We start from the raw sequence: 55,723 nt of genomic DNA on the forward strand, positions 1-55,723 counted from the left end.
GCCCGCCAGGCTCCCCGGGCAGACCACGAGGCCGTCCGGGCGAGCACCGCGGGAGAACATCTCAGCCTCTTCAATCTCTCCGCCGACGCGGTGAGCACCACGGTCTCCGTACCGCAGGACCCCCGCGCGATCCGCCTCTACGCGGGCACCCAGACCATCACCTCGGACGGCACCGACTTCCACGCCGAACTCGACGCCGCCTCCGCTGCGGTGGCACCGGTCCGCTTCACCCTCGGTCCGGACACGGGCGGACGCGTGCCGGCCGGGTTGCGCGCGGACGTGATCGACGCGGCCACCGTCGAGCTGACCGGGCCGTCCTGCCGGCTCGTCGTCACCACACCGGGCGGCCGGACCGTCCACGCCGCCGTCCGCCGGGGCCGCACCGAGCGGCTGTCCGTGCCCGGCGCTCCCCGTCATCCGCTCGCGGACGCGGCGCTCGGATGCGTCACGTTCCCGACCGCTCCGCTGCCGCCCGGCATGTCGGAACCGTCGGCGGTGGTCGACGGCGACCCGCACACGTCCTGGATCCCGGGACCGGACGGCCGGATGGTGGTCGACCTCGGTGCCCAGATCCCGGTCGGCGAGATCAAGGTGGCGTGGACGGCCGGTCATGTCCCCTCTGCCCGCATCGAGTTGAGTGCCGACGGCCTGTCCTACCGGGCAGCAGGCAGGCTCACGGCCAAGGGCCGCGACGCTGTCCTCCGGGTGCGGGACACCGCCCGGTACGTGGCCCTGAGCGTCGAGGGGCGACGCGCCCGCGACGCACGGGTCGTCCACCTGTCCGTGCTGCCAAGCCAGTTGTGACGGAATCACCTCGTTCGAAAACGACCTTGACCGACTCATCCCTGGAGGCTCATCCCATGCGACGGACCCCATGGCTGCGCGGCGCGGGAGCCGCGCTCGCCGCCGCCGCGCTGCTCGGGGGTGTGCTGGCCGCGCCCACCGCTCAGGCCGCACCCCACGAGCAACGCCTGACCGATCTGGTCAATCCCTTCATCGGTACGCAGAACGAGGGCAACACCTATCCCGGGGCATCCGTACCGTTCGGGATGGTGCAGCTCTCTCCCGACACCGGTCACAACACCGGCTACGCCTACGAGGACACGCAGATCCGTGGCTTCAGCAGTGTCCACCTCTCCGGTGTCGGTTGCGGTCTCGGTGGTGACCTGCCCATCCTGCCCACCACCGGTGACATCACGGAGACCGACTACGCGCGCTACGCGGCCGACTTCAGCCATGACAACGAGGAGGCTTCGCCCGGCAGTTACAAGGTCGGGCTGACCTCGTACGGCGGCATCACCGCCGAACTCACGGCGACGCAGCGCACCGGCGTGCAGCGCTACACCTTCCCGGCCACCGACAAGGCCAACGTCCTGCTGAACGCGGGCCAGTCGCTGCACAAGACGCTCTCCACCTCGGTGGAGATCCTCGACTCGCGCACGGTCCGTACCGCCATCACCGGCAGTGGTTTCTGCCAGGACACCGAGCCGTACACCGTGTACACCGTCACCCGCTTCGACCGGCCGTTCACCACCTCGGGCACCTGGAACGGCACCACGGTCACCGAGGGGACCAAGAAGTCCGTCTCCACGGCGGGCAACGGCGCCTGGCTGCGGTTCGACACCTCCAAGGACCGCACCGTCGAGGCGACGACGGCGATCAGCTATGTCGACGCCGACGGCGCCGCCCGGAACCTCCGGGCCGAGGGCGGATCGGGCTTCGACCGTACGGTGCGCGCCGCGCGGGCCGCCTGGGAGGACCGTCTCGGCGACGTAAAGGCCAAGGGCGGCGACGAGACGCGGCGCAGGACGTTCTACTCCTCGCTCTACCGGTCCTTCCTCGCCCCCAACGTCGGCAGCGACATCGACGGCCGGTACACGGGCTGGGACCAGAAGATCCACCGCGCCAAGGGCTTCACGTACTACCAGAACCTCTCGCTGTGGGACACCTACCGCACCCAGACCCAGCTCCTCGCCCTGCTCGCGCCCGGTGAGTCACGCGACATCGCGATCTCCGTACTGAAGATCGACGAAGAGAGCGGCTGGCTGCCCAAGTGGGGTTACGGCACGGTCGAGACGAACATCATGACCGGCGACCCGGTGACTCCCTTCCTCACCAACGCCTACCAGCAGGGGCTGTTGAAGGGATACGAGGAACAGGCGTACCGGGCGCTGAAGAAGAACGCGGACGGAGTCCCGCCCGCCGATTCCCCCGGCGTCGGCCGCGAGGCCAACGTCCCTTACCTCAAGGACGGTTTCGCGCCCTACATCAAGGACAGGGCGCACGCCAAGCCCGGTGACTCCGACTACGACCACGGCGCTTCGGCGACGCTCGAATACGCGCTGTCCGACGCGATGCTCGGCGAGATGGCGCGCGACCTGGGTCATGACGACGACGCCCGGCGCTACGCCGACCGTGCCCAGAACTACCGCAAGATCTTCGACAGTTCGACAGGATTCTTCCGGGCCCGTGACGAACAGGGCGCCTTCACCGGCCCGTCCGACCCCGCGCAGAGCGAGGGATTCCACGAGGGAACGGCCTGGCAGTACCAGTGGATGGTGCCGCAGGACCTGCCCGGCATGGTCGGGCTGATCGGCGGCGAGGAAGCGGCGAACGCCAGGCTCGACTCGTTCTTCGCCTACGACGAACTGCTGAAGGACCCCGCGAAGACCGCACGCGAGGTCTGGGTGAACGGCCCGTACGACTACTACAACGCCGACAAGTACAACCCGCAGAACGAGCCCGACCTCATCGCCCCGTACATGTACCTCTCCACCGGGCAGCCCTGGAAGGCGACCGACGTGGTGCACGCGGCGCTGACGCTCTTCACGGACGCCCCGACCGGTATGACCGGCAATGACGACCTCGGCACGATGTCCGCGTGGGACGTGCTGTCCTCGATCGGGATCTTCCCGGTCCAGCCGGGCACCGACACCTGGGGCCTCTCCACCCCCGTCTTCGAGCGGGTGGACCTCACGCTGGACCGTAGGTACTACCCGCACGGCGGATTCACCGTGACCGCTCCCGGGACGTCGGACAGCGCGCGCTACATCCGGTCCGCGCGGGTCGACGGGGCGCCGCACGCCGCCACCTACTTGACGACGGAGGAGATCCGTTCCGGCAGGCAGCTGTCCCTGTCCGTCGGTACGGAGCCCTCCGACTGGGGCACCGGGGACGGCGCGGCGCCGCCTCCGCTCGCGGGGAACTAGCGCGGGAATAGTGATCCGCCGATCCGGCTTGCACCTGCTGTCGTCCCGGAGCTTTCCTTCAGAGCTGTCGTACCCGGGGCGGCGGCAGTTGTCATCGGTAAGAGCGAGGAATCACATGCCCGACGAGTCCGTTGCCGTGTCGCTCCCCAGCGAGCGGCGGCCGGTGCCTCCGGCTGACGCGCATCCGCTGGACAACCCCGTGCGCGCCGCGCTGACGGGCCCGCACGCCCACTTCGCCGAACGGCGCGGCAGGCTGTTGCGCTACCAGCCCGATGTCTCCCCGTGGGTGGCGCTGCCCGACCTGCCGGACGAGCGGGACTGGGCCGACGCCGCCGCGCTCGCCGGCCCCGGCGGTTCGATCACCCTCGCGGGAGCCGGCGCACCGCCGCCGGACGGCTGGGAGATCCACTTCTCGGCCGAGGGCGTGCAGCTCGTCGACGCCGGGATCGTCGCCGTACCGGACGAGGAGGCTGTGGTCCTCGGCCCCGCCGACGTACCCGAGATGCTCGGCCTGGTCGAGCGCACCAGGCCGGGCCCCTTCCTGCCGCGCACCATCGAGATGGGCACCTACCTGGGAATCCGTCGCGACGGCGTGCTGGTGGCGATGGCGGGCGAGCGGATGCGCCCGGAGGGCTGGACGGAGATCAGCGCTGTCTGCACCGCTCCCGAGTTCCGGGGCCAGGGCCTGGCGGGACGCCTCGTGCTGGCGGTCGCCGCGGGGATCCGCGCCCGCGAGGAGACACCGTTCCTGCACGCGGCCGCGTCCAACACCGGCGCCGTGCGGCTGTACGAGTCGCTGGGCTTCGAGCTGCGCAGGACCCTGACGTTCCTGGGGGCCCGGGTGCCCGCCGCCGCGGGCGTCGCGGGCTGACGAGCGTCTGGCGGGGGAAGTGGCCGGTGCCGATTGCGGTCGGCGCGGCCACGCACCCCCGCACCGGCCACGCACCCCCCGCACCGGATAAGATAGTGGGATTTTGTTGACCCCCGGCGCGTCGGTATGCTCCTGACCTGCGGGGATCACCGCAATAGCGAACAAAAGCCCCCTTTCGGGCCTCCGGTATTCGAGTGAACGAGGAACGGCAGCAGATGACGGTGACAGAGGACAGCCCGGCGGTGTACGGCGACGATTCCGCCGAAGGCGAGAGCCCCGCGTTCGGTCCCGGCATCGACGCGGAACGGCTGGCCGTCTGCCTGAGCGTGCTGGACGAACTCGACCGGATCGACGTGGACCACCCCGACGCGATCGCCGTCAGGCGCGCCACCGCCGGGATCTACCGCACGGTCAAGCAGCGCCGGCGCCAGGAGCGCAGGGCGGCCAAGACGGCCCACGACAAGGCGGTCACCGAGGCCACGGCCACGGGCTCCGCCGAGCGCATCGACGACGAGACGCAGGGCCTGCTGCCCTCCTCCTCCGTCACCGGCGAGATCGCGGGCCTGCTCAAGCGGCCGCGCTCCTGCTACATCTGCAAGACCCGCTACGTCGAGGTCGACTCCTTCTACCACCAGCTGTGCCAGAAGTGCGCCGCCGAGAACCGGGCCCGCCGGGACGCCCGTACGGACCTCACGGGCCGGCGCGCGCTGCTCACCGGTGGCCGCGCCAAGATCGGCATGTACATCGCGCTGCGGCTGCTGCGCGACGGGGCCCACACCACCATCACCACCCGCTTCCCGACGGACGCGATCCGCCGGTTCAAGGCGATGCCCGACAGCGCCGACTGGATCCACCGCCTCAAGATCGTCGGGATCGACCTCCGCGACCCGGCGCAGGTCGTCGCGCTCGCGGACTCCGTCGCGGCCGAGGGCCCGCTGGACATCCTGATCAACAACGCCGCGCAGACGGTTCGCCGCTCCCCGCAGGCGTACAGCGAACTGCTGGCCGCCGAGTCGGCCCCGCTGCCCGCGGGCGAGCTTCCCGCCTCCCAGGTCATCGGGGCCTTCGGCAGCGGGGCGCAGGCCGTCCTGCCCTCCGGCGGCGTGGAGGCGCTGACCGCTTCGGACGTCACGGACCTCGCACTCGTCGGCGGCTCGGCCACCCTCGCCAGGATCGAGGCGGGCACGGCGATCGACGCCGGCGGCCTGGTGCCCGACCTGCACGACACCAACAGCTGGGTCCAGACGGTGTCCGACGTCGACGCGGTCGAACTGCTCGAAGTCCAGCTGTGCAACTCCACCGCGCCGTTCATCCTGATCAGCCGGCTCCGCCCGGCGATGGTCGCGGCCGAGGCCGCCCGGACATACGTGGTGAACGTGTCCGCCATGGAGGGTGTTTTCAGCCGCGGTTACAAGGGCGCGGGACACCCGCACACGAACATGGCCAAGGCCGCGCTCAATATGCTCACCCGCACCAGTGCGCAGGAGATGTTCGAGTCCGACGGCATCCTGATGACGGCGGTGGACACCGGCTGGATCACCGACGAGCGCCCGCATCCCGACAAGATGCGGCTCGCTGACGAGGGGTTCCACGCCCCGCTCGACCTGATCGACGGCGCGGCCCGGGTCTACGACCCGATCGTGCGCGGTGAGGCGGGCGAGGAGCTGTACGGCTGCTTCCTCAAGGACTACGCGCCCGCCAACTGGTAGAGCCGACTGGCCGGAAACGTCACCCGAATGGAGACCCATCGAGCGCCCTTCCGCTCATCTGGCTAGGCTGGGGCGCGACGGGCGGCCACCAGGGGATCCACCATCTCCACGGCCGCTCCGGGGACAAGGCCCCCTACCACGGCCGCGGTCCCGCCCGAGAAACGGCGCCACCGCGACGTGACTGCCCTTGTCCCAGAGTTGCGTGACACAAAGGAGTGCGCCGTGACCCCAGATCTGACGAAGCACGACCAGCAACCACCGGAAGCCGGTGAGCGGCCCCGCAGGCCGGAGAAGCTGGGCTGCCTCGACGTGTGGGCCAGGTCGGCCCCGATCCGGCTGGCAGGCTACGAGGACGACCTGGCGGAGCCGCACATCCTCCCCGGCGTCGACTGACCCGCCCGGCCCGCGCGCCCCGCGCCCCCTTGATCAGGAGGGCGCGGGGCGCAGTCGTGTCCGGTGTCAGGCGGCTGCCGCGATCCGGCGCAGCGTGCTCCCGAGCCGTCTTGCGTACGCCCGCTGCAACAGGGGCCCCACGGGACCCGCGAGCCGGGTGAGCAGGCGGCCGGGGCGGCTGAACGCGACGACGGTGAACCATACGGAGCCGTCCTCGCGCAGATCCACGACGAAGGATTCCTCGCCGCATTCCGGATGCCCGGACAGCGTTCCGTACGCGAAACCGGTCCGCTCCTTCTCGTACGCCGTCCACACGACCCGGCACGTGCCGGTGAGCCGCAGCGGGCCCATTCCGAGGCCGACCTCCACCACGGTGCCCGGCTCGGCCCGCGAGGAGGACGCCCGGACGCGCGCGCCGGCGCGGCGATGCAGCTGCCACCCCGTCACCGCGGCCCCGGCGGCGTCGAAGACCGCGCGGCCCCGCCCGATCGGCACGCGGTGACGCAGATGCCGGTAGCCGTCGGGGAGCAGACCGGTCCTGGTCGCCCCGACCTCCGGGTAACTCAGCGTTCGCCGAGGGGTGTTCGGTGAATCAGGTGGGCTCGGCGGAGACACGGAACTCATCCGGCGCTCCTTTCGGATCCTGGCTGGGCCCGGGCCGCCGCGGCAGCCGTGCGCCACCGGCGGCGTAGTGCCTGACGGGCGGAAGCGGGCGCGCTGTCCGGCCGGTCCGGAGCGCGCCGTGGCGCGGGGACGGTCACCCCGGCATCCCGGGCGTCGAGATCATGCTGACCAGCGCGGACATCTCGCACCTTCCCCGGCTTGAACGCGTTCAATTTCTTCTCCGGCGAGCTTAGGGCGCCGCCCGATCGGGTTCAAGGTGTCCCGCACCCGGCTCTGCCCCGGCTTGCGGGAGTGCGCGGGATCCGGCAGACATAAGGGGATATTCCAGAAGGAAGAGGCGGGAGACTCCGGTGCGCTCACCCATCCGACGTCGGCATGTCGCGCTTACCGCGCTGTCCGTGGCTGTTCTGATCACGGCGGGCTGCGGCGGGGACGTCGGCGGCGAAGAGGCGCCGGAGGCCAGGGAACTCTTCCTCCAGTCGGCCACGGCGAAGGGCCCGGATCCCTTCACCGAGTCGACGGCGACGGCCCTGTCCGGGCCCTCCACCCGCTCCGACAGCTCCTCCGCCCGGTCCGGCGACTCCTCCGCCGCGCCATCGGCGCTGAGCGCCCCGGCCGCGTCCGGTGGTCCCGTGCGGATGGCGCGCACCCTGCCCAGCTCCACGCCCGGCGTCTACGGCGTCACCCGGTCGCGCTCCAGCTGTGATGTCGAGCGGCAGGTCCGCCTCCTCATCGAGAACCGGACGAAGTCCAGGGCCTTCGCCGAGGCCGCCGGCATCGGCCGCGCCTCCGTGCCCTCGTTCCTGCGCGAGCTCACCCCCGTGGTGCTGCGCGCCGACACCCGGGTGACGAACCACGGTTTCCGGAGCGGGTCCGCCACCCCCTTCCAGTCCGTGCTCCAGGCGGGCACCGCCGTGCTGGTCGACAACCACGGGCTGCCGCGTGTGCGCTGCGCCTGCGGCAGTCCGCTGCGGCCCGCCGTCGCGGTGCAGGGCGGTGTCGTGCACCGGGGTGCGCGCTGGCAGGCGTACCGGCCCGACCGGGTCGTGCTCATTGTCCGTACCGCGCAGGTCCTCGGCAGCCTGATCGTCGCCGATGTCGGCCACGGTGTCTGGGTGGAGCGGCCCACCGGCACGTACGGCGACGAGGACGGCCGGCCCGACGCCGATCCGCCGTACGCCCCGGAGGCCGACATCACCGACCCGGAGGCCGTGGTGCCGCCGGTCCCCGAGGAGACGCCCGCCAGGCCGGAGCCGTCAGGGAGCGATCCGGCCTCCACGCCGTCGGAAGCCCCGTCCGAACAGAACAGCGCGCCCGTCCCTACGGAGGCGCCGACGGAAGACGCTCCCTCCTCGCCGGATGGCGACCACGAGACCGTGCCGGACGACGGCGGGCTGTACCCCGCGATGCCGGACGCACAGCAGACCAGCATCGAGCTGGTCGGCCCCGATACCTATCAGGGCTGAGCGGACCGGTCGAGAATTCCTATAAATGATGAAAAAGTATGTTCATGATTGATCGGGAGGCGGGACCTCTGTCGCTCCCCGACGACTGGCCCGCCCGGCCGGCCCGCAGCATGGCGCTGAACCGGATGGGCACCTACGACTGGGACCTCGACAGCGACCTGATGTATCTGGACGGACCCGCGCTCGCGGTGTTCGACATGAGTCCCGAGGAGTACGGCGGACGGCCGTCCGAACTCGGCTCCCGGGTTCCGGGTCACGAAGGCGTAAGGATCGTCGAGCTGGTGTCGCAGGCGCTCAAGGACGGCAGCGCCACCTTCGGCGCGTACCTCAGAATCAGACTGCAGGACGGCAGCCGCCGCTGGGCACACACCCAGGGCCGCATCAGCCGCGACGACGACGGCACCGCCCACCGCGTCATCGGCGTCGTCCGCGACGCCGCCCAGGAGCTGGCGGACGCCACCGCGCGCCTCGGGCTGGTCGGGGACCGGCGCGTGCGGACGAGCGTGGTCGAGAACACCACCGCGGCACTCGCCCACGCCAGAACGGTCCAGGACGTCATCGACGTACTGAAGGAGTCCCACGGTCTCCAGCGGCTGGGCGCCAACAGCCTGGTCATGGGCCTGCTGGAGTCGGGCAGGATCCATCTGGTCGCCGAGGGGCCCGAAGGATCCTTCGTACCGGGCACCCGTATCACGCGCGTCGACGAGGAGTACCCGATGAGCGACGTGATCCGCACGCTCACCCCGTCCTTCATCGAGTCGGCGGAGGAGTTCGAGGCGGCCTACCCGGACCTGTGGCCGTACATCGACGGGCTCGGCATCACCGCGGCCGCCTATCTCCCGCTGATCGCCCAGGGGCGCCCGATCGGCGCGCTCGGGCTCCTCTACGGCGACAAGAACGGCTTCAGCGCCGAGGACCGCAATCTGCTGGTCGCCCTCGTCAGCAGCATCGCCCAGAGCATCCAGCGCGCCGTGCTCTTCGAGCAGGAGCACGACCTCGCGGAAGGGCTCCAGCAGGCGATGCTGCCGCGCAGGGTGCCCGCCGTACCCGGGGCCCAGATCGCGGTCCGCTACCGCTCGGCCCGGCTCGGCAGGGAGATCGGCGGCGACTGGTACGACGTCATTCCGCTGCCCGGCGACCGCGTCGGCGCGGTCATCGGCGACGTACAGGGCCACGACACCCACGCCGCCGCCGTGATGGGCCAGCTGCGCATCGTGCTGCGCGCGTACGCCGCCGAGGGCCACTCACCGGCCACCGTGATGGCGCGGGCCTCGCTCTTCCTGCACGAGCTGGACACCGACCGCTTCGCGACCTGCGTCTACGCGGAGGCCGACCTCTCGACGGGGGTGGTCGAGCTGGTCAGGGCGGGCCACGTCGACCCGCTGATCCGGGAGGCCGACGGCAGCTGCCGCAGACTGCCGGTGAGCGGCGGGATGCCGCTCGGCCTGTCCGCGCACTTCGAACAGCTCGAATACGGCGTCACGACCATGGAACTGGACCCCGGTCAGACCCTGGTGCTCTACACCGACGGTCTCGTCGAGCAGCCGGGCACGGATCTGGACGACGGCATGGAGCAGCTCGCCGCCTTCGTCGGCGAAGGACCGCGTGACCTCCAGATGCTCGCCGACCGGCTCTGCGACGCGGTGGACGAGCGGGGCGGCGAGGACGACGTAGCCGTCCTGCTGCTGCGCCGCCGCGGGGTGTACGCGCCGCAGTCCGGCGGCCGGCTCCAGCAGCACGTCTCCCGCAACGATCCGCAGGCGCTCAGCACCGCTCGCCGCATGATCAGGGCCGCCGTGTCGGCCTGGGGGGCCAGGGACCGCGCGGACGAGATCGAACTCGCCGCCGACGAGCTGATCACCAATTCGCTGATGCACACCGAGAGCGGCGCGGTCGTGACCGTACGGGTCGTCTCCGGATCGCGGAAGCGGCTGCGTATCGACGTGGAGGACCGTTCCAGCGCGCTGCCGCACCGGCGTGACGCAGGCGAGGCGGGGATCTCCGGGCGCGGGCTGATGCTCGTGGATCAGCTGGCGGACGCCTGGGGCGTGGAGTCGCGCGGCAGCGGGAAATGTGTCTGGTGTGAGTTCGCGGTCGGGGAGCGGTCGGCCGACTGAGGCCGCGACCCGGAGCCATGGACGGAGCGACGGAGCCATCGGCCACGGCACCGGGCCGATAGATCGGACAGTTGCCGGGGAAATTGCCCCAGACAGCAGCTTCACAGGTGTTGACGCGCTCCAGTCATCCGATGAATATTCGTCCTGATCGACGACGCGGTGATCGTCGGCGCACCACCAGGAGGCGGCACCGGTATGCGGCACACCACGCTCGGCAGCAGTGCGGTCCCGGTGACCGGACTGTCCTTCGGCGCCGCCGGAATAGGAAACCTCTACACCCCGGTCACGACCGAGCAGGCAGCGGCCGCGATCGACGCCGCCTGGGACGCCAGCATCCGCTACTTCGACACCGCGCCGCACTACGGCCTCGGCCTCTCGGAACGCCGGCTCGGCGAGGCGCTGCGCGCCCGGGACCGTGACAGCTACACCCTCTCGACCAAGGTCGGCCGGCTGCTCGAACCCCTGCCGGACACCGGCGAAGCCCTCGACGACGGCTTCGCCGTACCGGCCACGCACCGCCGCGTCTGGGACTTCAGCGCCGACGGCATACGCCGCAGCATCGGGGAAAGCCTCGAACGCCTCGGCCTCGACCGGATCGACGTCGCCTACCTGCACGATCCCGACGACCATGAGAACGAGGCGTTCGAGCAGGCGTATCCCGCCCTGGAGCGGCTGCGCGCCGAAGGCGTCGTCGGCGCGATCGGCGCCGGGATGAACCAGACGAAGATGCTCACCCGCTTCCTGCGGGACACCGACGTCGACACCGTCCTGTGCGCGGGACGGTTCACGCTCCTCGACCAGTCGGCCCTCACAGAGCTGCTGCCGGAGGCGTCCGCACGCGGCAAGAGCGTCGTGGTCGGCGGGGTCTTCAACTCCGGCCTCCTCGCGGACCCGCGCCCCGGCGCGACGTACGACTACGCCGCCGCCCCCGCGAGCCTGCTCGACCGGGCCCTGCGGATGGACGCCGTCACCCGGCGCCACGGCCTGCCCGTCCGGGCCGCCGCGCTGCACTACCCGCTGCGCCATCCGGCGGTCGCGAGTGTCCTGGTCGGCACCAGATCCGCGGACGAGGTACGGGACACGGCCGAACTGATGGCCCGCCCCGTCCCCGACGACCTCTGGTCCGAACTGCGCGCGGAAGGTCTCCTGCCCGGGGACGGAGCGCTGTGAGCACTGATACCGCACACGACCATTTCGCGGGCGGCGCCGAAGCCGCGCCGCCCGCCGCCCGGGAGCACTGACGCCTCATGACACAGCAGACCCATCAGCCGAGTGACCGGCCGTCCGTCGTCGACGCCCATCACCACATCTGGGACCTGTCCGTACGCGACCAGGACTGGATCACCGGGCCCGAGATGGCTCCCATCCGGCGGAACTTCTCCCTGGACGACCTGGAACCTGTGGCACGGGCCGCGGGGGTCGGCGCCACTGTCCTCGTCCAGACCATCGCCGTGGCAGAGGAGACCCCGGAATTCCTCGCCGCGGCGGGCTCCAGCGACCTCGTCGCCGGCGTGGTCGGCTGGACCGACCTCACCGCGCCGGACATCGCCGACACCCTCGCCGCGCTGCGCGCACTTCCCGGCGGCGACAAGCTCGTCGGGATCAGGCACCAGGTCCAGGGCGAGCCCGATCCGGAGTGGCTGCTGCGGCCCGAGGTCAAACGCGGTCTGGCGGCGGTGGCCGAGGCCGGGCTCGTCTACGACCTGATCGTGCTGCCGCACCAGCTCCCCGCGGCGGCCAGGACGGCGGCCCTGCTGCCCGGCCTGACCTTCGTCCTCGACCACCTCGGCAAACCGCCGATCGCCTCCGGCGACCTCGAACCCTGGGCCCACCACCTCGGGAACCTCGCCGCCAGGCCGAACACGGTGTGCAAACTCTCCGGCATGGTCACCGAGGCCGCCTGGGACTCCTGGACGGCCGAAGGACTGCGCCCGTACGCCGAGACCGTGCTCGGGCTCTTCGGACCCGGGCGGGTGATGTACGGCTCCGACTGGCCGGTGTCACGGCTCGCCGCCTCGTACGGCGAAGTCCTCCAAGCGGCCCGTACTCTCACCGACAAGCTGAGCGAGGCCGAACGGGACGCGGTGTTCGCGAACACCGCGCGGCGCGTCTACGGTCTCTGAGGGCCGGAAGCGGACCCTGGCCACGGACCCCGTCCGCTCGCGGACGTACCGTGCTGGTCCCGGCTGTGGGCCTGTTCGCTTGCGGATGTGCCGGGCCGGAACCGGCCGCGGACCCGCCGTCCTCCGACAGACCGCGCCGGACCCGGCCGTGGATCCGTCCGCCCTCGGACGTACCGCGCCGGGCCCCGCCGTGGACGCGTCGCCGTCAGACGTACCGCGCCGGGCCGTCGCCGCCCAGCAGGGCCCGGCGCACCACCTCCGGGAACGGGCCCAGGCCCAGCAGGGCGGTAACCGATCCGGTGGCCAGAGAGTGCCAGGTGGCGGCCCTGCGGAGCATCGGGTGGTCACCGCCGGACAGCAGTACGGTGCCCGCCTCCGCGCCCGCCCGCCGGGCGCGGGAGGCCAGCGCGACGGAGCCGCCCGGGTCCGTGGTCCGGTCGCGGTCCCCGTGCAGCAGGACGGCACGACGGCCGGCCAGCTGTTCCACGGGCTCACCGGGCGGACACCAGGGGGCGAGTCCCACCACACCGCTGACCAGGCCGTGCCCGGCGGCGGACAGCGCGGCCCTGCCACCCATCGAGTGCCCGACGAGCACCACGGGCACCTGCCCCACCAGCAGCTCCAGCTCGTCCAGCGCCCGCAGGGCGTCCCTGGCAGCGTCGGCGCGGCAGCCGTTCCAGCCCCGGTGCCGGTAGCGCACCCGGCCCACCACCACGTCGTCCTCCTCGGTGGCGCGCAGCACCGACCTGGCGAAGGGGCGCATCCGGACGCCCGGCAGATTCAGCCGGGTCGGCGGTTCCTCGCTCTCCGAGCGGCCGCCGTGCAGCAGCAGGACGGCGGCGTTCGGACGCGCGGCCGTCCTGTCGATGACCAGGGCGGGGGGAACCGTACTCCTGCGGGTCCGTACGGGCACGAGAGGGCCTTTCTCCGGGGTGCGTTCGGGGGCGGTACTCTGCGGACGGTCGCGGGGGAAAGCGGCCCGTCACGGATGATTCGTAGCCCGCGCCGCCGCGGATGCCTCCGGGATCGCACCGGCTCGCCGGGCATCGGCGCGTGCCCTGCGGCACGCTGGTAAGCATGCCGGAGGTACCCGAAGTCGAAGCGCTGCGAGAGTTTCTCGACGGGCGGCTGGTGGGCAGGGAGATCGTCCGCGTCCTGCCCCTGACCGTCAACGTCATGAAGACCTATGACCCGCCGCTGTCCGCGCTGGAAGGCGCCACTGTCACCGCCGTCGACCGCCACGGCAAGTTCCTCGACATCGTCGCGTACGGCCCGGCCCGCCGGGGCGGCGGGCGCCGGGCGCGCCGCGAGCGGCTGCATCTGGCGGTCCACCTCGCCCGCGCGGGCTGGCTGCGCTGGAAGGACACCTTCCCCGACGCGCCCCCGCGCCCCGGCAAGGGACCGCTCGCCCTGCGCGTCGTGCTGTCGGAGGGCGACGGATTCGATCTGACGGAAGCGGGCACCACCAAGCGCCTCGCCGTCCATCTCGTACGCGATCCCTCCGACGTCCCCGGCATCGCGAGCCTCGGCCCCGATCCGCTCGACGACTCCTTCGACCGTGCCGCGTTCGCCGCGCTGCTCGCCGGTGAACGGCGTCAGCTCAAGGGCGCGCTGCGCGACCAGCGCCTCATCGCGGGCATCGGCAACGCCTACAGCGACGAGATCCTGCACGCCGCGAAGATGTCGCCGTTCAAGCCGGTGCACAACCTCTCCGAGGACGAGATCACGGTCCTCTACGAGGCGATGCGCACCACCCTGACCGAGGCCGTCGGGCGTTCGCGCGGGGTGGCCGCGGGAGGGCTCAAGGCGGAGAAGAGAAGCGGACTGCGGGTGCACGGCCGTACCGGCGAGACATGTCCCGTGTGCGGCGACACGATCAGAGAGGTCTCGTTCAGTGATTCCTCGCTCCAGTACTGCCCGACCTGCCAGACAGGTGGCAAACCGCTCGCGGACCGCAGGATGTCCCGTTTCCTCAAGTAGTTCCTCAACCGGCCCGGTACACAGGGCCGTTCGCACGGACTCAGCGGCCTCTCCCTGGCCGTAAACTCCGGCGTCATGCTGCGCGTACTGGCTGTGGACGACGAAGAACCGGCCCTCGAAGAGCTGTTGTATCTGCTCCGCGCCGACCCGCGGATCAGCGGCGCCGAGGGCGCCACCGGCGCAACCGGGGCCCTGCGCCGTATCGGCGCCGCGCTGGACGCGGGCCCCGGCGACCCCGAGGCCGTCGACGTGGTCTTCCTCGACATCCATATGGCCGGCCTCACCGGACTCGACGTCGCCCGGCTGCTCGCCGGGTTCGCCGAGCCCCCGCTCATCGTCTTCGTCACCGCCCACGAGGGCTTCGCGGTCCAGGCGTTCGACCTGAAGGCCGTCGACTACGTCCTCAAACCGGTGCGCAGGGAACGGCTGGCCGAAGCGGTCCGCCGGGTCGCCGAACTGGTGGGGGAGCGGGCGCCGGTGACCGGCACCGCCGCCGATCAGATCCCCGTCGAACTGGGTGGTGTCACCCGCTTCGTGGCCGTCGCCGACATCGCGTACGCCGAGGCCCAGGGCGATTACGCGCGGCTGCACACCGACGCGGGCAGCCATCTGGTGCGCATCCCCCTCACCGCACTGGAGGAACGCTGGCGGGCCAGGGGCTTCGTCCGGATCCACCGCCGCCATCTCGTCGCCCTGGCGCGGATCGACGAACTGCGCCTCGACGCGGGCGCGATGAGCGTACGCGTCGGCGGCGCCGAGCTGTCGGTCAGCCGCCGCCACAGCCGGGCGCTGCGCGATCTGCTGATGCGGCAACCGGGGCGCTGACCAGGGCTTCCCTCCGGATCGGGGGCGTGCGTACACTCCGGGCCCGGGGACAGCGGAGGCCCGCCGTCAACAGAGGCCCGGGAACGACAGAGTGGGGAGACACCGTGACGGGGGAGCCGGCGCCGCACCGGTCCGCGCCGCGCCGCGAGGTCGTCACCGGCGAACCCCGCCGGGTACGGCCGTCGGCGCGCTACCGCGCCCAGGCCGAGATCGATGACCAGACCGCGCTCGGCGACGCCTACGTCCGCTCCCTGATGCGCGGCCAACTACGCGCCGCACTGGCCGCGTTCGGGACCCTCGCACTGGTCGTCGGCACCCTGCCGCTCGCCTTCTCCGCGCTGAGCGACGCCACGGCGTCCTGGGTCGTGCTCGGCTTCGCCGCCTATCCGCTGCTCACCCTCCTCGCCTGGTGGTACGTGCGCCGGGCCGAGCGCAACGAACGGGACTTCGCCCGGCTCGTCAGGGACCGGCCGCCGACGTGAGCCAGAGCTACACGGTCACCGCCGTCACCCTCGTGGTGCTCGCCACCGTCCTCGTCGGTGGCTTCGGCCTGCGGATCTCCCGTACCACCTCCGACTTCTACGTCGCCTCCCGCACGGTCGGGCCAGGGCTCAACGCGGCCGCTATCAGCGGCGAATACCTCTCCGCCGCCTCCTTCCTCGGCATTGCGGGTCTGGTCCTGCTGCACGGCCCCGACATGCTCTGGTACCCGGTCGGCTATACCGCCGGCTACCTCGTGCTGCTGGTCTTCGTCGCCGCGCCACTGCGCCGCTCAGGGGCGTACACACTGCCCGACTTCGCCGAGGGCCGGCTCGAATCGCCCGCGGTGCGCAGGCTCGTCAGTGTGTTCGTGGTCGGCGCGGGCTGGCTCTATCTCGTACCGCAACTCCAGGGCGCCGGGCTGACGTTGAAGACCCTCACCGGAGTGCCCGGCTGGTTCGGCGGAGTCCTCGTCGCGCTGGTCGTGGTGGTGGCGGTCGCGGCGGGCGGCATGCGCAGCATCACCTTCGTCCAGGCGTTCCAGTACTGGCTGAAGCTGACCGCGCTGCTCGTCCCCGCGCTGTTCCTGCTGCTCACCCGGCAGGGGGAGGGCAGGCCGCACATCGACCTCGCCGTGACGGCGGACGCGGCGGGCCGCGCCGGCCACCCGCTCTACGCGACCTACGGACTGATCGTCGCGACCCTGCTGGGCACGATGGGACTGCCCCATGTCGTCGTACGCTTCTACACCAGCCCCGACGGCGGGACCGCCCGCCGCACGACGGTGGCCGTCCTCGCGCTGATCGGCGCGTTCTACCTGCTGCCGCCCGTCTACGGCGCGCTCGGCCGGCTGTACGTACCCGAACTCCCGCTCGGCGCCGGCGCCGACGCGGCCGTCCTGCTGCTGCCGGAGCGGGTGATCGGGGGAGCCGGCGGTGCACTGCTCGGCGCACTGGTCGCGGGCGGTGCCTTCGCCGCCTTCCTGTCCACCGCCTCGGGTCTGACCATGGCCGTCGCCGGTGTTCTCACCCAGGATGTGCTGCCCGCGCGCGGCGTACGGCACTTCCGCCTCGCGACCGTGCTCGCCATGGCCGTACCGCTCGGCGGGTCGCTGGTGGTCAGCGACATGCCGGTGGCCGACTCCGTCGGCATGGCCTTCGCGGTCTCCGCGTCGTCGTTCTGCCCGCTGCTGGTGCTCGGCATCTGGTGGCGGCGGCTCACCCCGCCGGGCGCCGTCGCGGGACTGCTGCTCGGCGGCGGACTCTCCTTCGCCGCCACGGTGGTCACCGTCACCGGGTCCGTGCGGGCGGGCTGGCCGCACGCGCTGCTCGCCTGGCCGGCCGTCTGGTCGGTCCCGGTGGGCTTCCTGTCGATGATCCTGGTCTCCCTCGCCACCCAGAACCGGATCCCGCCGGGCACGAACGCGGCGATGACGCGCTTTCACCTGCCGGAGTCCCTGATGCCGGGCGGCCGGGGAGGCGCGCGGTGACGGCGGTTCGCCCCGGCGGAGGCGCGCGATGAGCGGCACGGCCCTCGCCGTACTGATCGTCCTCGGCCCGCTGCTGCTCGCGGGCGGCTTCCTGCTCGGCCGGCGCACCGCGCGCCCGGAGCGGACCAGCGACGTCGGCACCCCCGTCGAGCACGCCACGTTCGAGACGCTGCACACCGCGTCGCTCGCCGGCCCTCCCCTGCGGGCCGGGCTCACCGAGGAGAGCGCGGGCAAGGCGGCCCACCGGCTGCGTTCCCTCCTCGGCACCGACGCGCTCTGCCTCACCGACCGGGCGCGGGTCCTGGCCTGGGACGGGCTGGGCGAGCACCACGGCGAGGAGGTGATGGACCAGGTCGGGGCGGTGCTCGCCGGCGGGCGCGGCGCGGCCTTCGCCGGCGGCTGCGGCGACCTCGACTGCCCGCTGCGCTGGGCGGTCGCGGTCCCGCTGACCGTCGAACACCGGGTGCTCGGTGTCCTCGTGGCCTACGCGCCGCGCGAGTCGGCCGTCCTGGCCAGAGCCGCGGAGGAGGTCGCCCGGTGGGTCTCCGTACAACTGGAACTGGCGGAACTGGACCGCTCCCGCACCCAGCTCATCGAGGCGGAGATCAAGGCGCTGCGCGCGCAGATCTCCCCGCACTTCATCTTCAACTCCCTTGCCGCCATCGCCTCCTTCGTCCGGACCGACCCGGCGCGCGCCCGTGAACTCCTGCTGGAGTTCGCCGACTTCACCCGCTACTCGTTCCGCCAGCGCGGCGAGTTCACTACGCTCGCCGACGAACTGCACTCCATCGACCAGTATCTGGCCCTGGTACGCGCCCGGTTCGGCGAGCGGCTGTCCGTCACCCTCCAGGTCGCCCCGGAAGTGCTGCCGGTCGCGATGCCGTTCCTCTGCCTCCAGCCACTCGTGGAGAACGCCGTCAAACACGGGCTCGAAGGCGCGGTCACCACGAGCCGCATCACCATCAGCGCGCTGGACGCGGGCTCCGAGGCCGAGGTGGTGATCGAGGACGACGGAGTGGGCATGGAGCCGGACAGGCTGCGCCGGATCCTGCGCGGCGAGGGCGGCGCCTCCACCGGCATCGGACTGCTCAATGTGGACGAACGGCTGCGCCAGGTCTACGGGGACGAGTACGGCCTGGTCATCGAGACGGGGGTGGGCGCCGGGATGAAGGTCACCGTGCGCGTCCCCAAGTACCGCGCGGGTGTGCACGGCAGCTGAGCACGGCCCGGCCGGCCCCGCCCCGTTCGACCGGCGCGGTTCACCCCGTTCGCACGGCATGGCGTGGTTCGCCCGGCCCACCGGGTCGCAACGGTCAGAACAGGTGGATCGCCAGATGCCCCAGCGGCAGTCCCAGCTGCCAGGCCGGGGTCCACACCTGCGGCCCCTCCTCCTCCGCGACCGTGAACGGATCCTCGGCCGCCGGGCCCACGGCGTCGAGATCGGGCGCCAGCAGCTCCGTCTCCTCCAGCCACCGCCACGCGGCGCCCGCCAGCTCCAGATCCGGATCGCGGTCGGCCGTACCGGCCTCGAAGGCGGCAGCTTCCCGTACGTCGAGCCGGCCGCAGACCCATTCACGCCAGGTGTTCCCGTACGCGGTGAGCGAGCGCCACTCCTCCATCCTGGCCCCGACCTGAGGACCGTGGTCCGAACCGTCGGAGAGAAAGATCGTCAGGGCGAGCGCGTCGCGGCCCGCCCGGTATTCGAGCGTCGTGGGCGGCATCAGGTCGCCCGTGCGCAGCAATTCGTCGGCGATGTACTCCGCGTACATCCATGCCATGGGCACCAGCAGTCCACCACCGGCCCCTTCCGTACGTTCCGGGCGCATCACTTTCCGCCTTCCTTCCTCTCCCCGAAGTCCGCTTCAGGGAGCATTGAACCGGCGACGGACGCCTCGCGTGACCAGAAGTGCGGGATCGGGCCGGGTACGGGAACGGATTGTGACGGGTGATGCCGGTGAGGGGCCGGAAGCGCGCTCGTTCTCCGTCCGTCTGCTGTAGCCGGGCAGCGAGCGGCCGAGGGCGCGCAGCGCGTAGTGCGACCGGGACTTGACGGTGCCCGGTGGAATGCCGAGCACCTTCGCCGTCTCCGGCATGCTCAGCCCGCGGAAGTAGATCTGCACCAGCACCGCCCGGTGCTCCGGGCTCAGTGTCTCGACAGCGGCCCGTACGTCCAGGGTCGCGGCGGTGGTCTCGGTGAGGTCCTGCGGCGCGGCTGTCGCGGCCAGGACCTCGTCGCTGATCTCGGCCGGACGCGCCATCCTCGACCTGCGGGCGTCGATCGCCAGCCGGCGGGCGACGGTGAACAGCCAGGGCCGCATCGACTCGAAGGGCGCGTCGAAGACCTCGGGGTGGCGCCAGGCGCGCACCAGTGTCTCCTGGAGCAGGTCCTCAGCGCGCTGCTGATCGCCGTAGGTGAGTCCCAGCAGGAAGCGGAGGAGGGCGGGGCCGTGTTGCCGCTGGAGCGCCGCGAGCGTCCGCTCGTCGGTCGTTCCGGTGGGCGTGGCGGTGGTCATCGTGAACGCCCTTTCGCGCGGGGGTCGCCAGTGGCCGGCGGTCGCCGCCATCTGGCGTATCCGAACGCATCCGGGCGCCCGGGGACAGGTGGCGCGCAGAGATGTGCGACGAGCGGTCGTTCACGGCGCCGAGTGGTGCGGTGAACGGTCGCGCGGGGAGTGTTGGCCGCTTCCGTGACTATTGCCCGGTTGGTCACCTGACTGGCATTAATATGACTATATGGCAGGTTTGGGGTCACATTCCCCAGAGTCACGGAGACTGCCCGATGACACCACGCGTGCGAAACGGAGCGGCGGCCGTGGCCGTGCTGCTCCTCGGAACAGTGACGGCCTGCGGCGTACCGCGGAACACCCCGCCTCCCGGGCCTCCGCGCAGTGCTTCCGCAGGGCCTTCGGCCGTCAGCGGCGCGGCGCCGAGGCGCGGGTTCACGCTGGTCGCCTCCGGCGACGTCCTGCCGCACGACTCGGTCATCCGCCGGGCGGGCGCCGACGCGGGCGGCGCCGGCTACGACTTCCGGCCGATGCTGGCCGGGGTGAAACCGGTCGTCTCCGGCGCGGACGTGGCGCTCTGTCACATGGAGACGGTGTACGGCGAGGCCGGCGGCCCCTATACCGGCTATCCCTCGTTCGCCTCACCGCCGGAGATCGCCCGGGCGCTGCGGGAGACCGGCTACGACTCCTGCTCCACGGCCTCCAACCACAGCCTGGACGACGGGAGTCCGGGGGTGCGCCGTACGCTCGACGCGCTCGACAGGGCGGGCGTCAAACACGTCGGTTCTGCGCGCTCGGCGGCGGAGGCCATGCGTCCGGCCCTCCTCACGGCGGGCGGTGCGAAGGTCGCCCAGCTGGCCTACACGTACGGCACCAACGACATTCCGCTCCCCGACGGGCAGCCGTGGGCGGTCTCGCTCATCGACCCGCAGAAGATCATCGCCGACGCGCGTGCGGCCAGGGAGGCCGGCGCGGACGTCGTGGTGGTCAGCGCGCACTGGGGCACGGAGTGGGAGACGGCCCCGGACGCCCGGCAGATGAGCCTCGCGAAGAAGCTCACCGCGTCCGCCACGGGCGGCCGGCCCGACATCGATCTGATCATCGGCACGCACGCGCATGTCCCGCAGGCGTACGAGAAGGTCAACGGCACCTGGGTCGTCTACGGGATGGGTGACCAGGTCGCGGGCTCGATGATCAACTACGCGGACGAGAACGACCCGCGCGGCAACCAGGGGTCGATCGGCCGGTTCACGTTCGCGCCGCCCGCGGAGCGCGGCGGGCGCTGGAGGGTGAGCAAGGCGGAGTTCGTCCCGCAGTGGATGGACACCGGGGCAGGCCGTGTGGTCAACCTGCCGGAGGCATCGCGCCGTGAGCCCGACCGCGCGGACTACCGCGAGGCGCGGGACGAGATCAGTGCCGCCGTGTTCAGCCGGGGAGCGGCCAAGGACGGTCTCACCATGGGCCGTTGACCGACATCACGACGCCACGACGCCACGACACCGCGACCCGTCCGAGACACGGCACCGGCGACCCGTCCCTGCGCCACGGCATCGCCGGGTCCCGGCGCGCGCCGTTACGGGACGACCGTCACCGGCCAGCGGCCCGCCTTCACCAGCCGTACCGCCACCGAGCCGACGATCCGGTGCCCCGCGGACTCCGAGGCGCCGACCACCACGGCGTCCGCGGTCAGTTCGTCGGCCGCCGTGACCAGTCCGCTGTACGGGTCGCCGTGGAAGGTGTGGAACTCCCAGCGGACGTCCCACACGCCCCGGGAACGCTCGGCGGCGGTGCGGATGTCGGCCACCAGGCTCTCGGCGATCTCCCCGGTCGTGTCCGCGACAGTGGCGCCGAGGGCCGCGCCCGCGGGCAGTACCGGCTGTACGTAGACGATGGCGAGCAGCGCGTTCTGCCGTCTGGCGAGACCGGCGGCGTACGAGGACGCGCGCATGGAGGACGGGGAGCCGTCCACGCCGACGACGATCACCTTGGGACCGTCGGTCCCGCGTTCGAACTGGGTGGGCTGCTGCTCAGTCACGGCAGGCAGGTTATCCGTTCCCCGCAGGCGGGTCTGCGGCGGTCCCCTGAAGCGCTGATCTGCGAAGTCGTCCCGTTGGGAGAGCCGCTCTTGGTTCCATCGGGTGCTTTCCCGCGCGGGGCCGTGTCGGTCGGTCGTGCGAGGCATCGGCCATGCGAGCTATTAGTCATGAAAAAGGACAAGATGATTCCGAGGCGTCGCGCTCTTCTGCAGATCTCCGCCTGCCTCGGCGCCGCCGCCACCGCCCGGGTGCTGCTCACGGGAGAGGCTCCCGCGCCCGGCCCCACCAAGGCCGCCCCGCCCCCGGCGGCCGGTCCCGGCGCCGCCCGGCATCCGGCCGCCGTACCGAGAGCGGGTGCTCCCCTCCACACGTCGGCCTACCGTCTTCAGCCCATGACGGCCGACGCGCCGAACGGATACCGCAGACCCGCGCCCCCCGTACGGCAGAAGCCCTTCATGGAACTGCCAGGACTCGGCCACGCGATGGTCCTGACCTTCGACGACGGGCCCGACCCCCGCTACACCCGGCAGATTCTGCGCGTACTGCGCGAGCACGACGTGCGGGCGATGTTCTTCGTGTGCGGCGAAATGGTCTCGTACTACGGGGACATGCTGCGGGAGACGGCCGACGACGGTCACGTCGTCGGCAACCACACCTGGACACACCCCGAACTCCCGAAACTCTCCCGCGCCAGGATCCGCGAGGAGATGGAGCGGACCAGCGAGCAGATCGAGAAGACCATCGGCACCGCGCCGCTCTGGTTCCGCGCGCCCTACGGCTCCTGGAACCAGGACGCGTTCGAGCTGGGCTCGGAGCTGGGCATGGAACCGCTCGCCTGGACCATCGACACGGAGGACTGGATGGTGCCGGGCGTCGGCAAGATCGTCGGCGCGGTCCAGGACGGCGCGGAACCGGGGGCCGTGGTCCTCCAGCACGACGCCGGAGGCATCCGCACGCAGAGTGTGGCCGCGCTGCGCCGCTATCTGCCGGAACTGATCGACGACGGCTACCGCATCGCGGTGCCGCACCGCTGACCACGCACCACGGCCGCCCGGTGCAGTCCGGGCGGCCGTTCGGCGCGTCGTGTTCGGTGCGTCCTGTTCAGTGGCGGTTTGTTCAGCGCGTCTTGATCAGCCGGGCGAAGACGACGACATTGCCGTCGTAGCCGCCCGCCTTGGAATAGCCGCCGCCGCAGGTGATCACGCGCAGCTCGGGGAAGCCGGTGTCGCCGTAGACGCGGGTCCCGGGGAAGTCGTTCTTGGAGAACACCTCGACGCCGTAGATCTCGAACACCGCGACCCGGTCGTCGAAGCGGGTCACCTCGATGTGCTCGCCCTTCTTCAGCGAACCGAGCCCGTAGAAGACGGCCGGGCCCGCCTCGTTGTCGACGTGGCCGACCACCACGGACGTACCGCGCTGTCCGGGGGAGATGCCGTTCTGGTACCAGCCCGCCATGTTGGGATCCTGCGGTGACGGGGGCTCGATCCAGCCGTCCCGGTCCAGGCCCACGTCCATGACCGGGGCGTCGACCTTGATCTCGGGGATCCGTACGCGCGCCATCGGGGCGAAGGGCAGCGGCTCGACGCTCGGGGGAGCGGCGACGAGGGCCGCGGGGTCCTGTTGCCGGCTGTCCGGTGCGGCCGCCGACGCGGGCTGCGGAGGCCCCAGCGGTGCGTCCACTCCGTTGCGCATCATCGCGATGCCGGTGAGCATGACGAGAGCCAGCACGCCCCAGGGACGGCGCTTCCTCGACTCCGGGCCGCTGTGGTCCTGGCCCATGTTTCTCCCTTCGTGGGCGCCTGTAGGCACGCTAAGCGCGCAGCCGCCCGGGGGCGATCACTGGCGCGCGAACGGGTGGCGTGGCGGGCGGCGGTGACCCAACAGACCAACGGGCCCCGCAAAATTCCTGACGCCCTGTGACCTGCGGATCCGTCAGGCACGGACACTTCTTCCCGGCGTGTCGGATCACCGGGGTGGACCAGTGCCGAAATGCGCCGCGTGTGAGGTCCGGTGAGGGTTCGTCATGGGAGGCGTACTCGTCGAATCTCCCGGAGCACGGCTTCGGGGCGTCTTCCACTGGAGGTTCAACGATGCGTGCTTCACGCGCTCTCGCGGTGTCCGCGGCCGCCTGCGCGGCCGTGGTGCTCTCCGCCCCGCTGGCCGGGGCCACCAACGGTCCGAGGAACGTCACCGTCAATCCGGAGACGGTCCATCAGGGCGGCTCGATCCAGATCACCGCGGAAGGCTGCGGACACGGTGGCAGGGTCACGTCCAACGCTTTCCCGAAGGTCGAGCTGCCGGTGAACTCGTCGGGGCACGTCAGTGCCACGGCGCGGATCTACAACAACGCGACGCCCGGCCGCTACAGCCTGTCCGTCAAGTGCAACGACCCGGGCACCAGCCCGGTCAGCCGTGAGTTCGAGGTGGTCAGGGGACGGGGCGCGCTCGGCGGTCTCGGCGGTTCCGTCGGTCCGAGTTCGGCCGAGATGGGGGTCGGTGCGGGGCTCGTGGCCTCGGCGGCCATCGGCGGTTCGGTGTTCATCGCGCGGCGTCGCCGGCTGAGCGGCGGTCCGGCCTGACCTCCGTTCTCCGTGTCACGTCCGACGCCCGTCGCCCCGAATCCGGAATCAGGATTCGGGGCGACGGGCGTAGAACGCGGCCGGATTCGAGTCAGTGCCCGCGTCCGTCCGCCCGCCTGCGGGCGACGTGGACGGCGCCGGTTGCGGCGGCCACGACCAGCATCGTCCCGCCGACGATCTCACCGGTGTCGATCCCGCCGACACTGCCCCCGAGGCCGCCCCTGACGCCCCCGGTCGCCAGGGGGCTGGAGCGCGCGGTGGTGACCGGGGTCAGGGGCGGCACCCGGGTGGGCGCCACCGTACGGGTCGGCGCGGGCGTCGGTGTGGGGCGCGGGCGCGGCGCCGGTGAACCGCCCGCGATGGTCAGAGCGGTCGTGCCCGATTCGCCGCCGCAGCTGAATCGCACCCGGTACTGGGCACCGGGCTTGGCGTCCCGGTCGACGGTGGCGGTGGCGGTACCGCCCGGAGGGACGGTGACGGTGTCGAACACCGCGGAGGTGACGGTGGCTCCGGTGTCGCAGTCGGTGAGAGCCAGGGTGACCCTGCCGCCCGCCGCGACCGTCGAAGGGGTGATGCTGAACCCGAACGGCGTTATGTCGCCTTGGGGTGCGGCGGGCGCGGCGGACGCGGTGGAAGCGGTCAGTGCGAGAGCTCCCGCTCCCAGCAGAGCGGCGACTGCGCGGCATATCACCCGCATGGGCAATCCTCCGGGTCCCCGAGGAGCAGCTGCGGAACCTTTTTCCACAAGAGGAAGGGAATGCGCCTCGATGCCGGAAACGCTAGGAGCGCCTGCGCCCACTCGCGATCGCAGTCGGGCGAATGGAGCACCCGTGTCCCCCGGGCGGCCGACGCCCTCTCGTGGCCGGACGCTTCCCCGGACACCCGTGTGAGGACACGCCCCGGCTACGACCGGATGTGCGGGAAGAGATCGATGAAGGGCTGAGCGGTCGCCGCGATGCCGCGGCCGTACGGGGCGTCGAAGTCCCAGATGAGGAACAGCAGGAAGGCGATCAGCACGCTGAAGAGTCCCGCGAGCAGCAGCTCGCGGAGGGTCCGCCTGATCTGGAGCAGGAAGATCAGCCCGACCGTGACCACGGCACCGGTGATCAGGCCGAACCAGACGACCCCCGGCATGGTGTCGCCGGCGTTCTGTCCACGGGCTCCGCGGGCGTCGTCGGCGGCGGCCACCGCGTCCACGAGCGGCTGGTAGGCCTGGCCCTCGAGGTCGGTCTTCGGCGGGTACTGGGTGATGTCGCGCCGTACGGTGTCGAGCAGTTGGGTGCCCCGGGGGCTCAGCTCCCGGTGCCGGGACATGTGCGGCCATTCGTCCTTCACGACGTACGAGACGTACGCGTCGACATCGCCGCGGATGCGGTCCCGGACGGCGGGCGGATAGACCTGCACCCGCTCCTGGACCTCGTGCATGGCCTGGGCCTCCTGGCGTACGGACTCCTGGGCGGCGCTGCGGGCCTCCCAGACCCCGGCGATGGCCAGGCCCAGCACGATCGCGTAGATCACGCCGATCATCATCGTCATGTAGTCGAGGACGTCAGGGGTCTGCGAGGGGTCGTCGTCCTCGGGGATGTTGCGGCTGTTGATGACGACGATGGTGAGGACGACGACGCACGCGGCGGCCATCGCGATGGTCAGTACGAGCCATTCCGACATGGAATCTCCGTGGTTCAGCGTGAACGGGGGCGCAGTACGGCCACCGCGAGTACGGCCGGGGCGGTGATCACGAGCATCATCAGGACGGGAGAGGTGCCGTTCCTGGGCTGCTTGCGTACCGCCTTGCGGTAGACGGGCACGGCCACCGCGGACGGTGTGGGGCGGGCCGACGGTGACGGTGTCGGGCTCGGTGTCGGTGCGGGAGCCGGTTTGGGCGGCGGTGGCGCCGGGGGCGGTGGCGGCGGGACGGGTTTCACGGGCCGGGGGGCCGGTGGCGCCGGAGCGGGCGGTTTCGGCGCGGGTGGCGGCGGCGTGGGAGTGGGTTTGGGTGGTGGCGGAGGCGGAGGCGGGGGCGGTGGTGGTGTGGATGCCGGCGGAGGTGGCGGTGGCGGCGGGGGAGGCGAGGGCGAGTGCGGGGGCGGGCACAGGTGGCTGCCGGCCCCCGCCACGGCCCAGTGCGAACCTCCCTGGCCGAGCGAGGCGTAGGCGCAGCTGTCGGCCGCCGCGGGCGCGGGAACGGCGGACAGCCAGATGAGTGAGGCGGCGGTCAGCAGCCGTCCGACGAGGGATCCGTACACGGGCAGGAGCTTGGACCCGAAGCGGCTTCGATACGCCAAATGCGGCTTGGATTCGCCCAGATAGGTGGAGTTTGCGACTCCGGGTTTGAGATTGGCTTATGAGCGGCGGAAGTTGTCATGCACGGTCGGCGGTCCATCCGGCCGGCACGCGCTCCGGCCGGGGACGCCGGCAAGGGCACAGCCGTAAGCCGTGTCCTGCGGCTCCTCCGTCTCTCCCTCAATAAAGTGGCCGATTGTCGCCCTTCCCGGACTGGAATGACACGCAATGGATCATGAAGAAGGGCGACGCGACGTTCGGCCGGTCCGGCAGAATCAAGCGCGAGAGCATCAACTCCCCCTCCGCTGGGGCCTTCCCGGGGCCCCGCACAACCGGGAGTTGTCAAAGGTCAGGAGGGTGAGAGCAGTTGGCGGGAGGGCATGGAGATTCCACCTTCGTCCTCCAGGGCGCCCTGATCGGTAGCGGCCGGGCCAGGTGCATGTGCCACTGGCCTGTGACCAAGAACGGATCGCTAATTTCCGTTTGGGCTCGCTCTCTTGGCGGGCGATCAGTAGCCTCGGCTCGAACAAACGGCCACGCACTTGGCCGCTACACCGTGGTGACTGTTGGAGACAACGATGGAGCGTCCCGCCTGGGCCCCGCGCGGCATCGATATTTCGGTGCCGAGCGTTTCCCGCATTTACGACTACTATCTGGGCGGTTCGCACAATTTCGAGGTGGACAGGGAAGCCGCCCGCAAGGCAATGGAGTTCATGCCGGGGCTTCCCGCGATCATGAAGGCGAACCGCGCCTTCATGCGCCGTGCCGTGAAATTCGCGGTGGAGGACGGTGTGACCCAGTTCCTCGACATCGGCTCCGGCATTCCCACCTACGGAAACGTCCATGAAGTCGCCCAGGCCGCGTCGCCCGGCGCCCGGGTGCTGTACGTCGACCACGATCCCGTCGCCGTCGCCCACAGCAGGGCCGTCCTCCAGGGCAACGAGCACGCCGACGTGTTGAACGCCGACCTGCGCGAGCCCGAGCGGATACTGAAGAGTCCCGCGATCGCCGAACTCCTCGACCTGGGAAGGCCGGTGGGGCTGCTGCTGATGTCCGTCCTGCACTTCCTGCCGGACGAGGACGAGCCGTACCGCGCCGTGGCCGAACTGCGCGACGCACTCGCGCCCGGCAGCCTGATCGCGCTCAGCCACGCCTCCTACGACGGCATTCCCGTCCCGCAGGAACAGGCGGGCGGTGCGGTCGGCGTCTATACCGACATCAGCAGCCCGCTGGTGATGCGTACCCACGAGGAGACCGCCCGGTTCTTCGACGGGTTCGACATGATCGGTCCTGGACTCGTCTCCCCGCCGAAGTGGCGGCCGGAGAGTGCTTCTTCGCGGGAGGACCCGTACGCCTTCGCCGGGTTCGCCGGCGTAGGACGAAAGGGATGATGGTGCCGTCACAGGCAGCGGACTCCGCGGCGCATCCGGACGGTCTGGAGGACCGGCTCCGGCGGTTCGCGACGATCTGGAGCCGGGCGATCTACCCGGCGACCGCCACTTCCCTGACGCGCCCCGAGTTCGAACAGTATCTGCTGCCGCTGGCAAGGGAGTTGAACGAGGCGCTGCACGCCCGCCACTTCGACCCCTCGCCCGCGCACACCGTGGGAACCGCGCTCGTGGCGGCCCACTGCACCGACCCGGACGCGCTCAGCAGCACACTCGGTGTCGTCGACTCCTACCTGGTGCTGTACTGCGGCGCGGAGGAACTGGCGGCGGAGGAGAGCAGAGCCCGCTGCGCCCGTCTCCAGCACTCCGTCGCGGCGGGCTTCGCCCAGGCGCTGCGCGAGCGCACCCTCGGCGAACAGGAGGCCATCGCACGCTCCGCGCTCGCCGCGCGCAGCGAGGCCGAGGACGCGCTGCACGCCACCGAGGTGCGGTTCCGCGCGGTGTTCGAAGGCGCGGCCATAGGCATCGGGATCGCCGATCTCGAAGGGCGAGTGCTGGAGGTCAACGACACACTCACGCAGATGTTCGGCGGCCTCGAACACCATGTACGCGGTCGGAACGTTCGCGAGTGGGTCCACCCCGAGGACAGTCCGCACGTCTGGCGGATGCACCGCGAACTGGTGCGGGGCGAGCGGGAACACTTCCGCATCGAGAAGGCCTTCTACCGCAACGACAGCACCGTGCTGTGGACCAATCTGACGGTCTCGCTGCTGCGCGACGCCGACGGAGTACCGCAGTTCCAGCTCGCGCTGATGGAGGACACCACCGAGCGCCGGCTGCTGAATCTGCGGCTGCGCTACGAGGCCACCCACGACGCCCTGACCGGACTGCCCAACAGGACGCTGTTCTTCGAGCGTCTGGACAAGACGCTCGCCGCGACCGACGAGCCGCGCTTCGGGCTCTGCTACCTCGACCTCGACGGTTTCAAGGCGATCAACGACAGCCTCGGCCACTCCTCCGGGGACCGGCTGCTGGTGGAGGTCGCGGACCGGCTGCAGAGCTGCGCCACGGCCCCCGGCGAGATGGTGGCCAGGATCGGCGGAGACGAGTTCGTTGCGCTGACCACCGGACACCGCACCCAGGGCGAGGTGTCCGACCTGGCGTCCCGGATCCTCGGCGCGCTGGCCACCCCGATCCGCCTCGACGGCCGGGAGTTCACCGTACGGGGCAGCATCGGCATCGTGGAGGGACCGGCGGCCGGGCGCAGCGCCGCCGAGGTGCTGCGCAGCGCGGACATCACGATGTACCGGGCCAAGGCGGCGGGCGGCAACCGCTTCGAGCTGGCCGACCCGGAGGCCGACGCGCGCGCCATCACCCGGCACGGACTGACCACGGCGCTGCCCGCGGCCCTGGAACGCGGTGAGTTCTTCATCGAGTACCAGCCACTGGTGCATCTCGACGACGGCACGGTGCACGGCGCGGAAGCGCTGGTGCGCTGGCACCATCCGCAGCACGGTGTGCTGGGCCCCGACCGGTTCATCCCGCTCGCGGAGCACACGGGGCTGATCGTGCCGCTCGGCCGCTGGGTGCTCGAACAGTCCGTACGGCAGGCCATGACCTGGCAACAGGAGCTGCCCGAAGGGGCGTTCGGCGGGCAGCTGCGGGTCAACGTCAATCTCTCTCCCGCGCAGCTGCATCATCCCGGGCTCGTCGCCGACACGGTGGAGGTGCTGGAGCGCGTCGGTCTGCCGCCGTCCGCGCTCTGCCTCGAAGTCACGGAATCCGCGCTGATCGGCGCCGACGAGGATCTGCTCAAGCCGCTCAGACAGCTCGCCGAGATGGGGGTGCACATCGCCCTCGACGACTTCGGCACCGGCTACTCGAACCTGGCCAACCTGCGCCGGCTGCCGGTGAGCGTCCTCAAACTGGACCGGTCGTTCACCCAGGGCATGCAGCAGCATCCGGCCGACCCGATAGACATCAAGATCATCGAGGGCATCGTCTCGCTCGCGCACAGCCTGGAACTGGCCGTGACCGTCGAGGGCGTGGAGACGGGAGCCCAGGCGGAGCATCTGCGCAGGCTCGGCTGCGACACCGGACAGGGCTGGTACTACGCGCGGCCCGGCCCGCCGGAGCAGTTGCACACGCTGTCGCTGGTGGACGCCTCGTAGCTCCCGTTCCGGCCGCGTGCGGCGCTACGCGCCAGGACCGGCCGGCTCCGCCGGGCCGCGCGTACTCGCCAGCAGCACCTTCTGCAGCTCGCGGGCGGCACGCGGCGGCGCGACGTCGCTGCGGTGCGCGAGCGCGATCGTACGGCTCAGCCCCGGCTTCGCCAGCGGGGTGACCCGCAGATCGCGCCCCGCGCTCGCCGCCACCATGCTCGGTACGACGGCCAGGCCGAGACCCGCCCGTACGAACCCGAGCACGGCGTCCATCTCGCCTCCCTCCACGGTGAACGACGGGTCGAACCCCGCCGCGCGGCAGGCGGCCACCGTCAGCTCGCGCAGGTCGTAGCCGTGCCGGAACATCACCAGCGGCCGGCCCTCCAGATCGGCGATCCTGACCGGCCGCCCGGGCGCGGGAGCGGCGGCCGAGGACACCACGACCAGATCCTCGTGCAGCAGTTCCACGGTGGTCAGGGCGGGCGAGGAGGCCGGCAGCGGAAGCACCACCAGCGCGAGATCCAGCGCCCCGCGCGCCAGCGCGCGCACCAGGTCGTGCGAGCCGCCCTCCTCGATCAGCAGCTCGATGCCCGGATGCAGATCGTGGAAGGAGCGCAGCACACCGGGGAGCAGCCCCGTGCACAGGCTCGGCGGCGCCCCCAGCCTGACCCGGCCGCGCCGCAGCTGGACCAGCTCCTGCACCTCGCGTCTGGCGGTCTCGGTGTCGGCGATGATGCGCCGGGCGAGCGGGAGCAGCGCCTCGCCGGCGTCGGTGAGGGCGACATTGCCCCGCGCGCGGCTGAACAGCTCGGCGCCCAGCTCCTTCTCCAGCGCCTTGATCTGCTGGGACAGGGACGGCTGCGCGACATGGACCCGCTCGGCGGCGCGAGTGAAGTGCTTGGACTCGGCGACGGCCACGAAATAGAGAAGCTGATGGAACTGCACGCTGCCATCATAGGCAACGGCTATGGATATGAGCCGCACCATGTCTTGGACCTCTTGACCCGGGCGCTCTAGCGTCATGTTCATGGCTCTGGCAACGCGGACGGACAAACGGCCGTCCATGACCCGCACCCTCTGGGGTTCGACCCTCGGGAAAAAGACCGTCATGGCCGTCTCCGGGCTGATCATGCTCGGCTACCTGGTCGTGCACATGTACGGCAACCTCAAGATCTTCTTCGGCACCGACGACTTCAACAGCTACGCGCACTGGCTGCGGACCATCGGCGAGCCCGTCCTGCACTACTCCTGGGCGCTGTGGATCATCCGCGTGGTGCTGGTCGTGGCCGTCGTCCTGCACGCCGTCTGCGCGTACCAGCTCAGCCGCCGGGACCTCGCGGCCCGCCCGCAGAAGTACGAGCACAAGCGGCCGCGCGCCAGCTATGCCACCCGCACCATGCGCTGGGGCGGGATCATCCTCGGCCTGTTCATCGTCTGGCACATCCTCGACCTGACGACCGGCACCGTGCACTCCGGCGGCTTCCAGGAGGGCCACCCCTACCAGAACATCGTGGACACCTTCTCCACCTGGTGGGGCAACGTCATCTATCTCGTGGCGATGCTGGCCCTCGGACTGCACGTACGGCACGGCTTCTGGAGCGCCGCCCAGACCCTCGGCGCCGGCAGCGCGGCCCGCGACCGCGTCCTGAAGACCACGGCCGATCTGCTGGCGATCGTCCTGACCGCGGGCTTCATCGCCGTGCCCGTCGCCGTCATGACCGGATGGGTGAGCTGACATGGCAGACACGAACGGAACCACCGTGCACGACTACTCCTCCTACACCACCGGCGAACCCGTCGCCGACACCAAGGCGCCCGAAGGACCCGTCGCCGAGCGCTGGAACCGGCGCCGCTTCGAGGCCAAGCTGGTCAACCCGGCCAACCGCCGCAAACACACCGTGATCGTCGTCGGCACCGGCCTCGCGGGCGGCGCCGCTGGTGCCACCCTCGCCGAACAGGGTTACCACGTAGTCCAGTTCTGTTACCAGGACTCCCCGCGCCGCGCCCACTCCATCGCCGCACAGGGCGGCATCAACGCCGCCAAGAACTACCGCAACGACGGCGACTCCATCCAGCGGCTCTTCTACGACACCGTCAAGGGCGGCGACTTCCGGGCCCGCGAGTCCAACGTCCACCGCCTCGCCGAGGCCTCCGTCGAGATCATCGACCAGTGTGTCGCGCAGGGCGTGCCCTTCGCCCGCGAGTACGGAGGCCTGCTCGACACCCGCTCCTTCGGCGGCGTCCAGGTCTCCCGTACGTTCTACGCGCGTGGCCAGACGGGCCAGCAACTGCTGCTCGGCGCCTACCAGGCGCTGTCCCGGCAGATCGCCGCGGGCGCCGTCGAGATGCACCCGCGCACCGAGATGCTCGACCTGATCGTCGTCGACGGACAGGCCCGCGGCATCGTCGCCCGCGACCTGATCAGCGGCAAGGTCTCCACCTACTTCGCCGACGCGGTCGTCCTCGCCTCGGGCGGCTACGGCAACGTCTTCTACCTCTCCACCAACGCCAAGAACAGCAACGCCACCGCCGTCTGGCGCGCGCACCGGCGCGGCGCGTACTTCGCCAACCCGTGCTTCACACAGATCCACCCCACCTGCATCCCGCGCTCCGGCGAGCACCAGTCGAAACTGACACTGATGAGCGAGTCGCTGCGCAACGACGGCCGGATCTGGGTGCCCAGGGCACACGGCGACCTGCGGCCGCCCGCCGAGATCCCCGAGGACGAGCGCGACTACTACCTGGAGCGGATCTACCCGTCCTTCGGCAACCTCGTCCCGCGCGACATCGCCTCACGCGCCGCGAAGAACGTCTGCGACGAAGGACGCGGGGTCGGCCCCGGCGGACAGGGCGTCTACCTCGACTTCGCCGACGCCATCTCCCGGCTCGGCCGCAAGGCGGTCGAGGAGAAGTACGGCAACCTCTTCGAGATGTACGCGCTGATCACCGCGGAGGACCCCTACGAGGTGCCGATGCGCATCTACCCGGCCATCCACTACACGATGGGCGGACTGTGGGTCGACTACGACCTCCAGACCACCGTGCCCGGCCTGTTCGCGATCGGCGAGGCCAACTTCTCCGACCACGGCGCCAACCGCCTCGGCGCGTCCGCGCTGATGCAGGGCCTGGCGGACGGGTACTTCGTCCTGCCCGCCACCATCGCCGACTACCTCGCCCGCCACCCGCACCTCGACCCGGTCGGCGACGACCACCCGGCCGTCGCGGAAGCCGTCGCCGACACCGAGGACCGGCTGCGGCTGCTCCTCGCCGTTGACGGCGACCGCACCCCCGACTCCTTCCACAAGGAGATCGGCGAACTCCTCTGGGAATACTGCGGGATGGCCCGCACCGAGGAGGGCCTGCGCAAGGCGCTGGACCGAATCCCCCAGATCCGCGAGGAGTTCTGGCGCCGCATCAAGGTGCCGGGCACCGGCGAAGAACTCAACCAGTCGCTGGAGAAGGCCAACCGGATCGTCGACTACCTGGAGCTCGCCGAGCTGATGTGCCTCGACGCCCTGCACCGCTCCGAGTCCTGCGGCGGCCACTTCCGCGAGGAGTCCCAGACCGAGGGCGGCGAAGCGGCGCGCAAGGACGAGGAGTTCTCGTACGCCGCCGCCTGGCAGTTCACCGCCACCGGCGCCGCGCCCGTCCTGCACAAGGAAGACCTCGTCTTCGAATACGTTCACCCCACCCAGCGGAGCTACGCATGAGGCTCACCCTGCGCGTCTGGCGACAGCGCGACGCCGACGCCCCCGGCGCCATGGTCACCTACGACATCGACGAGATCTCCGAGGACATGTCGTTCCTGGAGATGCTCGACACCCTCAACGAGGAGCTGATCCTCAAGGGCGACGAGCCGGTCGCCTTCGACCATGACTGCCGTGAAGGCATCTGCGGCGCCTGCGGCGTCGTCATCAACGGCGACGCCCACGGTCCCGAGCGCACCACCACCTGCCAGCTCCACATGCGGCACTTCAAGGACGGCGACACCATCGATGTAGAGCCCTGGCGGGCCGGGGCGTTCCCGGTGGTCAAGGACCTGGTCGTGGACCGCTCCGCCTTCGACCGCATCATCGGCGCGGGCGGTTACATCACCGCTCCCACCGGCGCCGCCCCCGAGGCACACTCCACACCGGTCCCCAAGGCCGACGCGGACTTCGCCTTCGAACACGCGGAGTGCATCGGCTGCGGCGCCTGCGTCGCGGCCTGCCCCAACGGTTCGGCGATGCTTTTCACCTCGGCCAAGATCAATCATCTCAACGTGCTGCCGCAGGGTGCGCCGGAGCGCGAGACCCGGGTCCTCGACATGGTCGCGACCATGGACGAAGAGGGCTTCGGCGGCTGCACCCTGGCGGGGGAGTGTGCGACGGCCTGCCCCAAGGGCATCCCGCTGCCGTCTATCACCGCGATGAACAAGGAGTGGCTGCGGGCGACCCGCAAGGTCGCGCGCTGACCGTCCGTGCAACTGCTCACGGCACCGCGCACTCACCGCGGACTCGTGACGCGGCTCGCCGCGCACGCGGGTCGCCGCGCCCTCACGCGCATGGGGCTCGCCCCGCGCACTTACCGCGCCGCGGGCAGCGCACGGGCCAGATACGGCGCCGTACGGCTGCCCGCGGCCGCGGCAACCTCCGCCGGCGTACCGGCGGCGACGAGGCGGCCTCCCTCGTCGCCGCCGCCGGGCCCCAGGTCGATGACCCAGTCCGCGCCCGCCACCACCGTCATGTCGTGCTCCACGACCACGACCGAGTGGCCCGCGTCGACCAGCCCGTGCAACTGCCGCAGCAGCACCTCGACATCGGCCGGATGCAGCCCGGCGGTCGGCTCGTCCAGGACGTACAGCGTGTGCGTGCGGTGGGTGCGCTGCAATTCCGTGGCCAGCTTGACGCGCTGTGCCTCGCCGCCGGACAACTCGGTGGCCGGCTGGCCGAGCCGCAGATATCCGAGGCCCACATCGAGCAGCGTCCGCAGACTGCGCGCGACAGCCGGCGTACCGGCGAAGAAATCCGCCGCGGCCTCCACCGTCAGGTCGAGGACCTGGGCGATGTTCCGTCCCTGGTAAGCGACTTCAAGCGTCGGAGGGTTGTAGCGGGCGCCGTGGCAGTCCGGGCAGGGGGCGTACGTACTGGGCAGGAAAAGCAGCTCCACGGAGACGAAACCCTCGCCCTGACAGGTCTCACACCTGCCGCCCGTCACATTGAACGAGAACCGTCCCGCCCGGTAGCCGCGCCTTCGTGCCTCCGGTGTGCCGGCGAAGAGCTTTCGTACGACGTCGAAGAGGCCGGTGTACGTGGCGAGGTTCGACCGTGGAGTGCGGCCGATAGGCTTCTGATTCACCGTCACCAGCCGTCCCAAACCTGGAACTTCCTCATCGATCACACCGATCAGCGTGGTCTTTCCGGATCCGGAGACTCCGGTGACAGCGGTGAACACACCGAGCGGCACACCGACCTCCACCGCGCGCAGATTGTGCCGGGTGACGGGCCCCAGTGTCAGTGTGCCCGACGGCTCGCGAACCGTCCGGGCGTGCACGGGTGCCTCGACCGTGCCGCCGAAGAGGAAACGCCGGGTCGCCGACTCCGGTACGTCCGCGAGCCCGGTCGGCGGACCGCTGTAGAGCACCTCGCCGCCGTGCTCACCCGCCCCGGGACCCACGTCGACCAGCCAGTCCGCGTGCCGCACGACATCCAGGTGGTGTTCCACGACGAAGACGGAATTGCCCGCCGCCTTGAGCCGGTCCAGCGTCACCAGCAGCGCCTCGGTGTCGGCCGGATGCAGCCCCGCCGAGGGCTCGTCCAGTACGTACACGACTCCGAAGAGCCCGGAACGCAGCTGCGTGGCGAGCCGCAGCCGCTGGAGTTCACCACTGGAGAGGGTCGGTGTGGCCCGGTCCAGGCTCAGATAGCCGAGTCCCAGCTCGGTGACGACGCCGATCCTCGCCCGCAGGTCGTCCGTGAGGACGCGCGCCGTGGGGGAGTGCGCCGCGCCGGTCGTCAGCAGTTCCGTCAGAGCGGTCAGCGGGAGGGAGACGAGGTCGGCGATCGTACGGCCGCCGAAGGTGACCGCGAGCGCCTCGGGCCGCAGCCTGCGCCCGCCGCACACCGGGCACGGCAGCGCGCGCAGGAACTTCTCGGCCTTGGCGCGCAGCGAACCGCTCTTGGAATCGGCGAAGGTGCGCAGCACATAGCGTTGTGCGCTCATGTACATGCCCTGGTAGGGGCGGTGGATCCGGCCCGCTTCCCGCACCGGATGCACGGTGACCACCGGCTGCTCGTCGGTGAACAGGATCCAGTCCCGGTCCCTCTGGTCGAGTTCCCGCCAGGGGCGGTCGACGTCGTACCCGAGCGCGTCCAGCACATCGCGGAGATTCTTGCCCTGCCAGGCACCGGGCCAGGCCGCGATCGCGCCTTCCCGGATCGTCAACCCGGGCTCGGGGACGAGCAGTTCCTCGTCGGTGCGGTGGATCAGCCCGAGCCCGTGGCACTCGGGGCACGCGCCGGCCGCCGTATTCGGTGAAAAGGCGTCCGAATCTAGGCGTTCGGCGCCCGGCGGATACTCACCCGCCCGGGAGAACAGCATCCGCAGCGAGTTGGAGAGAGTGGTGACCGTGCCGACCGACGACCGTGAACCCGGCGCCGACCTGCGCTGTTCCAGCGACACGGCGGGCGGCAGCCCGGTGATCTCGGCGACCTTGGGCGCGCCGATCTGATGGATCAGCCGGCGCGCGTACGGGGCGACGGACTCGAAGTAGCGGCGCTGGGCCTCGGCGTAGACGGTGCCGAAGGCCAAGGACGACTTGCCGGAACCGGAGACCCCGGTGAACACGGCGATGGCGTCGCGCGGAATGTCGACGTCGACGGAGCGGAGATTGTGCTCCTCGGCGCCCCGGACCCGTACGTACGGATCGTGCGGGCCGGGCGCGGTCCGCCCCGGTCCTGTGCCGGGCGGGGGATCCGCGGGGGCGGGCATGCGACGTGTCCCTTCTGTGCGGCGCCGCACGCTGGTCGACGGCGCCGGTGGGATCCGAGCGTCCCACGGCGAAGGTCAGGACGGTACGGCAGTCCCGCGACGCCACCACGCGAGCGGCCCGGGCGTGCCGGCGGGGCGGTGCTGCCCGGGCTCCGTCGGCGCGGTGGACACCGTACGGGGGCACTCCGTTTCTCCGGGGGGTTACCCCGTTCCGGCCGGCGGGTCGGCGAGGATCCCCTTCAGGATTCCCGTGGTCTGTCCGACCTCGATGAGATATCCGTCGGGATCGCGCAGATAGCAGCGCACCTCGGCCTTGCGGTCGATGGGTGGCGTCACGAACTCCGCGCCCTTGGCGGTCCACTCCCGGTAACAGAGGTCGATGTCCGCCACCCGCAGGTTGAGGAAGCTCGACTGCGTACTGATGTCGTCGGGCGGTCGCAGCGTGATCCCGGGTTTGTCAGGTGTGGGACCGCCGCCCGGGTTCATGATGATCCAGCTGTTGGCGAGCCGGATCATGCAGGGGTTCTCCTCCATCACGACCGTGCCGCCGAGGATGCCGGTGTAGAAGGCACGCGAGCGGACCACGTCCCGTACGGTCAGGAAGTGCGTGACGAGCAGGCCGGATTCCGGGACAGGCAGTTCGTCGATGTTCATCGCGCGCGTTTCCCTTCTTCGGCACATACGGGTGCCGGTTCGGTCCCGGCACACTCCCCAGTCTCGGCACACTTCGCCGTCGTCGCAGTTCGAGGCTGTTCGCCGAGCGCGACAGAGGGTCTGCGGCTACCCTCGGGCCGCGCTTTGTCAATCCCTAGCGGGAGGCGAGGCCGTCGATCATCAGGGTGAGCGTGAAGTCGAACCGGTCGTGGCCCTCGCCCGCGGTGAGCTCGGCCGCGTACCGGGTGGTATGAGGGAAGGCCGTGGCGGGCAGCGCGGCCAGCCGGCGCCGGAGCTCGCCGGTGTCGACGACCCACTCCGCCTCACTGTCCACCTTGCGCTGGTTCATGACGGAGATCTCCAGGCAGTACGCGGCCACGTACAGCAAGAGGGCGTCGATGGCCCACGCCGCGTCCTGCGGGGCGACGCCGCCGGCGAGCAGGACGGCCAGCATCCCTTCGCCCAGGCGCACGGTCTCCAGATCGGTGGGGGCCATCGCGAACGCGGCACGGGAGATTCCGGGGTATTTCAGGTACTGGTCGCGCAGCCGGCCGCACATGTCGCGTATCTGCTCCCGCCAGGCTGACGGATCGGGCGCCGGCAGCGTGATCTCGGCGCACAGCCGCGCGATGAGCAACTCGTCGAGGTCGGCCTTGTTGACCACGTGGGCGTAGAGCGAGGCCGGTCCGGTGTCGAGCGCGGTGGCCAGCCGGCGCATGGTCAGCGCCTCGTAGCCCTCTGCGGCGATGACGTCCAGTGCGGTGCGGACGACCTGCTCCACGGTGATCGGGGCCTTGCGGCGCCGCGGCCTGGGGGCGGCTGCGGCCTCGGAGCTCGGAAGCTGGTGGCGCGCCGCGCGTCGCTCTCTCGGGTTCACCCGATCACTATAACTTGACGCGAACGTCGTTCGTGTATAGAACGGTGTTCGTGGATGAGAATCTGAAGCAGGACATGGACGTGACCGTGGTCGGGGCCGGGCCGGTGGGCCTCGTACTCGCCGCGGAGCTGGCGCTCTCCGGGGCGACGGTGCAGGTGATCGAGCGGCTGGCCGCACCGGGCAAAGCGATGAAGGCGGGGGCGATCAACGTGCCGACCGCCGAGGCGCTCGACCGCCGAGGATTGCTGTCCCCCGCCGAACAGGTGCAGCGAGAAACCCTCGAACGCGTGGGATCGTTCGCGCCCAAGGACGACGACCTGCCGCCCGGTGCCGGGCGGCAGGCCCGCGTGCCGCGCTTCACCGGACACTTCGCAGGCATGGTCCTCGACGCCGGCCTCGTGGACTGGTCCGATGCCGACCTGGCCGCCCACACGTCGGTCGACGGGGCCAGGATGGTGCCGCAGCCCGAGCTGGAGGAGCTGCTGGGCGACCACCTCACGCGGCTCGGCGTACCGGTGCTGCGCGGAGTGGAGGTCACCGCGCTCGAAGACACCGGCGACGGCGTCCTGGTCGGCACCACGGCGGGTCCGGTCCGTACCGGTTGGCTGGTCGGGTGCGACGGCGGGCGCAGCACCGTGCGCCGCCTCGCGGGTATCGACTTCCCCGGCACCGATCCCGAGCTGACCGGCTACCTGGCGGTCACCGACATCGCCGACCCGGAAAAGCTCGCGAACGGATGGGCCTGGTCGGCCCGGGGCGCGTACCGCTACGGACCACAGCGCGGACGCGTGGTCACCGTGGAGTTCGGCGGCCCTCCCGCCGACCGCTCGGCGCCGGTCACCCTTGAGGAGCTGCAGAGCAGTCTGCGCCGGGTCTCGGGCACCGACGTCACCCTGACCGCGCTGCGTGGCGCCGCGACCCGCTGGACCGACAACGCCCGCCAGGCCGCGGACTACCGGGCGGGGCGGGTGCTGCTGGCCGGCGACTCCGCGCACGTGCACTCACCGTTCGGCGGTCAGGGGCTCAACCTCGGGGTCGGTGACGCGATGAACCTCGGCTGGAAGCTGGGTGCCGTGGTCGCCGGGTGGGCATCTGACGGGCTGCTCGACACCTACGACGCCGAGCGCCGCCCCCTGGGCGCCTGGGTGCTGGACTGGACACGGGCGCAGATCGGAGTGATGCGCGGGGACGCCAAGTCGGCCGCGCTCCGGGAGGTCGTCGCCGACCTGCTCGGCACGGAGACGGGCGCGACGTACGCGGTCAAGAAGCTCTCCGGCGTCACGCAGCGCGTCGACCTGCCCGGCGACCATCCGCTGACCGGCCGGCTCGTTCCCGACCTGTGGCTGAAGGACGGCTCGCGTCTGGTCGACCACGGTCACGGCGGCGGGTTCCTGCTGCTCGACCGGACCCCGGACGGGGCGTTCGCCCGCCTCGCCGCCGCCTGGGACGGGCGAGTGACCACGGTGACCGACGACCACGCCACGCCGACCGGGGTGCTGGTACGGCCGGACGGGGTGGTCGCCTGGGCCTGCGACTCCGTCCCTGACACCTCCGTCGCCGCCTCCGGAGCGACCGCCGCCGCTGTCACCGGCCTCGAAGCCGCTCTGCGCCGATGGGCCGGCGCGCCGTCCTCCGCGCCCGAGCACGGCCCGGCGGACTGAATCCCGTGAGCCGTCGTTCGCGGCGTGCTCTGCCCACGTACCGCGTCAGGAACGCCTAGAAGTCCGCCGTGGCCCCGTCGGCGGACCGTCCGAGCAGGACCGCCAGCCGGCGGTACGAATCGAGCATCGCGGCACGGTCGTACGTACTGGTCGTGACCAGGAACTCGTCGGCGGCGCTGCGGGTCAGCAGCGTGTCGAGTCCCGCCGCCACCTCGTCCGCGGTGCCGTACAGATGTCCGCGCCGCGCCTCGTCGAAGAGCGAGCGTTCCCGCTCGGTCATGGGAGTGCCGAGAATCGATTCGACGGGCGTGAGCTGCGGGAACTCGCCGCGTGTGCGGGAGTACGCGGTGGCCCAGGCCTCGGGGATGAGCAGTCTGCGCGCCTCCTCGGTGGTTTCCGCGACCGCGACCGTGCCCGACACCACCACGTACGGCCGCTCGCCCCAGGCGGAGGGCCTGAAGTCGCGGCGGTATCCCTCGATCGCCCGCAGCATCGCGTCCTCGCCCCGGACAGCGGCGATCACCAGCGGCAGCCCGGCCCCGGCCGCCACACGGGCACCTTTGCCGGTGGCGAGGACGAAGGCGGGGACGCGCAGCCCCTCGGCCGGGTGGGCGTGGACCTGCGGATGGGCGGTCTGTCTGCCGTCGAAGTAGCCGAGCAGTTCGGCGAGTTGCCCGGGGAAGTCCTCGGCGTCCTGCTTGTCCCTGCCGAGCGCCTTGCGTATCCCGTCGGTGAACCCCACCGACCGGCCCAGCCCCATGTCGATCCGGCCGGGGGAAAGAGCTTCCAGTACGCCGAACTGCTCGGCGACAACAAGCGGTTGGTGGTTGGGCAGCATCACACCGCCGGTCCCCACGCGGATCCGTGATGTGGCGGCCGCGACCGCCGCCGCGAGCACGGTCGGCGCGGATCCCGCCACCCCGGGCACGCTGTGATGCTCGGAGACCCAGAAGCGGTGGTAGCCGAGGGCCTCGGCCTGCCGCGCGAACCGAACGGTGCCGCGCAACGCCGAAGGGCCGTCCTCGCCCTCCCGGGTGCGGGAGCGGTCAAGGACGGAGAAGGGAACAGACGCCGCGATACTCACGTACCTTCCAACAACCGGGCCGCGCGAGGATTCCCTACGCTGGCGTACATGACGCAGCGCAGCAGGCCACTCGCCGTATTCGACCTGGACGGCACTCTCGCGGAGACAAGCCACCGCCAGCACTTCCTGGAGCGCACGCCCCGGGACTGGAACGCCTTCTTCCGGGCCGCCGTGCACGACACACCGCTGGCCGAGGGGATACGACTGGCGGTGGTGGCCGCCGAGGAGTGCGAGGTCGTGTACCTCACCGGCCGTCCGGAGCGCTGCCGCCGCGACACCGAGGCGTGGCTGAGCACGCACGGGCTGCCGAAGGGGAGGGTCCTGATGCGCGGCGACACGGACCGGCGCCCGGCCCGTACGTTCAAACTCGGCGTTCTGCGCGAGTTGGCCGGCGAGCGGGGGATACGGATGCTCGTGGACGACGACGAACTGGTCTGCGACGCGGCCGAACGGGCGGGCTTCCCGGTCGTACGGGCCCGCTGGGCCGACACCTCGACGGCGTTCAAGGACGCTCAGGAGAGCGAGGGCCGCACCTGAGCCCGGACGTGACCCGCAGGGCCGCACGGGGACCCGGCGGCCCCTGCTCCGGCAGTCCGTCTCCCGGGCCCCCGGGCCAGGCGGCTACGCGTCGCCTTCGAGCCGGAAACCGACCTTCAGCCCGACCTGGAAGTGTTCGATGTCGCCGTCCTCGATGTGCCCACGGACCTCGGTCACCTCGAACCAGTCCAGCCCTCGCAGGGTTTCCGACGCTCGGTTGACCCCGTTGCGAATGGCGTCGTCGATCCCCTCGTGCGACGTGCCGACGATCTCGGTGACTCGGTAAGTGTGATTCGTCATGGGACGGCTCTCCTCTTCACGAGTAACGGACACATCGCGTACCCCCTCCACGGTGCCCTACCCCACGCGGCTCCGCGAGACGTCGGACCGCCGCCGGAGGGCACACCGCACAGCCGCCGCGCCGCGTACCGGGGGCGCTACCGTACGTATCCACACCCACCGGCCGCGCGGCGGGCGGGAGTTGCGGGACCGCGCGCGGTTCGTCTCCTTCGCCCGCCGGGCGCGGGATCCTCTCCGAGGAAGGACGTACGGCATGGCTCTGCGGATGTGCCAGATCGCGATCGACGCGGCGGACCCCGCCGCACTCGCCCGATTCTGGGCCGAGGCGCTCGACCAGCAGGTGTTCGTGGACTCCGACGGCGATGTGATCGTTGCCTCCGACGCACACACGTTTCCGGGCCTGATCTTCGTCCCTGTTCCGGAGGCGAAGCAGGTGAAGAACCGGCTGCACATCGACCTCGCCGCGGATAACCAGGAGGCGGAGGTGGCGCGGCTGCTGTCCCTCGGTGCCGTCCACGTCGACGTCGGCCAGAGCGCGGACGTCACCTGGCAGGTGCTCTCCGACCCGGAGGGCAACGAGTTCTGCGTCCTGGCGCCGAAGCAGTCGTTCACGGGCTGACCGGAACGGGACGCCGCAACGGGCGGGGCCGGCGCGCGCCTCTCGCGCGCCGGACGCCGTCGCCGACCGCCACCGATGTGGCTGCCGGGCGAATTTCCAGTGCACCGCACGCGGGCCGAGATGGACGGCCGTGGTCCGGCCCGCGTGGAAACAGTGGGATTCTCCGTCCCCGCCCGCCAGTTCCCGCCTCAGCTCCCGGCATTCAGCCGTCGCACATCCACTCTCCGCCGTGCCGTCATGTCGAATCCAGTCGGTCGCGGAAGAAACGAGGTGCCGAACCGGCGCACCGGCGCCGGGACGGCTGTACGCCTTCCCTTCCGGCACACTTCCGGCACAGGAGACAGCCATGTCCACGGTCATCCCCGCCCCGCTGCCCGCCACCCTCGCTCCTCCCGCCCCCGTGCCGCCGCGCTACGTGGTCTCCCTCGCCCGTGACCAGGAGGACGTACGCGCCGCCCAGCGCCTGCGTCACCTCGTGTTCGCCGGGGAGATGGGCGCCCGGCTCGACACCACCGAACCCGGCCTGGACGCCGACGCGTTCGACGCGTTCTGCGACCACCTGCTGGTACGGGAGGAGACCACGGGCGAAGTCGTCGGCACGTACCGGCTGCTGCCGCCCGACCGCGCCAGGGCCGCCGGACGGCTCTACTCCGACAGCGAGTTCAACCTCGGCCGGCTCGCCCCGATCAGGGACGACCTGGTCGAGGTCGGCCGCTCCTGCGTGCACCCTCTGCACCGCTCCGGCGCCGTCATCAGCCTCATCTGGGCCGGACTCGCCCGCTACATGACCGGCAGCGGACACAACTGGCTGGCCGGCTGCTGCTCGGTGCCGCTCGCCGACGGCGGCGCGCTGGCCGCCACGACCTGGAGCACCGTCAAGGACAAGTACCTCGCCCCCGAGGAGTACTGGGTCACTCCGCACCGCCTCTGGACCCCCGCCCAGGGCATCGACACCACCGCGGGCAGCTCCGCCGATCTGCCCGCGCTGCTCCGCGGCTACCTGCGGCTCGGCGCCTGGGTCTGCGGCGCGCCCGCGCACGACCCGGAGTTCGGTGTTGCCGACCTCTATGTCCTGCTGTCGATGCGGCGCACCAACCCCCGCTACATGCGCCACTTCCTCTCGCTCGCCCCCGCGCGATGAGCGTCTGGCTGCCCACCGCCCCCTGCACGCCGCAGGGTTGCGGGACACACGCGGGTCCGGCCGTCGGCGTGACGGCCGCGGCCGCCCGGCTGCTGACGGGAATCTCCCTCCTGGTCACGGGAGTTCTGCTCGCCCCGCTCCTCTCACCGCTGGGCGCGGCTCTCCGTGACCGCCTCACCCGCCGCTGGGCACGCGCCCTGCTGCGCGCCTTCGGTCTGCGGATCCGGTTCGCCGGCGCGCCCTTTGCCCGGCGCGGCGGCCCCATGCTGGTCGTCGCCAACCACATCTCCTGGCTGGACATCCCGCTGATCGCCGCCGTGTTCCCCGGGCGGATGCTCGCCAAGAGCGAGATACGGTCCTGGCCGGTCCTCGGACGAGTGGCCGCCGGGGGCGGCACCCTGTTCGTGGAGCGCGAGCGGCTGCGCGCGCTGCCCGGCACGGTGCGTACGCTCGCCACCGCGCTGAGCGAAGGCTCCCGGGTGATCGTCTTCCCTGAGGGCTGCACCTGGTGCGGGCGCGAGCAGGGCCGGTTCACCTCCGCGGTGTTCCAGGCGGCGCTGGACGCGGCCGCCGACGTACGGCCCGTACGTATCACCTACCGCACACCGTCGGGCGCGCGGTCGAGCGCTCCGGCCTTCGTCGGGGACGACACACTGCTCGCGTCGCTCTGGCGCGTCGCGAAGGCAGGCGGCCTCACGGCGGAGATCGCGGTCCTGCCGCCGATCCCCGCCGGGAGTCACACCGACCGCCGCTCGCTGGCTCTCGACGCTCAGACCGCCGTCGCGAGCGACAGCGCGAACCGGCCGGCCTCATCCGTCCACCAGTGGGTCAAGGCCATCCCGGCGTCCGCCAGTTCAGCCCTGACCCCGTCCTGACGGAACTTCGCCGACACCTCCGTGCGTACCTCCTCGCCGGCCTCGAAACGCACCAGCAGATCCAGATCGGTGATCTTCACGTTCAGAGCCCGGCGGGCGCGCAGTCGCATCTCGATCCGCTCGCACTCACGGTTCCAGAGGGCGACATGATCGAAGTCGGCGGGATCGAAGTCCCCGCCGAGTTCCCGGTTGACGACCGACAGGACGTTCTTGTTGAACGCGGCCGTCACCCCGGCCGCGTCGTCGTACGCTCTGACCAGTACGGACTCGTCCTTCACCAGATCCGTGCCGAGCAACAGCGCGTCCCCGGGCGCCAGCAGCGCACGGACCGACGAGAGGAAGACCGCACGTTCCGCGGGCAGCAGATTGCCGACGGTGCCACCGAGGAACGCCACCAGCCGCGGCCCCGGCGACTCGGGCAGCGTGAGCCCGGTGGTGAAATCGGCGATGAGCGCGTGGATCCGGAGTCCGGGCCGCTCGGCGAGCAGCCCCTCAGCGGCCCCGGTCAGCGCGCTCTCACTCACGTCGACCGGTACGTAACTCTCCAGCTCCGGCAGCGCGTCGAGCAGATGCCGGGTCTTCTCCGAGGATCCGGAGCCCAGTTCGATCAGGGTGCGCGCGCCGGTCGCCGCCGCGATCTCCGGCGCCCGGGCGAGCAGGATCTCCCGCTCCGCGCGCGTCGGGTAGTACTCGGGCAGCCGGGTGATCTCCTCGAACAGGTCGCTGCCGCGCGCGTCGTAGAACCACTTGGGCGGCAGCATCTTCGGCGTACGGCCGAGACCTTGGAGCACATCGGCGCGCAGCGCGGCGTCGGTGGCGTGCTCGGGCAGGGTGCGGGTCAGCTGGAACGGGCTCACGCGGGTGGCTCCTTGAGGGGGGTGAGCGATACGTCGGTGCGGTCCGCCACGACCAGGGTGTGGTCGGGGGCTTCGCACCAGCGCGGATCGTTGTCGTACGGCTCCGAGGCCACCACCGCGCGGCGGCCCGGTTCCGCGAGATACCAGAGCGTGTCCCCCCAGGCGGTTCCCGCTATCGTCCGGCCGTCGGTCAGCAGCAGGTTGAGCCGCGACCGGGGGGCGGCCGCCGCGACATCGGACACCGTGTCGGCCAGCGCCTGACCGAGCCCGTCCCCCTCCCGCAGCCGGCGCAGCACCAGCGCCCACACCAGTGCGGAGTCGTTGCGGGCCGCCAGCGACAGCAACTCCTCCGGCGGGAGCGACGCGGCGAGCGGAGCGAGGCTCCCCGGCCAGTCCCTCACCGCTCCGTTGTGGCTGAACAGCCACGGCCCGGACGCGAACGGCGCGGCCGCCGCCTCGCCGTCGGCCCCTGGCTCCGTCGCATCGCGTACGGCGGCGAGCAGGGTGCCGCTGCGGACCACCCGCGCCAGATCGGTGAAGCCCTGATCGGCCCAGATGGGACCGCCCCGCCGGTAGCGCCCGGGCACCGGATCGCCTTCGGCGTACCAACCCACCCCGAAACCATCTGCGTTGACGGTTCCGTACCGCTGGTGACGCGGCTCCCACGACTGCCGGTACAGCGCGTGTTCGGGTGTGATCAGCACCTCACCGAGTGCCAATGTTGCTCCTGTGTAGGCGATATGACGACACATCAGGCATCCCTGGCCGTACGGAATCCGGAGAAGATCTGGCGGCGGACGGGCAGGTCCCAGTTGCGGAACGAGCCCCGGCAGGCCACCGCGTCGGCCCCGAAGGACCCGCCACGCAGCACCTTGTGGGCGCTGCCGAAGAACACCTCGGAGTACTCCCGGTAGGGGAAGGCGGCAAAGCCCGGGTAGGGCAGGAAGTCGCTCGACGTCCACTCCCAGACATCCCCGATCAACTGCCGTACACCGAGCGGCGAAGCGCCCTGCGGATAGCTGCCGACAGCGGCGGGCTGAAGATGGCGCTGGCCGAGATTGGCGTGCGCGGGCGTCGGGTCCTCGTCGCCCCACGGATGGCGCAGGGACCGCCCGGAGACCGGATCGTGGCGGGCCGCCTTCTCCCACTCCTCCTCGGTCGGCAGCCGCCGCCCCGCCCAGCGGGCGTACGCGTCCGCCTCGTACCAGCTCACATGGAGCACCGGCTCGTCCTCCGGTACCGGCTCCACTGTCCCGAACCGGCGGCGCAGCCACTGACCGGCCTCCTGGCGCCAGAACAGCGGTGCGCCGATGGCGTGTTCACGGATCTGGGCCCAGCCCTCCGGAGCCCACCACCGCTCGTCCGTGTAGCCGCCGTCCTCGATGAAGTGCAGATAGTCGCCGTTGGACACCGGCACGGTGTCGATGAAGAACGCGGGCACGAGCCGTTGGTGCGCGGGCCGTTCGTTGTCCAGCGCCCAGGGTTCGGCCGAGGTGCCCATCGTGAACCGTCCTGCGGGCACGAGTACTTCGGCGGGCAGCCCCGTGGTGTCCCCGGCCGGAGGCTTCGGCGCGGTCAGCGCGGCGGGCCCCCGGCGCAGCTGATGGGTGATGAGCATCGTCTCGTCGTGCTGCTGCTCGTGCTGGGCGATCATCCCGAAGGCGAAACCGGCGTTCAGCAGGGGGCCGCCGTGGAACGGGGTGCGCTCGATGACGTCCAGCACCCGGCCCCGCACGTCGGCCGCGTACGTCCGTGCCTCGGCGGGCGCGAGCAGTGGCAGTGCGGGACGGGCCGACCTGGGATGCTCGAAGGCGTCGTAGATCGAGTCGATGTCCGGTCGCAGGGCGTCCCGGCGCCCGACCGTACGCAGCAGCCACTGCTCCTCCTGATTGCCGATGTGCGCCAGATCCCACACCAGCGGAGACATCAACGGCGAGTGCTGAGCGGTCAGTTCGCGGTCGTCGACGGCAGAGGTCAGCAGGGAGGTACGGCTGCGCGCGGCCGTCAGGGTCTCGACGGCGCGGCGGCGCAGATCTTCGGCAGAGGTCTCGTGGGTGAGGACGCCGGCGCTCCCGCCGGTGTCGGCCTTCTCGGCGGCATGGTCGGTCATGAGCGCAGATCCTTCTCGGGTTCCGGAGCCCGCAGGTCGTCGGCGGGGGTCCGGCCCCGCAGGACGTAACGGTCGTGGAAGGCGGCCACGGCGTCCTGGACGGCGGTGGTGGCGCCGATGCGCGGAAGCGCCTCCAGAGCGGCGGCGAAACAGGCCGCGGCGGCCGCCTGGAGTTCGGGGTCGCCCAGGCCGTACCGCGCGGCGTTGACCCAGAGCGGATTGCCGGGCGCGGGCGCCGCGCCCGCCGTCGCGGCCAGGGCCTTGACCGTGCGGTATGCGGTCTCCGAGGCCTCCGGATCATCGAACAGCGCGGTGGTGACGGCGAGCGGTACCACCCAGCCGTCAGGACCGGGCTGGGCATCGATCATCCGCAGTTCCAGGTGGCCGCGCGGCCGGACGGGCGGGAAAAGTGTGGAGAGGTGGTAGTCGAGATCGGCGCGGACGGGCGGCCTCGGCAGACCGGAGCGGATCCAGTCACGGAAACTGAGCCCCCGCGGAACCTCCCAGGGGCCCTCGGCCGCCCGCACGCACATCACCGGCGCGTCGAGGGCGTACGCGGCCCACGCGGCGCGCGGCTCGACGCCGGACGGCGCGGCGGTACGGGCCGGGTCCAGCTCGGTCCACACCGCTTGCCGGTGGGAGCGCCAGCCGGTGGCGCGCCGCCTCGCCATGGGCGAATTGGCGAACGCGGCGACCAGCACCGCGCCCAGCAGGTGCGCCAGCTGCCAGCGCCTGCCGTACCCGAGTGGCCCCGGTTCCTCGTACCCCGCGTCCAGACAGACCTGGACGGAGGCCGTCGTCCGCATCATGGCGCGGCCGGCGGGACCGATCCGGTCGAGATACGCCTCCATGGCGTCGTAACGGGGAACGCGCAGCATCCGCCGAGGGGAGTGCCAGGGGTCCTGTCCGAAACCGGCGAGCGCGAGACCGGACGCGGCCAGTGCGGGGCGTACGGCGTCCAGGTCGTTGGCGGCCGAGGTGATGCAGTCCATGAGCGACGCGGCCGGCTGGGAGCTGATTTCCAGCTGACCGCCCGGTTCGAAGGTGAGCGCCGAATGCAGGGGCACCGACCGCAGGCCGTCGAAGGCTTCTTCGAGACGGCGGGTCAACACGGGCTGTTCGGGGTGGTGCAGATCGTGGACGAGCCATTCCAGCTCAACGCCTACCAGGCGGGGCGGACCAGTCTTGAACGCTATCCCGCGCAGCAGATCCTCGGCGTCGTCCTCGCCGAGTGCGGTTTCCTCGTGAGTGAAAGCCTCTGGCGGCATGGCCGGATCCTCCTGTCGAAGATCATGACCGGGCTTCTTCCCCGGGGTCGGGGAGAAGTGCTTCGGTCCAACCTAAAGCCACTCTCGCCGCTTCGCACAAGAGTGCCCTACAGGTCTTCAATTCGTCAGAAATCAGGTTGCCCCACAGGCGATTCCTCACGCACGATTCCGGTTATGAGCGCACGGCTGCGGGGGATCGCGAAAGAGACCGAGGACGTTGTCCGGGCGGGAAAATACCTGGTCGGCGGTGGCCGGGAGGTCGTGATCGGCCCGGCGGTCGAAGCCGCCCTCTCGGGTACGCGGATGTACGGGCCGGAAGCCGTGGCCGTTACGCCGGACGGCGACCGCGCGACCGCCGTCGAGGTCACAGGCGAGAGCAGCCTGGAAGCGGCACGACGGCTGACCATGGCCGGAAAGGGCGCCGTCGCCGTCCTCACCTTCGCCTCGGCGCGCAATCCGGGCGGTGGCTACCTGAACGGCGCGCAGGCGCAGGAAGAGGCGCTGTGCCGGGCCTCCGCCCTGTACGCCACACTGCGGCGCGCGCCCGAGTTCTACGCGCACCACCGCGCGGAACGCAGCCCGTTCTACACCGACCGGGTCATTCACTCACCCGGCGTGCCGGTCTTCCGCGACGACCGGGGCGCCTTCCTCGCCACGCCGTACCAGGTCGGCTTCCTCACCTCACCCGCGCCGAACGCGGGTGTGATCCGGAGAAGGACCCCCGAAGAGGCCCACCGCGTTCCTGCCGCGCTCGACGCGAGGGCCGAAAGGGTCCTGGAGACGGCGGCGGAGCGCGGCTACCGACGGCTGGTGCTCGGGGGGTACAGCCAAGGTGAGCCCAGAAGCCGCCACGGGATGATCTTGAAGGCATGACGGGCACAGCTTGTCGGCTTCACCGTACGCGGGTTGATCGGCGCCGATTGCTTGAGCGAGAGCCTGCGGTGCTTAAGGGTGTCCCTGACCTCGGAGCGCGGCTTCGGCCTTCTCCAGCGCGACCCGGCGCTGGTCGGGACTCAATGGCGGCAGAGCGCCCATGAGGGGAATCCTCTCGTCGTACAACATGGAACGGGCCCACCATGACCCCGCCGGTGGTTCCGTGACCAGCAGGTTTGATGGGCCGTGCTGCCTGTAAGCGTTGCTGTGGGGGAGTTGGGCGTCGCGGGTGTCGACGTCGGTGTCCTCGCTCGCGGCCAGGTTCGCGGTGGCGGTCAGCTCCGTGCCGGGCAGCTGGTCGCGGTCCAGGCTGGCGGCTATCAGCTCGTGGGTGGGGATGGGCACGGTGATCTGTTCGTTAATTCAGAGCGGCAGCACCAGGTGGGCCCGCTCGGCGCCGGCGCGGTGGACGATTGCGACGGTGCACTCGCGCCTGCCGGGCTGTGGTCCGCTCACCGGGTGTTGTCCTGGGCGGGGATGAGGTCGGTGAGGGCGCTGGTGATGGTGGAGCGAGCGTATCCGGTGCGGGTGGCGATCTCGGCGGGGCCGAGTCTGGCCTTCACCGCCAGGGGCAGGGCCTTGCGCAGGGAGGCGCCCGCGGTGTCGGCGGCGGCCCGGGCGGCTTTGCGGTCCTTGGCGGCGGCGGCCAGCGCGCGGTGGGCGGCGGCGCTTGCTTCGTCGAGGCTGTTCATCACGCCGGGGCGCCAGACGACCTGGCTGTCGGGGAAGCGGCGGGTGAGTTCGGCGTGCAGGTCGACGGCGCCGGCCGGGTTGTCAGTCGGGTACGCGGCCAGGTCGATCGGCTGGTTGCCCATCCCATCGTCGGTGACCTCCAGGAGCTGGCCGTCGTGGGCACGGACCTCGATGTGCCACTGGCCGAGAGAGTCGATGCCGAAGTCGACTCGCCCGGGAACCCGGACGGCCCCCGGAGCGGAGTCGAACATGCCGGGCATCGTCGGGCCGGTGCCTTCTGTGCCGCGCACGATACTGGTGTAGTCGATGCCGCCCCCGGCCGTCGGTTGGTCGTGCTCACTCACCGCTGGTCTCCCCTCCGTCGTGAGGCCGCCAGCCTACGGCGCCATCCGGCGGGCACGGACCGGAACCGAGGCGATCACCGCCTTCTGGGCGGTGACGGCCTGCCGCTGTCGGCACCGGGCCACTGATGTTCGTCCCGGTCGCTGGGTGTCTGCTGCCCGCCGGGGGACGCGCGTCATCATCCGCAGTAAATACCGGATTTACCGCGGCGGAGCCTCTACCGTGATCGTCACGACCTGCGGCGGGTTCTCCGGCCGCCGCAGGCGAGGTGTACGCATTTACTGCGGCAGAGCAGTCGGGAGGGCGGAGCGGGTGTCGATCGAACTGGCGAGCGCATCGGGTGATGGGGCGGATGTGCAAGGCACGTTGGCGGTGCCGCGTGCCCGGGTGGTGCCCCTGTCCGCCCCACCGGGTCTGTACACCGCGGCGGTCGAGCGGTACCTCACCGGTGCTGGGATCGCGAAGTCCTCCGCGAGAGTCTACCGGATCTCGCTGACGACGTGGGGGTGGATGGTCGCCGGACAGCCGGCCCCGACCGGCCCGGCCCGCCGCAGCGCGAAGCCCCCGGCCGTGCCCGTGACCGTCATCGACGACCCGGCACTGCCGGAGGTGATGGCGGAGCTGGCGGCGGCGCGGGCGGACGAGATGGACGCCGACACCGTCAACCGGGAGTTGTCCATCGCGCGCAAGGCGATCGGCTGGTGGAAGCGGCAGGGCTGGATCACCTGCGATCCGACGGTCGGCATCGAGCGGCGCCCGGCTCCGCCGGACCGCACCAAGGCCCTGGCGGAGTCCCAGATCGCTGCCCTGTGGCGGTTGGAGGCGGGGCTACGGGAGAAGACGTTCTGGAAGATGCTCTACGAGTCCGCGGCTCGGGCGGATGAGGTGCTGTGCCTGAACGTGGAGGACCTCTACCCGCAGGACAAGCGCGGCAAGATCACATCCAAGGGCGGGGCGAGGGAGTGGATCCACTGGCAGTCCGGCGCCGCCCAGTTGCTGCCCCGCCTCATCGCCGGCCGCCGCCGCGGACCGTTGTTCCTCACCGGCCGCAAGGCCCCCGCGGGCACCGCCGCACTGGACGTGTGCCCGGAGACCAAGCGCGCTCGGCTGTCCTACCGGCGGGCTGAGGAGATCTTCGAGTACGCCACGCGGCTGCTGGCCAACCCGCTCGCCCGGCCGGAGGACATCGCCGATCTGGAGGGCTGGACACTGCACCGCCTTCGCCACAGCGCGCTTACGCACGACGCCGAACGCGGCACGTCCACCCCGATGCTGCTGGCCCGCTCCCGGCACGCCTCCGTCCGCTCCCTGGAGCGCTACGCCCGTCCCGGCGTCGATGCGGTCGCCGCGCACGTCGCCGCCTCCGACCCGGCCGCCCGCCGTCGGCACTGACTGCAACGTGGTCCGGCCGCTCTCGGACTCATCTGATGATCATTCGTGGCCGATCGCGAGAACGACAGGGCCCTGCCGCACTCTCACAGTACAAATGTGTGGGTCCCGGTTCCTGGATCAGGAACCGGGACCCACGTGATGGTGTCACGCTGAGAGCAACTAACGCAGACTGAAACCGCCTACAGTGCGTCGGTCGACTTCCTGGAACAGGGAGTCGGCCTGTTCCGAGCCATCAACGCAAACTAGTGCTGCAAGCCTGGCGTACGCCTTCATTCCGGGCCAGGCCCCGGTGGCGGCGTGAAGAGAGGCCGGGCTTTCCAGCCATTCGGTTGCGCCTGCCGCCCCATCTGGGGCTCCATCGAGGACGACTGTTCTCACATGGTCGCGAAGACAGACCGGCAGCGTCTGCTCAACCACTTCCTCTGTGCAGTTCGACCATGAGTCGAACTCCCTCACTCCTGGGCGGTCATCAATCAGGTGATCCACAAGGGCGATCGGGATGGTCACACAATCCCGCACCAGGCGCAGCCGTTCCAGTGCCGGTATTTCTGCCCAGGCAGAGGGAAGCACAACCCCGTCCATGACGCCGCGTGCATTTGTTTCCGCAAGTTCGGCGTACGCCGCTTCGACCACGACGGTAGTTAGTCGATACGGCCGAACGGCATCCCAGTGCATGACGCACAGGCCTGTTTGGCCGATCATTTCACGCACATCTCTTTCTTACCTTGGATGAAGTGGGTGTCGTAGTTGTACACCGTGGATCTGATGGTGGTGTGTCCGCCGTGAATCATGAACTCGCCCACTGCCTTGTAATAGTAGCAGTGCCCGTGAGGTGCCCAGTTCGCGACGGCTCGATCCTTGTACCTGTTCGCGCCACTCACATATCCGGTGCTGCCGATTTTCTCCCAGCCCCACCAGCGGGACCGATAGAGGCTGACTCGGATCGAGTAGCGGGGTACTTTTGTCTTGCATTTAAGATCGGCGTGTACGTTGATTTTGTGGGTGTGTCCGGGAGTGCCTGACTGGTGGGGCCGGTCGACGAAAGCTCCACAGCCCCATCGATTGGCTCCGTACTGACCGCTGAGGTCGGTGCAGTTGACGCTGTCGCCCGAACAGTATTCGTAGGCATTGGCGTTTCCTCCGTCGACCGGGTCCGTGGTGAGGAAGCGGCCGGCGGCGGGGTCGTAGAGGCGCTGGCCCATGAGAATCAGGCCGGTAGGCGTTTGGGAGGAACGCTGGTATGCGGCGAGCCAGTTGTACCGGGCGGTCTCGGTGCCGGCACGGGTGTTGCCGTACTCGTCCGTGTCAGCGACGGTGGGTGCCAGGGACGTATCCAGGGGCAGAGCGATTCCTGCGTCCCCGTGGAGGTCGGTCAGTTCCAGAACGACCCTGTCTGTGATGCCGGTGACTGCCGCGAGACTGTCCGAGAGAGCACGCACATTGCGCGTGCGCAGTCCCGTCGCAGTGTCCTCTACGGTCCAGGTGGGACTGTCGGTGTTCGCGCCGTAGTGGTTGACCGCGGTCAGTGTGGTCGCTGGTGTTTCGCTGGTGCCGGCTGTCTCTGTGGTCCAGGAGGCGAGGCGGTTCTCCGCGTCCAGGTTCCAGGTCTGCTTCTGGTCCCCGGACGTCTGTGAGTGGATGAGATCGTTGGTGTAGTAGGTGAAGGTGCTACCTGGTTGTGTGAGAGTTCTGCCGAAATCGTCGTACGAGATGCCTGTTCCGGTGAGCCGGTCAGCGCTGTCGTAGGTTGAATTCGTGGTCTGCTGGACGGTAGTGCCGTCGGGCTGCTCTTCCTTGGTCACCAATTGAGTACGGTTGGAATTGTCATCGAAGGTGTAGGAGCGGCTTTGGGCGTTGTATGTTCCCTCCTCCGCTGCCTGGGTCAGCCGGCCTATTCGGTCATAGGTGTAGTTCTGTTCATTGGTGGCGCCGGCGCTGCGGGTGGTCGAGATCGTCTGGTCGTAGATGGAACCCACGGCGATGTCGGACAGCAGCGTGAGACCGTCGCTGTCTCTGGTGTAGACCCGTGAGGTGGGAAAGCCCGCTTCGTCGGTGCTGGTGGTCAGGCTGTATCCGCCCGGCAGGGTTTCGTTCTCGACCTCGCCGTCGGGCCCGTAGGTAGCGGTGAAAGTGCCTGCCGCGGAGTCCGTCATGGTGATGGGCAGATCACGGGGCTCCTTGGCCGCGTCGTAGCCGTAAGTCACCGTCGAGGGGGCGGAGTCAGTAATCTTGACGGGTCGGCCCATGGCGTCATATTCGGTCCAGGTGGCCCTTGAGCCGCTTGAAGTGCGACCAGGTCGCCCGGCCCGGGTTCTGCTTCAGCGCGTTGAACAGCGTCTTGCGGTCCAGCCCAATCACGTCCGGCAGCCCCAGCAGCCGACGCCGCTCCTCCTCGGTCATCCGGCCTTGGATGCCGGCCAGGATCTCCTCGTTCACCTGGCCCCGCACCGTGGATGCCATCGCGTCCAGCGTGGAGAACCGAGGTATCTCCACGTTGGCCTCGACCAGCTTCTCCAGCGCGATGTTGATCAGGTCCGCCGGGTTGTTCTTCGACGCCGCCGCCACCCGCATCGTCTCCTGGGCGAGCCCGCGGGCGGCCTGGCCGTCGTAGCGGACCCCGCACCGCCCACGCACCCACGACCGGTGCCGCTCCGCCGTACGGCCAGAGGCATACACCGGCAGCGTGCTCTCCGGCAGCTCCACCGCCCGACGCACGAACTCCACCACCTGCTCCGGCACGTCGTACGCCTTCGGGAAGCACCCCATCCGCTGATACGACTTCAGCGCCACCAACAGGGCGAGCTGGTGCTCGTCCGAGTCCGTGACCTCCTCCGCCCAGGCCCGCTCCTCCTCGCTGGGAGTGAAGAACACATGCAGCTCACGCGCGGTGATCAACCGCTTGAACCGCGGGTACGCGGTCCTCTCGATCGAGGTCATCCCCACCCCACTCGACGCCCAGCCCATACGAAGGCGCCTCACGCGCCCGCGCGATCATGTCCAGGCGGCGACGCCAGGAAGATCAAAATTGCGGAATCCAGGACACCCGCGGGGACGCGGTGGTAGAGGAACGGCAGGGGATCACGGCTTCAAGATCATCCCGTGGCGGCTTTTGGACTCACCTTGGCTGGACCCGCTCGGAGCCTGGGGCTGCGGGGTCTTCGCCAACGACCCGG

At 70.8% G+C, this 55,723-nt stretch carries 53 protein-coding genes and 1 pseudogene (2 of these 54 only partly in view); 30 read left to right on the forward strand and 24 right to left on the reverse strand.

The features are described from left to right. From ACIP6N_RS26225 to ACIP6N_RS26245, 5 genes are all read left to right on the forward strand, one after another. Positions 1 to 804, forward strand: the 3' end of a protein-coding gene (locus ACIP6N_RS26225; protein WP_401819450.1) for a discoidin domain-containing protein. 2,412 nt of this gene lie to the left of the window's left edge; 804 of the gene's 3,216 nt are visible here — the last part of the coding sequence; the start codon falls outside the window, past its left edge; the stop codon is at positions 802 to 804. A 56-nt stretch (positions 805 to 860) separates the two neighbouring features. Next, positions 861 to 3,209 carry a GH92 family glycosyl hydrolase gene (locus ACIP6N_RS26230; RefSeq protein WP_401819451.1) on the forward strand — a complete coding sequence of 783 codons (2,349 nt, stop codon included), beginning with the start codon at positions 861 to 863 and terminating at the stop codon, positions 3,207 to 3,209. Positions 3,210 to 3,324: 115 nt separating this feature from the next. Further along, on the forward strand, positions 3,325 to 4,080 hold the full coding sequence (locus ACIP6N_RS26235) for a GNAT family N-acetyltransferase (protein WP_401819454.1): 756 nt from the start codon (positions 3,325 to 3,327) through the stop codon (positions 4,078 to 4,080). Between the two features lie 215 nt (positions 4,081 to 4,295). Beyond that, positions 4,296 to 5,789, forward strand: coding sequence for an SDR family NAD(P)-dependent oxidoreductase (locus ACIP6N_RS26240; protein WP_401819455.1), 1,494 nt, complete (start codon positions 4,296 to 4,298; stop codon positions 5,787 to 5,789). A 222-nt stretch (positions 5,790 to 6,011) separates the two neighbouring features. Next, positions 6,012 to 6,182, forward strand: a complete 171-nt coding sequence (locus tag ACIP6N_RS26245; protein WP_401819457.1) for a hypothetical protein — start codon at positions 6,012 to 6,014, stop codon at positions 6,180 to 6,182. Positions 6,183 to 6,248: 66 nt separating this feature from the next. Here ACIP6N_RS26245 and ACIP6N_RS26250 read toward each other — a convergent pair whose 3' ends face one another. Then, positions 6,249 to 6,806 (reverse strand): DUF1990 family protein, encoded by a 558-nt coding sequence (locus tag ACIP6N_RS26250; RefSeq protein ID WP_401819458.1) that lies wholly within the window; start codon positions 6,804 to 6,806, stop codon positions 6,249 to 6,251. 398 nt (positions 6,807 to 7,204) lie between these two features. Between ACIP6N_RS26250 and ACIP6N_RS26255 the strand changes: the two genes are divergently transcribed. From ACIP6N_RS26255 to ACIP6N_RS26270, 4 genes are all read left to right on the forward strand, one after another. Beyond that, the gene (locus ACIP6N_RS26255) at positions 7,205 to 8,272 is read left to right on the forward strand and encodes a DUF6777 domain-containing protein (protein WP_401819460.1); all 1,068 of its coding nucleotides are present in this window, start codon (positions 7,205 to 7,207) and stop codon (positions 8,270 to 8,272) included. Positions 8,273 to 8,316: 44 nt separating this feature from the next. After that, positions 8,317 to 10,389, forward strand: coding sequence for a SpoIIE family protein phosphatase (locus tag ACIP6N_RS26260; protein ID WP_401819461.1), 2,073 nt, complete (start codon positions 8,317 to 8,319; stop codon positions 10,387 to 10,389). A gap of 195 nt (positions 10,390 to 10,584) precedes the next feature. Beyond that, entirely contained in the window at positions 10,585 to 11,559 is a 975-nt protein-coding gene (locus ACIP6N_RS26265; protein WP_401819462.1) for an aldo/keto reductase, read from the forward strand. Between the two features lie 77 nt (positions 11,560 to 11,636). After that, entirely contained in the window at positions 11,637 to 12,512 is an 876-nt protein-coding gene (locus ACIP6N_RS26270; RefSeq protein ID WP_401819464.1) for an amidohydrolase family protein, read from the forward strand. Between the two features lie 205 nt (positions 12,513 to 12,717). On the opposite strand, the gene ACIP6N_RS26275 is transcribed toward ACIP6N_RS26270, so the two are convergent. Next, the gene (locus ACIP6N_RS26275) at positions 12,718 to 13,425 is read right to left on the reverse strand and encodes an alpha/beta hydrolase (protein WP_401819465.1); all 708 of its coding nucleotides are present in this window, start codon (positions 13,423 to 13,425) and stop codon (positions 12,718 to 12,720) included. Positions 13,426 to 13,589: 164 nt separating this feature from the next. Here ACIP6N_RS26275 and ACIP6N_RS26280 point away from each other — a divergent pair, with 164 nt between their 5' ends. The 5 genes from ACIP6N_RS26280 (at position 13,590) to ACIP6N_RS26300 (ending at position 18,505) form a co-directional block, all read left to right on the forward strand. Then, entirely contained in the window at positions 13,590 to 14,492 is a 903-nt protein-coding gene (locus ACIP6N_RS26280) for an Fpg/Nei family DNA glycosylase (protein WP_401819466.1), read from the forward strand. 75 nt (positions 14,493 to 14,567) lie between these two features. Continuing rightward, positions 14,568 to 15,317, forward strand: coding sequence for a LytR/AlgR family response regulator transcription factor (locus tag ACIP6N_RS26285; RefSeq protein WP_401819468.1), 750 nt, complete (start codon positions 14,568 to 14,570; stop codon positions 15,315 to 15,317). A 104-nt stretch (positions 15,318 to 15,421) separates the two neighbouring features. After that, positions 15,422 to 15,799, forward strand: coding sequence for a hypothetical protein (locus ACIP6N_RS26290; RefSeq protein ID WP_401819470.1), 378 nt, complete (start codon positions 15,422 to 15,424; stop codon positions 15,797 to 15,799). Beyond that, a complete protein-coding gene (locus ACIP6N_RS26295) occupies positions 15,796 to 17,286 on the forward strand; it encodes a cation acetate symporter (RefSeq protein WP_401819471.1) in 1,491 nt (496 codons plus the stop codon). The genes ACIP6N_RS26290 and ACIP6N_RS26295 overlap by 4 nt, the downstream gene beginning before the upstream one ends. A 28-nt stretch (positions 17,287 to 17,314) precedes the next feature. Next, positions 17,315 to 18,505: a histidine kinase gene (locus ACIP6N_RS26300; protein WP_401819473.1), complete on the forward strand. Its 1,191-nt coding sequence runs from the start codon at positions 17,315 to 17,317 to the stop codon at positions 18,503 to 18,505. 94 nt (positions 18,506 to 18,599) lie between these two features. Here ACIP6N_RS26300 and ACIP6N_RS26305 read toward each other — a convergent pair whose 3' ends face one another. Together ACIP6N_RS26305 and ACIP6N_RS26310 are read right to left on the reverse strand one after the other, a co-directional pair. After that, entirely contained in the window at positions 18,600 to 19,112 is a 513-nt protein-coding gene (locus tag ACIP6N_RS26305; protein ID WP_401819584.1) for a hypothetical protein, read from the reverse strand. Between the two features lie 36 nt (positions 19,113 to 19,148). Continuing rightward, entirely contained in the window at positions 19,149 to 19,799 is a 651-nt protein-coding gene (locus ACIP6N_RS26310; RefSeq protein WP_401819475.1) for a sigma-70 family RNA polymerase sigma factor, read from the reverse strand. A 266-nt stretch (positions 19,800 to 20,065) separates the two neighbouring features. Between ACIP6N_RS26310 and ACIP6N_RS26315 the strand changes: the two genes are divergently transcribed. Continuing rightward, positions 20,066 to 21,259: a CapA family protein gene (locus tag ACIP6N_RS26315; protein ID WP_401819476.1), complete on the forward strand. Its 1,194-nt coding sequence runs from the start codon at positions 20,066 to 20,068 to the stop codon at positions 21,257 to 21,259. A 104-nt stretch (positions 21,260 to 21,363) separates the two neighbouring features. Here the strand turns inward: ACIP6N_RS26315 and ACIP6N_RS26320 are convergent, their stop codons facing one another. Next, positions 21,364 to 21,825 (reverse strand): universal stress protein, encoded by a 462-nt coding sequence (locus ACIP6N_RS26320; RefSeq protein WP_401819479.1) that lies wholly within the window; start codon positions 21,823 to 21,825, stop codon positions 21,364 to 21,366. Positions 21,826 to 21,993: 168 nt separating this feature from the next. Here ACIP6N_RS26320 and ACIP6N_RS26325 point away from each other — a divergent pair, with 168 nt between their 5' ends. Beyond that, positions 21,994 to 22,860 carry a polysaccharide deacetylase family protein gene (locus ACIP6N_RS26325; RefSeq protein ID WP_401819481.1) on the forward strand — a complete coding sequence of 289 codons (867 nt, stop codon included), beginning with the start codon at positions 21,994 to 21,996 and terminating at the stop codon, positions 22,858 to 22,860. An 82-nt stretch (positions 22,861 to 22,942) separates the two neighbouring features. On the opposite strand, the gene ACIP6N_RS26330 is transcribed toward ACIP6N_RS26325, so the two are convergent. Beyond that, complete coding sequence (locus ACIP6N_RS26330) at positions 22,943 to 23,605, reverse strand: class F sortase (RefSeq protein WP_401819483.1); 663 nt, start codon at positions 23,603 to 23,605, stop codon at positions 22,943 to 22,945. 311 nt (positions 23,606 to 23,916) lie between these two features. Here ACIP6N_RS26330 and ACIP6N_RS26335 point away from each other — a divergent pair, with 311 nt between their 5' ends. Then, complete coding sequence (locus ACIP6N_RS26335; RefSeq protein WP_401819485.1) at positions 23,917 to 24,405, forward strand: hypothetical protein; 489 nt, start codon at positions 23,917 to 23,919, stop codon at positions 24,403 to 24,405. A gap of 91 nt (positions 24,406 to 24,496) precedes the next feature. Here ACIP6N_RS26335 and ACIP6N_RS26340 read toward each other — a convergent pair whose 3' ends face one another. The 3 genes from ACIP6N_RS26340 to ACIP6N_RS26350 all read right to left on the reverse strand — a co-directional run bounded on the left by ACIP6N_RS26340 (position 24,497) and on the right by ACIP6N_RS26350 (position 26,219). Beyond that, complete coding sequence (locus tag ACIP6N_RS26340; protein WP_401819486.1) at positions 24,497 to 25,102, reverse strand: hypothetical protein; 606 nt, start codon at positions 25,100 to 25,102, stop codon at positions 24,497 to 24,499. A 206-nt stretch (positions 25,103 to 25,308) separates the two neighbouring features. After that, on the reverse strand, positions 25,309 to 26,073 hold the full coding sequence (locus tag ACIP6N_RS26345) for a hypothetical protein (RefSeq protein WP_401819488.1): 765 nt from the start codon (positions 26,071 to 26,073) through the stop codon (positions 25,309 to 25,311). Positions 26,074 to 26,087: 14 nt separating this feature from the next. After that, positions 26,088 to 26,219: a hypothetical protein gene (locus ACIP6N_RS26350; RefSeq protein ID WP_401819491.1), complete on the reverse strand. Its 132-nt coding sequence runs from the start codon at positions 26,217 to 26,219 to the stop codon at positions 26,088 to 26,090. Between the two features lie 1,047 nt (positions 26,220 to 27,266). Between ACIP6N_RS26350 and ACIP6N_RS26355 the strand changes: the two genes are divergently transcribed. Beyond that, positions 27,267 to 28,079 carry an SAM-dependent methyltransferase gene (locus tag ACIP6N_RS26355; RefSeq protein WP_401819493.1) on the forward strand — a complete coding sequence of 271 codons (813 nt, stop codon included), beginning with the start codon at positions 27,267 to 27,269 and terminating at the stop codon, positions 28,077 to 28,079. Next, positions 28,076 to 30,247, forward strand: coding sequence for a putative bifunctional diguanylate cyclase/phosphodiesterase (locus tag ACIP6N_RS26360; RefSeq protein ID WP_401819494.1), 2,172 nt, complete (start codon positions 28,076 to 28,078; stop codon positions 30,245 to 30,247). The genes ACIP6N_RS26355 and ACIP6N_RS26360 overlap by 4 nt, the downstream gene beginning before the upstream one ends. Positions 30,248 to 30,271: 24 nt before the next feature. Here ACIP6N_RS26360 and ACIP6N_RS26365 read toward each other — a convergent pair whose 3' ends face one another. Next, a complete protein-coding gene (locus ACIP6N_RS26365; RefSeq protein ID WP_401819495.1) occupies positions 30,272 to 31,183 on the reverse strand; it encodes a LysR family transcriptional regulator in 912 nt (303 codons plus the stop codon). An 82-nt stretch (positions 31,184 to 31,265) separates the two neighbouring features. On the opposite strand from ACIP6N_RS26365, the gene ACIP6N_RS26370 reads away from it, so the two are divergent. From ACIP6N_RS26370 to ACIP6N_RS26380, 3 genes are read left to right on the forward strand one after another with little or no spacing between them, the layout of a single operon-like run. After that, positions 31,266 to 31,973 (forward strand): succinate dehydrogenase, encoded by a 708-nt coding sequence (locus tag ACIP6N_RS26370; protein WP_401819497.1) that lies wholly within the window; start codon positions 31,266 to 31,268, stop codon positions 31,971 to 31,973. 1 nt (position 31,974) lies between these two features. Continuing rightward, positions 31,975 to 33,948, forward strand: a complete 1,974-nt coding sequence (locus ACIP6N_RS26375) for a fumarate reductase/succinate dehydrogenase flavoprotein subunit (RefSeq protein ID WP_401819498.1) — start codon at positions 31,975 to 31,977, stop codon at positions 33,946 to 33,948. Continuing rightward, positions 33,945 to 34,691, forward strand: coding sequence for a succinate dehydrogenase/fumarate reductase iron-sulfur subunit (locus tag ACIP6N_RS26380; RefSeq protein WP_401819501.1), 747 nt, complete (start codon positions 33,945 to 33,947; stop codon positions 34,689 to 34,691). The genes ACIP6N_RS26375 and ACIP6N_RS26380 overlap by 4 nt, the downstream gene beginning before the upstream one ends. Before the next feature lie 110 nt (positions 34,692 to 34,801). Here the strand turns inward: ACIP6N_RS26380 and ACIP6N_RS26385 are convergent, their stop codons facing one another. The 3 genes from ACIP6N_RS26385 to ACIP6N_RS26395 form a co-directional block, all read right to left on the reverse strand. Next, entirely contained in the window at positions 34,802 to 37,207 is a 2,406-nt protein-coding gene (locus ACIP6N_RS26385) for an ATP-binding cassette domain-containing protein (RefSeq protein ID WP_401819503.1), read from the reverse strand. Between the two features lie 201 nt (positions 37,208 to 37,408). Continuing rightward, on the reverse strand, positions 37,409 to 37,861 hold the full coding sequence (locus ACIP6N_RS26390; RefSeq protein WP_401819504.1) for a VOC family protein: 453 nt from the start codon (positions 37,859 to 37,861) through the stop codon (positions 37,409 to 37,411). 154 nt (positions 37,862 to 38,015) lie between these two features. Beyond that, on the reverse strand, positions 38,016 to 38,738 hold the full coding sequence (locus tag ACIP6N_RS26395) for a TetR/AcrR family transcriptional regulator (protein ID WP_401819505.1): 723 nt from the start codon (positions 38,736 to 38,738) through the stop codon (positions 38,016 to 38,018). A 74-nt stretch (positions 38,739 to 38,812) separates the two neighbouring features. Between ACIP6N_RS26395 and ACIP6N_RS26400 the strand changes: the two genes are divergently transcribed. Beyond that, the gene (locus ACIP6N_RS26400) at positions 38,813 to 40,399 is read left to right on the forward strand and encodes an FAD-dependent monooxygenase (protein WP_401819585.1); all 1,587 of its coding nucleotides are present in this window, start codon (positions 38,813 to 38,815) and stop codon (positions 40,397 to 40,399) included. A gap of 55 nt (positions 40,400 to 40,454) precedes the next feature. Here ACIP6N_RS26400 and ACIP6N_RS26405 read toward each other — a convergent pair whose 3' ends face one another. Further along, the gene (locus ACIP6N_RS26405; RefSeq protein WP_401819508.1) at positions 40,455 to 41,483 is read right to left on the reverse strand and encodes an LLM class flavin-dependent oxidoreductase; all 1,029 of its coding nucleotides are present in this window, start codon (positions 41,481 to 41,483) and stop codon (positions 40,455 to 40,457) included. Positions 41,484 to 41,531: 48 nt separating this feature from the next. On the opposite strand from ACIP6N_RS26405, the gene ACIP6N_RS26410 reads away from it, so the two are divergent. Then, positions 41,532 to 42,020 carry a hypothetical protein gene (locus ACIP6N_RS26410; RefSeq protein WP_401819510.1) on the forward strand — a complete coding sequence of 163 codons (489 nt, stop codon included), beginning with the start codon at positions 41,532 to 41,534 and terminating at the stop codon, positions 42,018 to 42,020. An 84-nt stretch (positions 42,021 to 42,104) separates the two neighbouring features. Here ACIP6N_RS26410 and ACIP6N_RS26415 read toward each other — a convergent pair whose 3' ends face one another. After that, positions 42,105 to 42,320: a dodecin gene (locus ACIP6N_RS26415; protein WP_401819511.1), complete on the reverse strand. Its 216-nt coding sequence runs from the start codon at positions 42,318 to 42,320 to the stop codon at positions 42,105 to 42,107. Between the two features lie 253 nt (positions 42,321 to 42,573). On the opposite strand from ACIP6N_RS26415, the gene ACIP6N_RS26420 reads away from it, so the two are divergent. The 3 genes from ACIP6N_RS26420 (at position 42,574) to ACIP6N_RS26430 (ending at position 44,955) form a co-directional block, all read left to right on the forward strand. Then, on the forward strand, positions 42,574 to 42,939 hold the full coding sequence (locus tag ACIP6N_RS26420; RefSeq protein WP_401819512.1) for a VOC family protein: 366 nt from the start codon (positions 42,574 to 42,576) through the stop codon (positions 42,937 to 42,939). 346 nt (positions 42,940 to 43,285) lie between these two features. Then, the gene (locus tag ACIP6N_RS26425; RefSeq protein ID WP_401819515.1) at positions 43,286 to 44,080 is read left to right on the forward strand and encodes a GNAT family N-acetyltransferase; all 795 of its coding nucleotides are present in this window, start codon (positions 43,286 to 43,288) and stop codon (positions 44,078 to 44,080) included. Next, positions 44,077 to 44,955 carry a lysophospholipid acyltransferase family protein gene (locus ACIP6N_RS26430; protein WP_401819517.1) on the forward strand — a complete coding sequence of 293 codons (879 nt, stop codon included), beginning with the start codon at positions 44,077 to 44,079 and terminating at the stop codon, positions 44,953 to 44,955. Before ACIP6N_RS26425 ends, ACIP6N_RS26430 begins: the two co-directional genes overlap by 4 nt. Here ACIP6N_RS26430 and egtD read toward each other — a convergent pair. Genes egtD through egtA form a run of 4 tightly spaced genes read right to left on the reverse strand, consistent with a single transcriptional unit; the run spans position 44,850 to position 49,190 of the window. Continuing rightward, positions 44,850 to 45,812: an L-histidine N(alpha)-methyltransferase gene (gene egtD / locus ACIP6N_RS26435; RefSeq protein WP_401819520.1), complete on the reverse strand. Its 963-nt coding sequence runs from the start codon at positions 45,810 to 45,812 to the stop codon at positions 44,850 to 44,852. The genes ACIP6N_RS26430 and egtD overlap by 106 nt on opposite strands. Beyond that, a complete protein-coding gene (gene egtC, locus ACIP6N_RS26440) occupies positions 45,809 to 46,564 on the reverse strand; it encodes an ergothioneine biosynthesis protein EgtC (RefSeq protein WP_401819523.1) in 756 nt (251 codons plus the stop codon). Before egtC ends, egtD begins: the two co-directional genes overlap by 4 nt. Further along, the gene (gene egtB, locus ACIP6N_RS26445; RefSeq protein ID WP_401819525.1) at positions 46,564 to 47,922 is read right to left on the reverse strand and encodes an ergothioneine biosynthesis protein EgtB; all 1,359 of its coding nucleotides are present in this window, start codon (positions 47,920 to 47,922) and stop codon (positions 46,564 to 46,566) included. The genes egtC and egtB overlap by 1 nt, the downstream gene beginning before the upstream one ends. Beyond that, positions 47,919 to 49,190, reverse strand: coding sequence for an ergothioneine biosynthesis glutamate--cysteine ligase EgtA (gene egtA / locus ACIP6N_RS26450; protein ID WP_401819527.1), 1,272 nt, complete (start codon positions 49,188 to 49,190; stop codon positions 47,919 to 47,921). Before egtA ends, egtB begins: the two co-directional genes overlap by 4 nt. 174 nt (positions 49,191 to 49,364) lie before the next feature. On the opposite strand from egtA, the gene ACIP6N_RS26455 reads away from it, so the two are divergent. Beyond that, positions 49,365 to 50,063: a TIGR02452 family protein gene (locus tag ACIP6N_RS26455; RefSeq protein ID WP_401819529.1), complete on the forward strand. Its 699-nt coding sequence runs from the start codon at positions 49,365 to 49,367 to the stop codon at positions 50,061 to 50,063. A gap of 72 nt (positions 50,064 to 50,135) precedes the next feature. Here ACIP6N_RS26455 and ACIP6N_RS26460 read toward each other — a convergent pair whose 3' ends face one another. Further along, a complete protein-coding gene (locus ACIP6N_RS26460; RefSeq protein WP_401819531.1) occupies positions 50,136 to 50,468 on the reverse strand; it encodes a hypothetical protein in 333 nt (110 codons plus the stop codon). 107 nt (positions 50,469 to 50,575) lie between these two features. Beyond that, positions 50,576 to 51,160: a hypothetical protein gene (locus ACIP6N_RS26465; protein ID WP_401819533.1), complete on the reverse strand. Its 585-nt coding sequence runs from the start codon at positions 51,158 to 51,160 to the stop codon at positions 50,576 to 50,578. Between the two features lie 352 nt (positions 51,161 to 51,512). Here ACIP6N_RS26465 and ACIP6N_RS26470 point away from each other — a divergent pair, with 352 nt between their 5' ends. Then, on the forward strand, positions 51,513 to 52,550 hold the full coding sequence (locus ACIP6N_RS26470; protein WP_401819535.1) for a tyrosine-type recombinase/integrase: 1,038 nt from the start codon (positions 51,513 to 51,515) through the stop codon (positions 52,548 to 52,550). A 159-nt stretch (positions 52,551 to 52,709) separates the two neighbouring features. Here ACIP6N_RS26470 and ACIP6N_RS26475 read toward each other — a convergent pair whose 3' ends face one another. The 3 genes from ACIP6N_RS26475 to ACIP6N_RS26485 are packed head-to-tail and all read right to left on the reverse strand — an operon-like array spanning position 52,710 to position 55,487. Then, positions 52,710 to 53,261, reverse strand: a complete 552-nt coding sequence (locus ACIP6N_RS26475; RefSeq protein ID WP_401819538.1) for a hypothetical protein — start codon at positions 53,259 to 53,261, stop codon at positions 52,710 to 52,712. Further along, positions 53,249 to 54,796 (reverse strand): RHS repeat-associated core domain-containing protein, encoded by a 1,548-nt coding sequence (locus ACIP6N_RS26480; RefSeq protein WP_401819541.1) that lies wholly within the window; start codon positions 54,794 to 54,796, stop codon positions 53,249 to 53,251. Before ACIP6N_RS26480 ends, ACIP6N_RS26475 begins: the two co-directional genes overlap by 13 nt. Before the next feature lie 4 nt (positions 54,797 to 54,800). After that, entirely contained in the window at positions 54,801 to 55,487 is a 687-nt protein-coding gene (locus ACIP6N_RS26485; protein WP_401819543.1) for a DUF4158 domain-containing protein, read from the reverse strand. 196 nt (positions 55,488 to 55,683) lie between these two features. Between ACIP6N_RS26485 and ACIP6N_RS26490 the strand changes: the two are divergent. Beyond that, positions 55,684 to 55,723: pseudogene (locus ACIP6N_RS26490) on the forward strand (TIGR02452 family protein); its annotated part runs 155 nt beyond the window's last position; the annotation flags it as partial.

This window comes from Streptomyces sp. NPDC088725, assembly GCF_044751305.1.
Classification (GTDB): domain Bacteria; phylum Actinomycetota; class Actinomycetes; order Streptomycetales; family Streptomycetaceae; genus Streptomyces.

Bases quoted from the DNA above. Each gene is read 5' to 3' on its own strand.
- ACIP6N_RS26260 (WP_401819461.1), top strand. From the start codon at position 8,317: ATGATTGATCGGGAGGCGGGACCTCTGTCGCTCCCCGACGACTGGCCC.
- ACIP6N_RS26235 (WP_401819454.1), top strand. From the start codon at position 3,325: ATGCCCGACGAGTCCGTTGCCGTGTCGCTCCCCAGCGAGCGGCGGCCG.
- ACIP6N_RS26300 (WP_401819473.1), top strand. From the start codon at position 17,315: ATGAGCGGCACGGCCCTCGCCGTACTGATCGTCCTCGGCCCGCTGCTG.
- ACIP6N_RS26415 (WP_401819511.1), bottom strand. From the start codon at position 42,320: ATGACGAATCACACTTACCGAGTCACCGAGATCGTCGGCACGTCGCAC.
- ACIP6N_RS26420 (WP_401819512.1), top strand. From the start codon at position 42,574: ATGGCTCTGCGGATGTGCCAGATCGCGATCGACGCGGCGGACCCCGCC.
- ACIP6N_RS26280 (WP_401819466.1), top strand. From the start codon at position 13,590: ATGCCGGAGGTACCCGAAGTCGAAGCGCTGCGAGAGTTTCTCGACGGG.
- ACIP6N_RS26400 (WP_401819585.1), top strand. From the start codon at position 38,813: ATGGACGTGACCGTGGTCGGGGCCGGGCCGGTGGGCCTCGTACTCGCC.
- ACIP6N_RS26380 (WP_401819501.1), top strand. From the start codon at position 33,945: ATGAGGCTCACCCTGCGCGTCTGGCGACAGCGCGACGCCGACGCCCCC.
- ACIP6N_RS26355 (WP_401819493.1), top strand. From the start codon at position 27,267: ATGGAGCGTCCCGCCTGGGCCCCGCGCGGCATCGATATTTCGGTGCCG.
- egtB (WP_401819525.1), bottom strand. From the start codon at position 47,922: ATGACCGACCATGCCGCCGAGAAGGCCGACACCGGCGGGAGCGCCGGC.
- ACIP6N_RS26345 (WP_401819488.1), bottom strand. From the start codon at position 26,073: ATGTCGGAATGGCTCGTACTGACCATCGCGATGGCCGCCGCGTGCGTC.
- ACIP6N_RS26330 (WP_401819483.1), bottom strand. From the start codon at position 23,605: ATGGGCCAGGACCACAGCGGCCCGGAGTCGAGGAAGCGCCGTCCCTGG.
- ACIP6N_RS26370 (WP_401819497.1), top strand. From the start codon at position 31,266: ATGGCTCTGGCAACGCGGACGGACAAACGGCCGTCCATGACCCGCACC.
- ACIP6N_RS26455 (WP_401819529.1), top strand. From the start codon at position 49,365: ATGAGCGCACGGCTGCGGGGGATCGCGAAAGAGACCGAGGACGTTGTC.
- ACIP6N_RS26285 (WP_401819468.1), top strand. From the start codon at position 14,568: ATGCTGCGCGTACTGGCTGTGGACGACGAAGAACCGGCCCTCGAAGAG.
- egtA (WP_401819527.1), bottom strand. From the start codon at position 49,190: ATGCCGCCAGAGGCTTTCACTCACGAGGAAACCGCACTCGGCGAGGAC.
- ACIP6N_RS26335 (WP_401819485.1), top strand. From the start codon at position 23,917: ATGCGTGCTTCACGCGCTCTCGCGGTGTCCGCGGCCGCCTGCGCGGCC.
- ACIP6N_RS26410 (WP_401819510.1), top strand. From the start codon at position 41,532: ATGACGCAGCGCAGCAGGCCACTCGCCGTATTCGACCTGGACGGCACT.
- ACIP6N_RS26425 (WP_401819515.1), top strand. From the start codon at position 43,286: ATGTCCACGGTCATCCCCGCCCCGCTGCCCGCCACCCTCGCTCCTCCC.
- ACIP6N_RS26325 (WP_401819481.1), top strand. From the start codon at position 21,994: ATGAAAAAGGACAAGATGATTCCGAGGCGTCGCGCTCTTCTGCAGATC.
- ACIP6N_RS26240 (WP_401819455.1), top strand. From the start codon at position 4,296: ATGACGGTGACAGAGGACAGCCCGGCGGTGTACGGCGACGATTCCGCC.
- egtC (WP_401819523.1), bottom strand. From the start codon at position 46,564: ATGTGTCGTCATATCGCCTACACAGGAGCAACATTGGCACTCGGTGAG.
- ACIP6N_RS26360 (WP_401819494.1), top strand. From the start codon at position 28,076: ATGATGGTGCCGTCACAGGCAGCGGACTCCGCGGCGCATCCGGACGGT.
- ACIP6N_RS26310 (WP_401819475.1), bottom strand. From the start codon at position 19,799: ATGACCACCGCCACGCCCACCGGAACGACCGACGAGCGGACGCTCGCG.
- ACIP6N_RS26265 (WP_401819462.1), top strand. From the start codon at position 10,585: ATGCGGCACACCACGCTCGGCAGCAGTGCGGTCCCGGTGACCGGACTG.
- ACIP6N_RS26315 (WP_401819476.1), top strand. From the start codon at position 20,066: ATGACACCACGCGTGCGAAACGGAGCGGCGGCCGTGGCCGTGCTGCTC.
- ACIP6N_RS26430 (WP_401819517.1), top strand. From the start codon at position 44,077: ATGAGCGTCTGGCTGCCCACCGCCCCCTGCACGCCGCAGGGTTGCGGG.
- ACIP6N_RS26485 (WP_401819543.1), bottom strand. From the start codon at position 55,487: ATGACCTCGATCGAGAGGACCGCGTACCCGCGGTTCAAGCGGTTGATC.
- ACIP6N_RS26480 (WP_401819541.1), bottom strand. From the start codon at position 54,796: ATGGGCCGACCCGTCAAGATTACTGACTCCGCCCCCTCGACGGTGACT.
- ACIP6N_RS26305 (WP_401819584.1), bottom strand. From the start codon at position 19,112: ATGCGCCCGGAACGTACGGAAGGGGCCGGTGGTGGACTGCTGGTGCCC.
- ACIP6N_RS26375 (WP_401819498.1), top strand. From the start codon at position 31,975: ATGGCAGACACGAACGGAACCACCGTGCACGACTACTCCTCCTACACC.
- ACIP6N_RS26340 (WP_401819486.1), bottom strand. From the start codon at position 25,102: ATGCGGGTGATATGCCGCGCAGTCGCCGCTCTGCTGGGAGCGGGAGCT.
- ACIP6N_RS26270 (WP_401819464.1), top strand. From the start codon at position 11,637: ATGACACAGCAGACCCATCAGCCGAGTGACCGGCCGTCCGTCGTCGAC.
- ACIP6N_RS26250 (WP_401819458.1), bottom strand. From the start codon at position 6,806: ATGAGTTCCGTGTCTCCGCCGAGCCCACCTGATTCACCGAACACCCCT.
- ACIP6N_RS26385 (WP_401819503.1), bottom strand. From the start codon at position 37,207: ATGCCCGCCCCCGCGGATCCCCCGCCCGGCACAGGACCGGGGCGGACC.
- ACIP6N_RS26230 (WP_401819451.1), top strand. From the start codon at position 861: ATGCGACGGACCCCATGGCTGCGCGGCGCGGGAGCCGCGCTCGCCGCC.
- ACIP6N_RS26390 (WP_401819504.1), bottom strand. From the start codon at position 37,861: ATGAACATCGACGAACTGCCTGTCCCGGAATCCGGCCTGCTCGTCACG.